This is a genomic window from Actinoplanes oblitus, assembly GCF_030252345.1.
Taxonomy (GTDB): Bacteria; Actinomycetota; Actinomycetes; order Mycobacteriales; family Micromonosporaceae; genus Actinoplanes; species Actinoplanes oblitus.
The window spans coordinates 171,707-228,201 of sequence record NZ_CP126980.1; the positions used below are offsets into that span (position 1 = coordinate 171,707).

Genomic DNA, 56,495 nt, shown 5'->3' on the forward strand with positions numbered 1-56,495 from the left:
TTTGTTGACGGCGATCTTGCTATCAACTAAAGTTGATGACATGGTCGAGTTCCCATCACCGGAGGATCCGGAGGCCGCGCTCGCTGCCGTCGTGGCGCTGCGACGTCTCGCCAACCAGCTGGAGCGCGACGCGGTCGAGCACGCGCTGCGGCAGGGATGGACGTGGGCCCACATCGGTCAGGCACTCGGCATCAGCGCCCAAGCCGCCCACAAGAAGCTCGCCCAGAAGGTCGCACAGGAGAGAGACGCCAAGTGAAGCTTCCTCGTCCCATCCAGGACATGCGCACCATCAAGACGCTGCTCACCGCGGCGGAGTCCGAGGCGCAGCGCGCCGGTGACGACCTGCCCGGCCCGGAGCATCTCCTGCTGGCCGCGTTCGACCTGCCCGACGGCACGGCGCGGCTCGCGTTCGAGCGGGCCGGGGCCGACCCGGCCGGGTTCCGGGCGGCGGTCAACGACGCGCACCGGCAGGCGATCCATGACCTCGGCGTGCAGGTCACCGGCTCGGACCGGGCGCTTCCCGAGGCTGCCCCGGCCACCGGGCCCTATCGGCTGACCGCGCCCGGCCAGGAGGTCTTCCAAGCCGCGGTGCGGCTGGCGAAGGAGAGCCCACGGTCGCCGCTGCGCGGTGCGCATGTCGTCGCCGCGATCGGCGGGCAGGAACGCGGCACCGTGACCCGGGCGCTGCGCACACTCGGCGTCGACCGCGCCGCGCTGGCCACCGCCGCCGGCGAGGTCCTCACCGAGCGGTGAGCTCGGCCTCCCGGGCCGCTCGGAGGACGGCGCGGACGCCATCCCGGCCAGACCGGAGAATCCTGACGGAAGGACATTTCATGAAACACCGTCTCCTGGCCGTCGCCATGGTCGGGATCCTCGGCGCCGGCGGGTGCGAGACGACATCGACATCCGAGGCGGCCCCGGCGACGTCCACCGCCGCCGACCGCCCCGGCCAGAGCGACCGGCTCCTGGCGCAAGCGTTGAAGGCCGACCAGCCCGGCTGCTCCGCCGCTGTCGGGTCCGACGGCACGGTCGTCTGGTCCGGCGCCCGCGGCGTCGCCGACATCGCCACCGGACGGCCGCTCACGACCACGTCGGTCTTCGACATCGCCTCGGTCTCGAAACAGTTCACCGCCACCGCGGTCCTCCTTCTCGCCGGTGCCGGCGAGCTGGCCCTGACCGATCCGGTCAGCAAGTACGTGCCGGGCCTGCCGGAGTGGGCCCGGACCGTTACCGTCGACCACCTCTTGCACCACACCAGCGGCATCGCTGACTACACGCATCTGCTCACCGCCGCCGGTCACGCCCTCACCGAGCCCGCGACGCAGCGGCAGGCCCTGGACGCGATCGCCGGGGCACCCCGGCCCTCCCCAGGCGCGTTCGCCTACTCCAACTCCAACTACGTGCTGCTCGCCGAAGTGGTGGCGGCCGCCTCCGGCCAACCGCTGCCACAGTTCCTTCAGGCACGGGTCTTCCGCCCGCTGCGGCTGGCGATGACGCTGGCACCCGCGGCACACGGCCCGCAGACCGCGGTGCCGTACACCATGCTGCCGGACCGCACATGGCAGCCGGCCGGATCCGCATGGACCCAGATCGGCGACGGGTCGATCCAGACCACCCCGAGTGAACTGGTGCGCTGGGCCGACAACTACCGCACCGCGGCCGTCGGCGGCGACGCCCTCCGCCGGGCGCGACTCGACCGCGCCGTCCCGACCGGCCTGCCCGACGGGTCGAAATACGGGGCGGGGATCACCGTCCACCCGGACGGCACCCTGAGCCATGAGGGCGGCTGGGCCGGCTACGCGACCCTGTTCGGCATCACCGCCGACCGCCACACCGCCATCGCTGTCAGCTGCAACGCCGCCGAAGCCGACATCGCCGCCGTGGCCACCGGCCTGCGTGACATCTGGACCCGCTGACCAGCAGCACGTCCGGTTCCGCCGGCCGGCACCGCGTCCGGCTCCGTCGGCCTGGCCCCCTTCCGGACCGCCGACCGGCACGGTTTTCCGGCCCGCCGACGTGCGTCACGCCTTATGGTGCACCCCACGGATTCCCGGTACGGCACCGAACCGCCCCGCTCCTAAGAGGTTCGAGGTGCGCGACGCCGGCGAGACCAGCAACGCGTGGATCGCCTCGCGGACCACCGCGGTCTTCGGGGCCTGGGTGCACCTGGCCGGCGTGTACGACGCGGAAGACAACACCATCGAGCTCTACGTCAACGGCGTCAGCCAGGGCACCCAGACCGCGCTGCCGGGCTGGGCGGCGGACCGGAACCTGAACATCGGCCAGGCCACCTGGCACAGCGGGCGAGTTCGCCGGATACCGCTGGAGCGTGAACACGTCGAGCTCCGGCACGTACGACGTCAGCCGCCGCCCGATCGCCGCCGCCCGCCTCCTCTGACGGTGGAGCGGCAGCCCTGATACCGCATCGCCCGGAACGCGGCCGCCACGGTGACGGGCGACTCGGTGCCACCGACCTGACGACCTCACCCTGCGAGGAACACCCGCTCCTCAGTCGACGACGCGGCGGCGGCGGGAGAGCCGCACAACCTGGCCGGTGACCAGAGGTAGCAGGACGCCGGTGACCAGAGCCCCGAGCATCCCGGCGAGACATACCCGCAACTCGTTCGAGCCCACCGCCCGGACGGCGGCCCGGGCGAGCGGCTCCACGCCGTAGAGGCGCATCGTCTCCATCAGGGTGATCGGGGTGAGCAGGATCAGCAGGGTCCAGGCACCGCGGGCACGGCCGTTGATCGCGTCCCCCAGCGCGACCGCAACCCCGGCCGCCAGCACCGCCATGGCGGTCAGGTGCAGCACGTACGTGGTCGGCGTGAGATAGCCGCAACAGAGGTGGTAGCCCCAGGTCGACGTCTCCCAGATGCTGCCGACCGGCTCCGATCCGCCGAGGATCGGAGCCGGCAGGTGCGCCCCGGCCGCCAAGACGGCGGCGACGGTGACGCCGAGTGGAAGCAGCCGGACCGGCCACGACGGGGAACGCGGCGCGGCGAGGGCCAGGGCGCTCAGCGCGAACAGCGGGATCAGCAGGTAAGCCGGCATTGCCACCACGGGCATGCCGATCGCGGCGCGGGTCAGCAGCACCCCGGTGACCAGCAGCACCGCGACGACACCGGCGATGCGGGCGAACCGGCCCGGACGGGCGGCGAAGGCCAGCACGGACACCAGGCAGCCGAGGTAGGCGAGCGCGGCCGGGGTCCGGAACGGACCCACCGGGAGGTCGACCGAACTGGGCCAGAGATGCTGGATCTCCACGGTGGCCAGGTAGTAGACGGAGATGGCACCGAGCGCGGCCAGGGCGATCACCGCAGCCGCGGGCAGCCCGTCGGCGACGCCGCTGAGCCCGGCGGCGCGCAGGCGTTCACGCAGTCCGCCACGGATCAGGTCGACGGCGTCGGACGGGCGCGGCCGGCTGCGGTTACCCGCCATCTCGAGGTAGAGATCCACCAGTTCGTCGCCACGCTCCCGCCGGTAGCGGCCGGGATAGGCGAACATCAGGCGGCGGTATGCGGTGCTCAGGTCGCTCATGCGAAGCCCACCGCCGTCCGCGGGGCCGGCGCGATCCCGCCGAGACCGCGCAGCTTGGCGGTGGCCGCCTCGACGTGCCGGCGCATCCGCTCGGTCTCGGCCCGCAAGGCGCGCTCGCCGTCTGGTGTGATCCGGTAGTAGCGGCGCAGGCGTCCGTCGACGACCTCCTCCCGGTCGCGGGCGACCAGGCCGTCGTCGGCGAGCCGGTCCAGCGCGCCGTAGAGGGTGCCGGGTTTGAGGGCGACACGTCCGTCGGACAGCCCGTCCACCTCGGTGATCAGACCGTAACCATGCCGGGGCTCGTCGGCCAGGGCGGTCAGGATCAGGAACGTCGGTTCCCGCATGGGGTACGTCATGATTGCCACTATATATCGTTCACGAAGATATGCCCGCGTCGGCCGGCCTGCTCGGCCGGGCACGCGAGCTGACACATAGCACGGGAGATGACCGCCAGGCTGGTCCGGGCTGCGCCGATCTAGGCCGCCTGGCCCGGTCCGGGTGGCTTGCGCTTCGCGCTTCGGGTACGCGTGACGGTCGCCCCGGAAGGCACCCGGTCGGGGTAAGCGGGTCGTCGGGGCGGGGCGGACGAACGGTCTTGTGGCGCACTCTTGGGTGTGTATTCGCTGGTCAGGTTGGCATTGGCGTGCAAGGGTCAGTGCGGCGTGACGTGGTGGGATGGGGCCCGCCCGGCACGTTCGGGAACGGAGTGTTGTGGTGACTGGGTGGGATGACGAACAGCTGCGAGCCGGGTTCCGGTCGATGATGTTGCTGGCTGCGCTGGTGGATCGGGGTGGGCGGCCGGCGGGGGTGTCGCCGACCGTGCGGCTGCTTCCGGGGGAGAAGCAGTACGGGTGGTTCCCGGCGGACGTGGCCGGGGACGGGCGCCGAGTGGTGGCGATCACCGATCAGCGGATCATGGTGGGGGAGCGGCAGTGGTCGCTCCGGGTGCTGACCGAGGTGCTCAGCGAGCCGGCGGACTGGGCGGTCACGCTGCGGATGCGGGGGCGGCGGGAGCCGTTGACGCTGAGCGGGCCGTGGGTACCGTGGCTGGGTGTGGTGCTCTGCGCGGAGTTGTACAGCGCGGCGTTCCCGCCCGAGGAGGCGACGATCCCGCCGGTTCTTCCGCGGGGCGAAACGGTCCTCCCGCACCGGGATGGTGCTCCCGCGGCCGGGGAAACGGCCTTCCCGCGGGGCGGGGTGGGGCGGCTGCTGCCGGGGCCCCGGATGCCGGCGCGGTCAGTAGACCCAGACCTTGGTCTTCAGGGGCAGCGCGTCGTTCTTCCACATCCAGTTCATCGCGGCGATCGACACCCGGGCGCAGCCGTGTGAGGCGGCGTAGGGCGGAACGCTGGTCGCCCCGTGCACGGCGATCCCGCCGTTGAAGTATTTCGGCCGCCAGAGCAGGCCCAGCGGGGCGTGCCGCCAGCCGTCGATCTGCCGGCTGACCTTGAACTTGCCGCGCGGGGTGTCGGCCAGATGGGTCTCACCCTCCGACTCGTAGTACTCGTTCGAACCTGTCGAGGTGTTGAAGACCTGGGTGATCCGCCCGTCCTGGACCAGCATGAGCAGCTGCCGCTTCAGGTCGATCTCGACGGTCCGGCCGCTGGTCGACCTCGCTTTCGGTAGCACGCCGGCATCCAGCGCCTTACGGGTTTTCGGGCCGACCGTGCCGTCCCGGCCGATCCCGGCGGCCTTCTGCAAGGCGAAGATCGCCTGCTGGGTGGTCCCGCCGAACTTGCCGTCGGCCTTGCCGTTCCAATAGCCCAATGCGGTCAGCCGCTGCTGCAGGGCCAGCACATCGGCGCCTTTGGCGCCGACCTTCAGCTTGCGCGCCGGCGCCACGGGGGTGGACGGCGCGGCGGAGGAGGGCGGTGCGGAGGGTGCGGCGGTCCCGGTGGGCCCGCTCGAGGAGATTTCCGGTACGGCGGAGGACGTGCCCTGCGCGGTCGGCGAGCCGGAGTCGGAGTCGCAGCCGGCGGCCAGGGTCAGCGTGGTCATCGCGGCGACCGTGAACGCCAGAACTCTCCGCACGGGGCCTCCCTCGTCATCAGCCGGGTCAGTGTAGTGACCTATTTACAACCGTCCACCGATCATCTCGGATCGTCCACCCGCCCGGGTGGTGACCGGGACCGGGGGACGACGGGGGTGAAAAAGAGTCAAGTAGTCTTCGGCTATGTCGTGGAAGGCGAGCGCCCGGCACGGCGTGCGGGAGGCGCCCGGGGGCTTCGCCCTCATCCAGGAGTTGCTGAACACTCGCGCGGCGATGTCGTACGGGCCGGACCTGCTGGGCACGGTGGAGGACGCCCAGTGGTGGGTGACCGACGCGCTGGGTGCCTGGTCCCGGGTGTCCGGCCTGCCCGCCCCGACGCTGCTGCTCTCCGCCGGTGACCTGCGGTCGCTGCGCCGGCTGCGGTCGGCGTTCGAGCAGGTGGTGCTGGCCGGGTCGAACCAGGAGCCGCCCGGGGCGCTGCCGCCCGCCGACGTCGCGGTCAGCCTGGCACCGGACGCGGCCGGCTGGGTGCGGGTGGTGCCGACCGGCCGGGGCACCCGGTGGCTGGCCTCCGCACTCTGGGCCGAGGCGCTGCTCGCACAACAGGCCGGGGTCTGGCCGCGGCTCAAGCTGTGCCACAACACGGTCTGCCGGGCGGCGTTCTTCGACACCTCGCGAAACAACAGCGGTGTCTGGCACGACGTCAGCACCTGCGGCAACACGGCGAACCTGCGAGCGTTCCGGGAGCGGCGGCGCCTGCTCGGCCACAGCCAGGAGTTGCCGGTCGGCCCCGAGCAATAAGGCCGGCGCTCAGGAGGTGCGGATGCCTGAAGCCGGAGCGCTGAGGGGGCGCGGGTGCGGACGGCGGGGGCGTTGCGAGGCGCGGGCCCATGAAGGCCGGCGCGCGATCGGCGCGGGTGCCGCCGGGGAAAGACGGCGGGAACCATTGGCGCAGCTCGCGCGACTATGGATGCATGGCGTGTGAGCGGTGGCGCGAGATGCTGTCGGCGCAACTGGACGGCGAGGACGACCCGGTGACCCGGCCGCTGGTCGACGAGCACCTGGCCGGCTGCGCGGGATGCCGGGCCTGGCTGGACGCGGCCGCGGCGGTGAACCGGCTGACGCGTACCGGAAAAGTCCCTGACGTGCCGGATCTCAGTGCCGCCATCCTGGCCGCCCGGCCGGCGGCGCCGGCCAAGGCGCCGCGGCGCCGCCTGCCGCTCGCCGCGCTGCTGTATGTCGCGCTGGCGCTGGTCGGGGCGGTGCAGATCATCCTGGGGCTGGCGCAGATCGGTGGGGCGTCCAGCGCCGGGCACGTGCATCTGGGGCTGTCCGCCGCGCCCGGGCACCTGTGGAACGAGTCGGCCGCGTGGAATGCCGCGGTGGGCACGGGATACCTCTTCATCGCGCTGCGGCGGACCCGGCCGGTCGGGCTGGTGCCGATGCTCACCGCGTTCGTCGGGATGCTGCTGCTGCTTTCGGTCAACGACCTGACCGGGGGCCGGGTGGACGTCGCGCGGCTGGTCGGTCACGGCTTCGTGATCGTGGGCTATCTGCTGGTGGTGGCGCTGTCCCGGGGCGCCGGCGGGTCGGTGCGGCCACCCGGGGCGCGGGCCGGGGCCGGGTGGCGTTTCGACGGAGCGGCCGGCGAGGAGACCGAGGCGCCGGGGACGCGACGGCCGGGGCTACGGGTGGTGCCGCCAGCCGGGCCGCTCACCGCTCGGGACTCCCGCGGCGATCGCGCGGCCTGAACGGAAGGTTTCGCAGGTCAGCGGGTGGATCGTGGCGCATCGAAGGCCCACCCTCCCAAGGGGGCAGCCCCCGCAAGCAGTATGGCGGAAATCCGTGGAGGCTTTCGCGTGCCCTGTGGGCAAGTCCCTGGTGTGGAAAACGCGGTGGACCCGGTCAGCGGGGCGGGCGGACGGAGAGCTCCCGCCACTCGTCCGGGCCGTTCAGCAGGGCACGGACCATGTCGAGGGCGGCGTCCTCGCTGTCGTACTCAAAGAAGTGCGAGGCGCCGTCGGAGCCGCCGGCGCGCTGCTCGACGTACCACTGGTCGCCGTTGGTGCGGAGGTAGACGTCCTTCCGGGCGAGACGTCCCCATTTACCGTTCCACCAGTGCTTACGCTGCTCCATCCCGGCACTGTATCGAACATCTGTTCGAACCGTGCCGGGAGGGCGGATCTTTTCCGACTGTTTTAGCGCGGGGGCTCCTGGCGGCGCTGCAGGATGTCGTCGACCGCGCTGCCGTAGACGTTGCCCTGCTGGGCGTGCCGGCCGTCCCGCGACTGGGCGACCAGCGCGTCCCGGATCTCGGTGAGCAGCTTGACCTCTTCACTGGGCGCCTTCGGCGGCGGCTCCTCGCCACGGCGGCGCCGCTCGGCCAGCGCGTTGAGCGGGAAGACGACCAAGAAGTACAGCGTGATCGCGGTGAGCAAGAAGGTGATCAGCGCGTTGACGAAGGCGATCACGTCGAACGGGATGCCGTGGAGCGAGGGAGTGCTTGAGGGGTCTCCCTTGAGACCATCCTTGCCGATGATCAGCACGGTGATCAGACGGATCAGCGGCTCCAGGAAGGACTTGGTGAACTGGGTGATCACGCTGGTGAACGCGGCACCGATCACCACACCCACGGCAAGGTCGACGACATTGCCGCGCATGATGAAGTCTTTGAAGCCTTGGAACATTTTCTTCACGGGCGCTCCCGGGGGGCCGAGGTCAATCCGGCAACGAGTTCCCGTCACCGGTCGGCGACAAACTACGCCGACCGGAACGTCCGTCGAATGTCAGGCGTCAGTCGAGCGCAGGCTCCTGCGCGCTGACCGCCTCGTCCACCGTCGGGTACGTGTGCAGCACCTCGACCAGACCGCTCACCTCGAGGATGCGCAGCACGCCCCGCTGCGGCGCGGCCAGCCGGACGGTGCCGCCGGCATCGTCGGTGCTGTTCTTGGCCCGGACGAAAACGGACAGGCCGGTGGAGTCGCAGAACGAGACCTCGGCCAGATCGAAGACCAGCCTGGTCCGGCCTTTCTCCAGCAGGTCGCTGATCTGGTCCTGCAGTTGCGGGGCGGTGGCCATGTCGAGCTCACCGGCCACCGACACGACGACCATGTCGCCGCGCTGTTCGGTCTGCACCGTCAAGGACATTCGGGGACCCTTCTGTTATTGCTGAACGGTACTCCAAGTACCGGGGGATGTGCGCGGTGGGACGAGGGCCTTGACCTCGCCCGTTAGTTGGTCTACAGCAATTAACGGACATCCTGATGGTAAAGTCCGGCCGTTGCGCACGGATCGTGTGGTTGGGGGAGGCAGCGGTGGCGCTGAGTCCGGACGAGTCGGGTCGCTTCGCGAACCTGCTCAAGGAGCACGCCGACGGGCTGGTGGCCCGGTGGGCGGAGCTGGTCGGAGTCAGCCTTCAGGGCCGAATGACCCGGCCGGAGCTGGAGCGACAGACCCGGGAATTGCAGAAAGGTTTTCAGCAGGCGCTCGCCGCGGGTGCTCAGGACCTCGCTGACGAGGAGGCCGGTGAGCTGCGCGCTCATCTCAGCGAGCTGTCCAACAACCGGGCCCGGCAGGGTTTCTCGGCCACCGAGACCGCGGTCAGCGTGTTCACGCTGAAGGACGTGGTCCTCGAGGTGCTCGGCGACCAGACCGACGCGCGGACCCTGCGGGACTACGTGTCCTTCGCCGCCTTCGTCGACCGGGCCGCGCTGTTCACCTTCGACAGCTACGTCCGGGTGCGCGAGTCGCTGATCGCCGACCAGGCCGAGCAGCTGCTGGAGCTCTCCACCCCGGTGGTGAAGCTGTGGGAGGGCGTGGTGGCCGTCCCGCTGGTCGGCACCCTCGACTCGGCCCGCGCCCAGGTGGTGATGGAGCGGCTGCTGCAGACCCTCGTCGACACCGGCTCGCCGTACGCGATCATCGACATCACCGGCGTCCCGGCGGTCGACACCCAGGTGGCCCAGCACATCCTGAAGACCGTGGTGGCCGCCCGCCTGATGGGTGCCGACTGCATCATCTCCGGTATCCGCCCGCAGATCGCGCAGACCATCGTCGCGCTCGGCATCGAGTTCGGCGACATCGCCACCAAGTCCTCGCTGGCCGACGCGCTGCGCTACGTCCTGGGCAAGAACAGCTACCGGGTGGTCGGCGCCAAGCGGACGGAGCGCTGACGTGGAGCGCGTCCCGGTCCTGAAGATCGGCGACTTCCTGCTGGTCTCCATCCAGATCGACATGGAGGACCAGACCGCCCTCCAGCTCCAGGAGGACCTGGCCGAGAAGATCGTCGTCACCGGCTGCCACGGTGTGATCATCGACATCAGCGCGCTGGACATCGTCGACTCGTTCGTCGGCCGGACGCTGGCCACCATCGCGTCGGTCTCCCGGGTGCTGGACGCCGAGACAGTGGTGGTCGGCATGCGCCCGGCGGTGGCGATCACCCTGGTCGAGCTGGGCCTCTCGCTGCCGGGGATCCGGACCGCGCTCAACGTCGAGCTGGCCATCGAGATGCTGGCACGCACCCGCACCGAGGCGGAGATGCTGCTCGGTGACGACGACGAGGACGAGGCCGACCAGGCAGCGGTAACCACGCCGTGAACGAGGAGAGCCGGCGGATCCCGGTCGCCACCGACCAGGACGTGGTCCGTGTCCGGCAGTTGGTGCGGACGGTCGCGGTGGAGGCCAAGCTCTCCCTGGTCGACCAGACCAAGCTGGTCACCGCGGCCAGCGAGCTGGCCCGCAACACCCTGGTCTACGGCGGTGGCGGCACCGTCGAGGTGAGCCGGGTGCGCAACGAGATCCGGGCCGGCATCCGGATTGTTTTCGCCGATCAGGGGCCGGGTATCGCCGACCTGGAGCTGGCCCTCACCGATGGGTACACCACCGGTGGCGGGCTCGGTCTGGGACTCAGCGGCGCACGCCGGCTGGTCGACGAGTTCGCCATCGAGACCGCGCCCGGCGCGGGGACGACGATCACCGTGACCAAGTGGTGTCGATGACTGAAGGAGCGGTGGTGTCCGTACCCGAAGGACTCCTCGACGAGGGAGTCTGGTTCCGGGTGGAGGCCGCCGGGACAGCCGCCGCGGTACGCCGTGCCGCGGAACGGCTGGCCAGTGAGCTCGCCATGCCGGAGCAACGCATAGCGGAACTCTCCATCGTCGCCGCCGAGATGGCCGGCAACCTGGTCAAGCACGCCCTGCAGGGCACCATCCTGGTTCGCGCGGTCCGCGTCGAGGCGCAGGCCGGCGTCGAACTGATCGCCATCGACAGCGGCCCGGGGATGCCCGACGTGCCGCACTCGCTCGGCGACGGGCACTCCACCGCCGGCACCCTGGGCATCGGGCTGGGTGCGATCCAGCGCCAGGCCAGCCGCTGGGACCTGCACTCGCTGCCGGGCCGCGGGACGGTGCTGGTCGTCCAGGTCTGGCCGGGCTCGCTGCCGGCGGTGCCCTGGGCGGCCGGGCTGACCAGGCCGATCACCGGGGAGACGGTGAGCGGCGACGCGGTGGCCGCCCGGGAGACCGACGGCCGCCGGCAGCTGCTGGTCTGTGACGGGCTGGGGCACGGCGGACTGGCCGCGGCCGCCTCGCGGGAGGCGGTACGAGTGTTCCGGCAGACCGCCGCCGCGCCGCCGGCGATGGTGGTGGAGGCGCTGCATCGCGCGCTCGGGCACACCCGCGGCGCGGCCCTCGCCGTCGCCGAGCTCGACCAGGCGGCCGGCCTGGTCCGGTACGCCGGGCTGGGCAACATCGTCGGCACCGTGTTCGACACGGTCGGCGGGCGGCGCGGCATGATCTCGATGCCCGGCATCGCCGGTCACCAGCGCCGGCGGATCCGGGAGTACGACTATCCCCTGCCTCCCGGAGGGATAGTGGTGATGCACTCGGACGGCGTGGTGGACCGCTGGAATCCGGCGGAGTACCCCGGACTGCTGACCCGCTCGCCCGAGGTGATCGCCGGTACCGTGTTGCGCGACGCCGGTACCCGCCGGGACGACGCCGGCGTTATCGTGGCCCGGTTGCGATGAGCGCGCCCGAGCCTCTCATGCGCATGCGCCTGCGGGTCGAGCAGGACATCTTCTCGATCCGTCAGCTGGGCCGGGAGGTGGCCCGCGCGGTCGGCATGGAGTCGCAGGACCAGACCCGGGTGGCCACCGCGCTGAGTGAGGTGGGCCGGGTGCTGCTCGCCGAGGGGCCGGACGCGGACGTGACGTTCACGGCGGACCCGCACGGGGTACCCAGTCTCCAGGTGACAATGGCACACTCGGCGACCGGCGGCGCAGCCCGGCTGGCCGAGCAGTTGCAGCAGGTCGGCCGCCTGGTCGACATGATGGAGGTCGACGATGGTGGTCCCGGCACGACGGTCCGGATGGCGCGGCGCCTCCCTCCCGGCGCGCCAGTACTGACCCGGACGCGGATGGACGAGATTCGTGCCGGGCTGGCTCAGCACGTGCCGGGCAGCCCGCTGGACGAGTTGGCGGTGCAGAACCAGCAGCTCATCGCGGCCCTGGACGAGGTGCGCGCGCAACGCGACGATCTGGCCCGGCTGAACGCTGAGCTGGAGGAGACCAACCGCGGCGTGATGGCGCTCTATCACCAGCTCTCCGACGAGCTGGAGGAGACCAACCGCGGCGTGGTCGCGCTCTACGCCGAGCTGGACGAGAAATCGGTGCAGCTGCGCACGGCCAGTGAGGCGAAGAGCCGGTTCCTGGCGAACGTCAGCCATGAGCTGCGGGCCCCGGTCACCGCGATCATCGGGCTGGGCCGGTTGCTGGTCGACTCTTCCTCGGACGAGCTGACCGAGGAGCAGGCCCGGCAGGTGGAGCTGATCCGCACCTCGGCGAGCGACCTGCTGACCCTGGTCAACGGCCTGCTCGACCTGGCCAAGGCGGAGGCCGGCCGGATCGAGCCGAACTGGTCCGAGGTCGACCTCAAGGCGATGTTCGGCCAGCTCCGTGGCACCCTGCGCCCGCTCGCCACCCGGCCCGAGGTGGATTTCGTGGTGGACGAGCCGGCCGTGCCGACGCTGCGCTCCGACGAGGTGCTGCTCGCCCAGGTGCTGCGCAACCTGCTGACCAACGCGCTCAAGTTCACCGAGTCCGGCTCGGTGCGGCTGAGCGTGCGGCGCGCCGGCACCGAGGTGGTCTTCGTGGTCGCGGACACCGGCACCGGCATCCCGCCCGAGCTGCACGAACGCATCTTCGAGGAGTTCTACCAGGTGCCCGGCAGCAAGCCGATCAGCGGCAAGGGCACCGGCCTGGGCCTGCCCTACGCCCGGCGGCTGGCCGGGATCCTGGGTGGCGGCCTGCGGGTCGATTCGGTTCCGGGGGAGGGCAGCACCTTCACGCTCCAGCTGCCGGCCGGGTCGTCATGACCCCTGAGCTGCCGCGCGCCGGAAAACGCGGGCAGGGCCACGGGAAAGCCACCGTCCTGGTCGTCGACGACAGCGCCACCAAGCGTTACCTGCTGGTCAGCTGGCTGACCCGGGCCGGGTTCACCGTGGTGGAGGCGGAGACCGGCGGCGAGGCGCTGCGCAAGCTGGACGCCGCCGCTGTCGACACCGACCTGGTGGTCCTCGACGTCAAGCTGCCGGACATGAGCGGTTTCGACGTCTGCGAGAAGATCAAAACCGATCCCCGGTACGGCGTCCTGCCGGTGATCCACGTGTCCGCGCACGCCGTCGACGTCAACGACCGCACCCAGGGCCTGAACCGGGGCGCGGACGCGTACCTGGTGGAGCCGATCGAGCCGGACGAGCTGATCGCTACCGCGCAGGCCGTGCTGCGGTACTACCGGGCCCGGCAGCGCGCCGAGCTGCTGGCCGAGCGGATGGTCAAGCTGGCCGAGACCACCCTGGCGATCAACTCGGCGTCCACCCTGTCGGCGCTGCTGGAGGCGGCGGCCACCGGCGCGGTGGAGATCTTCGGCGGGCCGGTCGTGGTGGTGGCCGAGACGTCCGAGGGCGAGAGCCTGGCCGCGGCGGGGCCGCCCGCCGCCGTACGCAAATGGGCTGTTCCTCGTCATCGCGTAGCGGTGGGTTCGCTGGTCCGCACCGATGAGCCGGCCGACTGGGACGTCGTCGACTGGCCGGAGGGGGAGACCGTCGCGGTGGCCGCGGCCCGGCTGCGGATCGACCGGCCCCCGGTGTACGTGGCGGTCTCCGGCAGCTCGCAGACGCCCGGTTTCCCGGTGCTGCGGCAGCTGTCCCAGGCGGTGGCGGCCGCGGTGGAGGCGCAGCGGTCGTTCGACGAGGAGCACCGGATCGCCGTCACGCTGCAGCGCAGCCTGCTCCAGTCGAAGCTGCCCGACGTGCCCGGACTCGATCTGGCCGTGCGGTACGAACCGGCCGGCGCGCAGACCGAGGTGGGCGGCGACTTCTACGAGCTGACCGTGCTGGACGGCAAGCTGCTGGTGGCGATCGGGGACGTGGCCGGGCACTCGCTGCACGCCGCCACGGTGATGGCCGAGCTGCGGCACGCGGTCCGCGCCTACGCGGTCGAGGGGCACCCGCCGGGTGCCGTGCTGGAGCTGGCGAACCGGTTCATGCGTACCGTGCTGCCCGCCGACTCGGCCACCCTCTGCCTGCTCACGCTGGACCCGGCCACCGGCAAGATCCGGATGGCGTCGGCCGGCCACCTGCCGCCGCTGTTGCACATCGACGGCGAGGCGCGGTTCGTCTGGCCGCGCGGCGCCCTGCTCGGCCTGGACGCCCCGGTGCGCGGCGAGCTGGAGCTGGAGCTACCGCCCGGCGGGACGCTGGTGCTCTACACCGACGGCCTGATCGAGCGGCGGGACGCCGACATCGACGTCGGGTTGCGGGCCCTGGCGGCCTGCGCGGCCGAGGTGGAGCCGGACCTGGACGCCTTCTGCAGCCGCCTGCTGACTCGCCTGGGCGGCTCGGCGGACCAGGCCGACGACATCGCCGTTGTCGCGCTGCGCCGCGCCTGATCCGGCACCCGGAAAACCCTCCTCCGGGGGTGAGGTGAGCGGGCCGGGACCGGCGTGAGGGTGGGGCATGGCAAAGCACAAGCACGAGGACGGCCCGCTACCGCGGATGCGGGAGAAGGAGTATCAGCACGAACTGCGCCGCCTGCACGGCGAGCTGGTGGCCATGCAGGAGTGGACGAAGACCAGCGGCGCCAAGGTCTGCGTGGTGTTCGAGGGGCGGGACACGGCAGGCAAGGGCGGGGTGATCAAGGCGATCACCGAGCGGGTCAGTCCGCGGGTCTTCCGGGTGGTGGCGCTGCCGGCGCCGAGTGAACGGGAACGGTCGCAGATGTTCCTGCAGCGCTACGTCGCGCACCTGCCCGCCGCCGGCGAGGTGGTCATGTTCGACCGCAGCTGGTACAACCGCGCCGGGGTGGAGCGGGTGCTCGGCTTCTGCCGGCCGGAGCAGACCGAGCAGTTCCTCCGGCAGGTGCCGGGAGTCGAGCGGGCCATGGTCGACTCCGGGATCATCCTGATCAAGTATTGGCTGGAGGTCAGCCAGCAGGAGCAGACCCGTCGGCTGGAGAACCGGATCAACGACCCGCGCAAGGTCTGGAAGCTCTCCGACCTGGACCTCAAGTCGTACAGCCGGTGGTACGACTACTCGCGCGCCCGGGACGAGATGTTCCGGACCACCGACACGGCCTGGGCACCCTGGTATGTCGCGCACACCGACGACAAGAAGCGCGGCCGGCTCAACATCATCAGTCACCTGCTGAGCAGCGTGCCGTACGAGCCGCTCAAGCACCGCGAGGTGAGCCTGCCCAAGCAGCGCAAGGCCGGTGGGTACCGCGAGCCGGAGCGGCCCCCGCACCGGATCCCCGAGCCCTTCTGAACGATGCCCGGCAGGCGATGGTCGCACCAGCGCCTGCCGGAAGCGATCGCTAGGCGCCCGCGGCGCCGATGGTGTCGAGGACCCAGGCCAGGTTGAAGGCCTCCTCCCGCCACGAGTCGTAACGACCGCTCGGGCCGGCGTGCCCGGCGCCCATCTCGGTCTTGAGCAGGAACTGCCCCTCCGGAACCGTGGCGCGCAGCCGGGCGATCCACTTGGCCGGCTCGTGATAGAGCACCCGGGTGTCGTTGAGGCTGGTCACCGCGAGGATCTTGGAGTAGGGCAGCTTCGCGACGTTCTCATACGGGCTGTACGACTTCATGTACGCGTACACCTCGGCCGACTCGAGCGGGTTGCCCCACTCCTCCCACTCGGTGACGGTCAGCGGCAGCGACGGGTCGAGGATCGAGGTCAGCGGATCGACGAAGGGCACCTCGGCGAGGATGCCGGCGAACGTCTCCGGAGCCAGGTTGGCCACCGCGCCCATCAGCAGGCCGCCGGCCGAGCCGCCCCGGGCGACCAGGCGGTCGGCGCTGGTCCAGCGGTTGCGGATGAGCGCCTCGGCGCACGCCACGAAGTCGGTGAAGGTGTTCCGCTTGGCCAGCATCTTGCCGTCCTCGTACCACCGGCGGCCCATCTCGCCGCCGCCGCGGACGTGCGCGACGGCGAAGACCACGCCCCGGTCCAGCAGGGACAGCCGGGCGATGGAGAAGTACGGGTCGATGCTGTGCTCGTAGGAGCCGTAGCCGTAGATCACGGCCGGCGCCGAGCCGTCGCGCGCGACGCCCTTGCGGGCCACGATCGAGATCGGCACCCGGGTGCCGTCAGGTGCGTGCGCCCACTCGCGGAACTGCTCGTAGTCGGCCGGGTCGTAGCCGCCGAGGACGGGTTTCCGCTTGCGCAGCGTCATGGTGCGGGTGACCAGGTCGACGTCGTAGACCGAGTCGGGCGTGACCAGTGAGGTGTAGGTGATCCGGACCGACGCGGTGTCGTACTCCGGGTTGCCGCTGAGGCCGACGCTGTAGAGCGGCTCGGGGAACTCCATGTCGTAGGTGTCGGTGCTGCCGTCGCACATCACCCGCAGCCCGGTCAGCCCGTCCCGGCGCAGCGAGATCACGATGTGCCGGGCGAACGCGTCGACCGACTCCAGCCGGGTGCCGGGCTGGTGCGGGATCAGCTCGACCCACTCGCCCGGCGCGTCAACGGAGGTGTAGGCCAGGGCGAAGTCCTCGGCGTCCCGGTTGTGCAGGATCAGGAAGCGGTGACCGTGGTGCTCGATCTGGTACTCCACGCCCTGCCGCCGCTCGGCGATCAGGATCGGCTCGACGTCCGGGGTGTCGGCCGGGATCACGCGTACCTCAGAAGTGATCTTGCTTTGCGCGTCGATCACGATGAACTTCTCGCTGCGGGTGAGCTCGACGCCGACCCAGAAGCGCTCGTCGGTCTCCTGGTGGACGACGACGTCGTCGGCAGCCGGTCGGCCGATCACGTGCCGGTGCACCCGGTCGGGGCGCCACGCCTCGTCGACGGTGATGTAGAAGAGCATGCTGCCGTCGGCCGACCAGGCGCTGCCGTAGAACGTGTCCGGGATCTCGTCGGCCAGCACCTCGCCGCTGCGCAGGTCCTTGACCCGCAGCGTGAACCGCTCGTCACCGGCGAAGTCGGTGGAGTAGGCCAGCCAGTTGCCGTCCGGGCTGACATCGAACGTGCCGAGCGCGAAGAAGTCCTTCCCCTCGGCCAGCAGGTTCCCGTCGAGCAGCACCTCCTCGCCGGGGCGCGCGTCGCCCATCGGCGGGTCGGTCTCGCCCGGGCGGACCGGGACGCGGCAGTGGATGCCGTACTGCTTGCCCTCCTCGGTGCGGGTGTAATACCAGTACCCACCCTTGCGGCTGGGCACCGACAGGTCGGTCTCCTGGGTCCGGCCCTTGATCTCCTGGAAGACCTTTTCCCGCAGCTCGGCGAGGTGTGCCGTGGCGGCGTCGGTCCAGGCGTTCTCCGCCTCGAGATAGGCGATCGTGGCCGGGTCCTCTTTGTTCATCAACCAGGCGTACTCATCGGTGACGGTGTCACCGTGGTGGGTGCGCTCGGACGGGGCCTGGCGAGCCGTCGGTGGACCGGCGGGCGTTTCGATCGTCACCTGGGACACGTTACCGGCGGATCGGTCCGGATTGAGTTTCTTACACACGCGGACTCCACTCATTCGAACATGTGTACGATGTGCCAGAGTGGACGATCTTCAGGGATCTCGATCTGCGGTCTGGGGGCTTCGGACGTGACTGATTCCCTTCTCGATGCGCTCGTGGACATCTGCGGGCCCGGTTTCGCGCGCCCCGCCCGGTCGGTCGACCGGGTGGGCGGGCAGCGCGCCGGGTTCGTCGCTGTCCCGGCCACCGGCCGGTCCGCCGCGGCCACGCTGCGGCTCGCGGCGGAGCGTGGGCTGAGTGTCCGGGTGCGGGGCTCCGGCAGCAAGATCGATTGGGGGGTGCCACCGGCCGGGCTGGACCTGATCGTCGACACCGGCCGGCTCAACGGGATGTGGGACCACCACGGCGCCACCGCCACCATCGCGGCCGGCACCCCGGTCGCGGCCGCCCAGGCCGCCCTGGCGCTGCGCGGCCGGCGGCTGGCCGTCGACCCGCCGTCGTCCCGGGCCACCGTCGGCGGGATGCTCGCGGTCAACGAGTCCGGGCCGCTCGCGCACCGGTTCGGCAGCCCGGCACACCAGACCGAGCGGGTGACCTACGCCCAGGCCACCGGCGCCGAGGCGGAGTCCGACGGCGAGGACGGCCGCCCCGGCATCGCCGAGATCGAGGGCGTGCTCACCGCGGCGGTGCTGCGGACCGAGCCGCTGCCCGAGGCGCGCCGCTGGCTGGCCCGGGCGGTGACCACCCCGGCCGCGGTGGCCGAGCTGGTCGAGCAGGCGGTGGCGCAGCGGCTGGAGCCGAGCGCGATCGAGGTCGACCTGCCCGGCTCGGGTGCGGGCGCGGTGGCGGTGCTGCTGGAGGGCGACACCGGCTCGGTGGCCGGCCGCGCGGCGAAACTGGCCCAGGTCTGGGGCGCGGAGACGGACCAGGCGGGGCAGGGCCCGTCCTGGTGGGGCCGCTATCCGTTCGGCCCGCCGGACGTCACGGTCCGGATCTCGGTGCGGCCCGAGGACCTGCCGGCGATCACCTACGCGCTGCGTGACCTGTGCGGGCAGCCGGTGGCCCTGCGCGGCTCGGCCGGCCGCGGCACGGTGCACGCGGTCCTGCCGACCGGGCTGGCCGCCCGCCGGGTGACCGAGATCGTGACCGGCGTCGAGCAGGTGCTGCTCGCCCGCAGCGGCCGGATCGTGGTGGTCTCGGCGCCGCCGGCCCTGGCCGCCCAGCTGGAGATGGCCGAGCCCCGCGACCTGTTCTGAGCCGTGTCCGGAGTCCGGCGGAGTGCGAGGCGGGTCCAGAGTTGGCGGACGCTGCCCGGCCTGAGCGTCAGAAGTTGGCCGGGAGCACCGTGGCGGTCTCGGCGGCCAGGTGCCGGCCCATCCGGGCGACGTCGCCGACCGCGTAGGTGAGGTATGCGAACTGGCCGACCTCACGGACCCCGGTCAGGATCAGCTCGTCCACCCGCAGGCGGTGCTTGAGCAGCGGAGTGCCGCTGCCCAGCACGGCCGGGGCGATGCCGAGGATGATCTCGTCGAGCAGGCCCTCCGCGGCGAACTGGGCGACCAGGTCGCCGCCGCCGGCCAGCCAGACGTTCTTGCCCTGGGCGGCGACCATCATGGCCTCGTGCACCCGGCGGACGTCCCCGCTGATCATGAAGACGTTGGCGTCCGGCACCGGCGGCAGGTCGCGGTGGGTGAAGACCCAGCAGGGCACGTCGCCGTACATGTCGTGCCAGTTCTGTGGCTCTTCCAGCAGGTTGTCGTTCTCCAGCACCCACTCGTAGGTGGTCGCGCCCATGGCGAACGCGCCGACGCCGGCGAAGAACTCGCCGAACGGGTTCTGGGTGCCCTCATCCACCTCGAAGAGCCAGTCCAGCGAGTTGCGTTCGTCGGCGATGAAGCCGTCGATGCTGGTGGCGGTGTAGTACTGCGTCTTCGCCATGCCAACACCATGCCACGCCGACGGCGACAAAAGGGGCAGATCGATCAGGAGGTCGGTGGACCGACCGAGTACCTCAGGTTGGCGAACTGGCCGAGCCGGGTGACGTCGGTCAGCGTGAGCCGCTGCGAGGAGAGCCGGCGGGGCAGCAGCGGCGCCCCGGACCCGAGCGTCACCGGCGCCACCCCGAGGATCAGCTCGTCCAGCAGCCCGGCGTCGGCGAACGAGCCGACCAGCTCACCGCCACCGACCAGCCAGACGTTCTTCCCGCCGGCGGCGGCCACCATCTCCTTGTGCACGGTGGCGACGTCACCGCTGGCGAAGTGGAGGTTCGCCCCCGGGATGCCGGGCAGCTCGCGGTGCGTGAAGATCCATGCGGGGGTGTCGCCGTACGGCTCGAGCCAGTTCTCCGGGTGCACCAGCGCGTTCTCGTGGTCGAGGATCCACTCGTACGTCGTGGAGCCCATCGCGAACGCACCGATCTCGGCGAAGAACTCGCCGAACGGATGCTCGTCGCCGCCGGCCACCTCGAAGAGCCAGTCGAGCGAGTTGTGGTCGTCGGCGATATAGCCGTCGATAGTGGTCGCGGTGTAGTACTGAGTCTTCATCCACCCACCCTCACGCGTCGTTGCGCAACACCAGGATCGCGATGTCGTCCCGTGGCTCCTCCACCGAGAAGTTGATCGTGGTGGAGCGCAGCCGGGCCGCCATCGCGTCAGCGGGATAACCGGCCAACGGGGCCGCCGCGTCACGCAACCGGGTCGAGCCGAACAACTCCCGGCCGCGCCGCCGCTCGGTGACCCCGTCGGTGTAGAAGATCAACGAGTCGCCGCGGCCGAGCGTGACCTCGGCGTCCGGCGAGGTGATCGCCTCCAGCAGGCCGAGCGCGGTGCCGCCCTCGCCGACGAACGACGTCTTGCCGTCCGCCCGGACCAGCACCGCCCGGTCGTGCCCGGCCAGATGCAGGCAGACGCCGAGCCGCGCGTCGGCCAGCCGGGTCACCGAGGCCATCGCGAGCGTGCAGTACCGCCCGCCGCCGCGCTGCACCAGCGTGCGGTTCACCCGCTGGAGGATGTCGCTGAGCGACTTGCCGTCGTCGACCAGGATCCGGATCACGTCCCGGACCAGGCCGGTCACCGTGGCCGCCTGGACGCCCTTGCCGGAGACGTCACCGACCACCACCAGCCAGCGGTCCTCGCCGAACGGCATCACGTCGTAGAAGTCGCCGCCCACCTCGGAGCCGGTCGGCACGTATTCGGCGGCGAAGCCGATGCCCTCGACGTGCGGCAGCGCCGGCGGCAGCAGCGAGGCCTGCAGGGTCCGGGCGACGGTCCGCCGCTCGTCGTGGATCCGGGCGTTGTCGATGGCCAGCGCCGCCCGGCGGGCCACGTCCTCCAGCACCGCCACCTCGTCGGCGTCGTGCCGGTGCTTGACGTGCCGGCCGACAGCGAGCGTGCCCAGCCGGGCGCCGCGGGCCACCAGCGGCACCGCGAAGCCCTCCATCGGCGCCCCGAACATCACCTGGCTGCCCAGCCGGGACGCCTCCTCCAGCCGGGCCAGTATCGACTCCGGTCCGGACTCGGCGAGCGTGGCGTGCAGGTTGACCAGCGCGGACTCGTCGGCGTGGGTGGCCGCGGCCAGCTGCAGCCGGCCCCAGGTGTCGGTGGTGTGCACCGCGCACCACTGGCCCAGCCGGGGCACCACCAGCTGCGGGATCAGGGCCATCGTGAGGTTCACGTCGAGGGACTGGGCGAGCAGCTCGCTGGCCTCGGCCAGGAACGTGATCCAGGTCTGCCGGCGTACGTCGGCGCGGCGCAACCGGTCGTTCTCCAGGTGCAGCGAGAAGCGTTCGGCGACCATGACGGCGAGGGACTGGGCGTACCCGACCGGGGCGGCGTCCAGCTCCAGCTCGCCGGAGTACGGCCGGTAGACGGTCAGCGGGACCCGGATGGTGTCCGCGTTGTCCCGGGGGGCCCGGCCGTACCGGGCGAGCAGCTGCCGGCCCATGCCGTCGCCACGGTCCACCCGCAGCACCCCGCCCGCCGCGCCGGTCAGCCGGGCCAGCCGGGAGAGCAGGTCGGTGGCGAGATCGGTCAGGTCGGCCTGCCCGTCCTCGGTCTGCCGGTCGGAGCCGCTGCGCAGCAACCCGGTCAGCGCGCCGAGGCTGGGCGCGTCGGCCGGTGCCGGGATCCGGCCGGCCTCCTCGCCGGTGCCCCGGTGGTCCAGGTGGAACCAGACGCCCTTGCCGTCGCCCTCGTGCACGGTGCCCCACCGGCTGGCGAAGTGATCGACCAGCAGCAGGCCGCGGCCGCGCTCGGCGACCTCGCCGATGTTCGGGCTCTCGTTCTTGGGGCCGACGGCGAGCTGCTCGACCGGCCCGGGGGCGAAGTCGGTGACCGTCACGGTCAGCCCGCCCGGATCGGCCGTCACCTCGATGTCGAGGTCGGTGTTGGCGTGCACCACGGCGTTCGTGGAGAGCTCGGTGGTCAGCAGCAGAGCCTCGTTGAGCAGACCGTCCAGTCCGGCCTCCTCGAGCACCGAGCGGACCAGCGCCCGCGCCGCCGCCGGGGTCCGCCGGTCGTTGGGCAGGCGGGCTTTGCGCACGAGGGTGCCGGACGACGCTCCCGACGGGACGCTCGTCCTGGTTCCGACCTCCGCTGGCACAGCATGCATCCTCTCCCGTTGGTGGGTGTATGCACAAAGTCGTCTCTCGCATTGACCCGGTCGGGCGAGAGAGGATAGGTAGCCCCGGCAGTAGGACAGCGAGTGAGGACAGCATGACTGCGGCCAAAGAAGCCACCGTCGGCGGGCCCGACGAAACCGTGTTGCTCAGTGAACTCGCTGACGCCTTGCGCCGGGTCCGGCGTGGCGATCTCAAGGTGCGGCTGCCCCGGCGGGACGGCCTGGCCGGGTCGGTCGCCGAAGCGTTCAACGAGGTGGTGTCGCTGCAGGAGCGGCAGAACCTCGACCTCCGGCGGATCAGCCGGATCGTCGGCCGGGACGGCCGGCTCACCGAGCGTCTCGACGAGGAGGGCCTGGACGGCGCCTGGGCGGACAGCGTCCGCTCGGTCAACTCGCTGATCGACGACCTGGGGCGGCCCACCACGGAGATCTCCCGGGTGGTCGGCGCGGTCGCTGAGGGTGACCTCTCCCAGCACATGGCGCTGGAAATGGACGGCCGCCCACTCCGGGGTGAATTCCTGCGGATCGGCCGGACCGTGAACACCATGGTCGATCAGCTGTCGTCGTTCGCCGACGAGGTGACCCGGGTGGCCCGCGAGGTGGGCACCGAGGGCGAGCTGGGCGGCCAGGCCGACGTCCGGGGCGTGGCCGGCACCTGGAAGGACCTCACCGACTCGGTGAACACGATGGCGTCGAACCTGACCCACCAGGTGCGCTCGATCTCCCAGGTGGCCACCGCGATGGCCCGCGGCGACCTGTCGCAGAAGATCACCGTGTCGGCCCGCGGCGAGGTGGCCGAGCTGTCCGACACGATGAACGGGCTGACCGACACCCTGCGGCTCTTCGCCGAGCAGGTCACCCGGGTGGCCCGCGAGGTGGGCACCGAGGGCAAGCTGGGCGGCCAGGCCGACGTGCCGAACGTGGCCGGCACCTGGAAGGACCTCACCGACTCGGTGAACTCGATGGCGTCGAACCTGACGAGTCAGGTGCGCAACATCGCCCAGGTCTCCACGGCGGTGGCCAAAGGTGACCTGTCGCAGAAGATCACGGTGGCCGCCCAGGGCGAGATCCTGGAGCTCAAGGACACCGTGAACACCATGGTGGATCAGCTGTCGTCGTTCGCCGACGAGGTGACCCGGGTGGCCCGCGAGGTGGGCACCGAGGGGCGGCTGGGCGGTCAGGCCCAGGTCCGCGGCGTCTCCGGCACCTGGCGCGACCTGACCGAGAACGTCAACCAGCTGGCCGCCAACCTGACCGCCCAGGTGCGCAACATCTCCCAGGTCTCCACGGCGGTGGCCAAAGGTGATCTGTCGCAGAAGATCACCGTCGACGCGCGCGGCGAGATCGCGGAGCTGAAGAACACCGTGAACACCATGGTGGATCAGCTGTCGTCGTTCGCCGACGAGGTGACCCGGGTGGCCCGCGAGGTCGGCTCGGAGGGCAAGCTCGGCGGACAGGCCCAGGTCAAAGGCGTTTCCGGTACGTGGCGCGACCTCACCGACAACGTCAACTACATGGCCTCGAACCTGACCAGCCAGGTGCGCAACATCGCCTCGGTCACCACCGCGGTGGCCAAGGGCGACCTGTCGCAGAAGATCACGGTCGACGCGCGCGGCGAGATCCTCGAGCTCAAGTCCACTGTCAACACCATGGTGGATCAGCTGTCGTCGTTCGCCGACGAGGTGACCCGGGTGGCCCGCGAGGTGGGCACCGAGGGCAAGCTGGGCGGCCAGGCGCAGGTGCGCGGGGTGGCCGGCACCTGGCGCGACCTGACCGACAACGTCAACTCGATGGCGTCCAACCTGACGAGCCAGGTGCGCAACATCGCCCAGGTCTCCACGGCGGTGGCCAAAGGTGACCTGTCGCAGAAGATCACGGTCGACGCGCAGGGCGAGATCCTGGAGCTGAAGAACACCGTGAACACCATGGTGGATCAGCTGTCGTCGTTCGCCGACGAGGTGACCCGGGTGGCCCGCGAGGTCGGTTCCGAGGGCAAGCTGGGCGGCCAGGCGCAGGTGCGCGGGGTGGCCGGCACCTGGCGCGACCTGACCGACAACGTCAACTACATGGCCTCTAACCTGACCGGCCAGGTGCGCAACATCGCCTCGGTCACCACGGCGGTGGCCAAGGGCGACCTGTCGCAGAAAATCACCGTCGACGCCCGCGGCGAGATCCTCGAACTGAAGAACACCGTGAACACCATGGTCGACCAGCTCTCGTCGTTCGCCGACGAGGTGACCCGGGTGGCCCGCGAGGTCGGCTCGGAGGGCAAGCTCGGCGGACAGGCCCAGGTCAAAGGCGTTTCCGGTACGTGGCGCGACCTCACCGACAACGTCAACCAGCTCGCCTCGACGCTCACCATCCAGCTTCGGGCGATCGCCGAGGTGTCCACCGCGGTGACCCGCGGCGACCTCACGCAGAGCGTCGCGGTCGAGGCGCAGGGCGAGGTGGCCGAGCTCAAGGACAACATCAACCAGATGATCGTGACGCTCCGCGACACCACCAAGACGAACGCGGAGCAGGGCTGGCTCGATTCGAACCTGGCCCGGATCGGTGGCCTGCTGCAGGGCCAGCGGGACGTCGGCGAGGTCTGCCGCATGATCATGACCGAGGTGACCCCGCTGGTGGACGCCCAGCTCGGTGCGTTCTTCCTGGTCGACAACGAGGAAGCGGTGACGCGCCTGCGGCTGGCCGCGGCGTACGGCTACGTGGCCCGCGACCACGAGGTCACCTTCGGGCCGGGTGAGGGCCTGGTCGGGCAGGCCGCGGTGTCCCGCCGCACGATCCGGGTCCGGGCCACCCACGACGGCATCCTGACCATGCGTTCCGGGCTGCTCGCCATGCCGCCGAACGACCTGGTGGTGCTGCCGGTGCTGTTCGAGGGCGAGATGCTCGGGGTGATCGAGTTCGCGTCGGTGGCAGCGTTCTCCGGCCTGCACCTGACGTTCCTGGAGCGGCTGGTCGCCACGATCGGTGTCGCGCTGAACACGATCCAGGCGAACCGGCGTACCGAAGAGCTCCTGACGCAGTCGCAGCGCCTGGCCCGGGAGATGCAGGACCAGTCGGCCGAGCTGCAGCGCACCAACGCCGAGCTGGAGGACAAGGCCAAGCTGCTCAGCGAGCAGAAGGCGAACATCGAGCTGAAGAACCGGGAGATCGAGCTGGCCCGGCTCGGCCTGGAGGAGAAGGCCCAGCAGCTGTCCCGGGCCAACACCTACAAGTCCGAGTTCCTCGCCAACATGAGCCACGAGCTGCGTACCCCGCTCAACTCGTTGCTGCTGCTGGCCCGGCTGCTGGCGGACAACACCGATCAGAACCTGACCGAGAAGCAGATCGAGTTCGCCCGCACCATCCACAGTGCCGGTTCCGATCTGCTCTCGCTGATCGACGACATCCTGGACCTGTCGAAGATCGAGGCCGGCCGGATGGACGTCGAGCCGGACGTTGTCGACTTCGACGGCATCCGCAGTTACGTCGAGCAGGCGTTCGTGCCGCAGGCCGAGGAGAAAGGCCTGCACTTCGAGGTCGAGCTGGCCCCCGACCTGCCGGACTCGATCGTCACCGACCCGCAGCGGCTCCAGCAGATCCTGCGCAACCTGCTGTCCAACGCGGTCAAGTTCACCGACAGCGGCTCGGTGACGCTGAGCATCTTCGCCGCCTCCCGGGACACCGACCTGGACGTACCGTCGCTGGTCTCGTCGCATCAGGTGGTCGCGTTCGCGGTGCGGGACACCGGCATCGGCATCTCGGACGAGAAACTGGCGATCATCTTCGAGCCGTTCCAGCAGGCCGACGGCACCACCACCCGGAAATACGGCGGCACCGGCCTGGGCCTGTCGATCAGCCGGGAGTTCGCCGCGCTGCTCGGCGGCACCATCGCGGTCCGCTCGGTGCCGGGTGAGGGGTCGACGTTCACGCTCTACATGCCGGAGGCGCTGACCCCGGACGCGATCCCGATGCCGGTGCTGCCCGCGGCGCCGGCCAAGGCGGTGTCGGTCCGTCCGGTCGCGCCGCTGAGCATGCCGCTGATGGAGCTGCCCTCGCTGGTCACGCCGCGCCCCGAGGAGCCGGCCGCGACCCACCCGGCCGGCCGGCAGCTGGACGGCGCCACGGTGCTGATCGTCGACGACGACGTGCGGAACGTGTTCGCCCTGACCAGCGCGCTGGAGATGCACGGGCTGCACGTCCTGTACTCGGACAACGGGGTGGATGGCGTACGCATCCTGAACGAACATCCCGAAGTGGACATCGTGCTGATGGACGCGATGATGCCGGACCAGGACGGCTACGAGACCACCCGGGGTATCCGGCGGAATCAGCGTTTCCGCGACCTGCCGGTAGTGTTTCTCACGGCGAAGGCGATGCCCGGTGACCGGGAGTCGGCTCTCGCCGCCGGAGCGAGCGACTACATCACCAAGCCAGTGGACCTGGACGAGCTGATCGAGTTGATGGCGCGCTGGGTGAACGCCGAGGAGACCGCCGAGCCGGAGGACGGCTGACCGGTGGGAGGGAACGAGGTGAGCACGCGTGGGTGAGCGCGCCAAAGCACTGCTGGTCGACGACCGGAAGGACAACCTGCTGGCCCTGGAGGCGATCCTGCAGGGCCTGCCGGTCACGGCGGTGGCCGTGGAAAGCGGCGAGGCCGCGCTCAAGCAGCTGCTCACCGACGATTTCGCGGTGATCCTGCTGGACGCGCACATGCCCAACATGGACGGCTTCGAGACGGCCAGTCACATCAAGCGGCGGGAGCGGACCCGGCACGTGCCGATTCTCTTCCTGACCGCTGCCGACCGGGACGCCCAGCTCGCCCTGCGGGGTTACGCGGTGGGCGCGGTGGATTACCTGACCAAGCCGTTCGACCCGTGGGTGCTGCGCGCCAAGGTCTCCATCTTCGTCGAGCTGTGGGGGAAAAGTCAGCAGCTCAAGGCGCAGGCCGAGGCGACCCGGGAGCGCGATGCGCAGTGGGAGCGGCTGACCGAGACGGTCGACGAGGCCGCCCGGGTGCTGCGGGCCGGTGGCGAGGACGCGGCGACCGAGGCGCTCGCACTCCTGGAGAAGGCGCGCTGGGGAAGTTAGCTCCGGTGTGACCTGGGTCACGTGAGGCAACGAAGTTGATCGCCGATGCCACAAGCGGTCGAAGCCTCATCCCCCAGGAGCTAGGAGCAACATGCGGCACGCACACCCCGACGACGCCATGGCCGCGAGCCGGCGTCGTCGCCGGATGATCACGGGTCTTGGCGCGGCCGGTGCCGCCGGTGCGGTCACCGCGCTCGTGGCGGTCCTCGTACCCAACGCGTCGGCCGGCAGCACGCTGTTCAGCGACGACTTCGAGAACGGCGCCAGCGGCTGGACCAAGTCCGGCGGCACCTGGTCGGTGGTGACCGACGGGTCGAAGGCGTACCGGCAGGCCAAGACGGACAGCGAGCTCGCCCGGGTGTTCGCCGGCGAGGCCTCGTGGTCCGACTACTCGGTGCAGGCCAAGGTCAAGGGCGTCAGCCTGGGCAGCGGCCTGGCCGGGGTGGCCGCCCGGGCCAGCGGTTCCTCGACCATGTACCGGCTGGCCCTGCTGGGCGCCGGGAAGGCGGAACTGCAGGCGGTCAAGGGCAGCGCGGTGTCGGTACTCGGGTCGGCCCCGGTGAGCGGGGTGACCTCGTGGCACACGCTGCGGATCGACGCCGCGGGCAGCGAGATCACCGGGTACGTGGACGGGACCGTGATCGGCGCCGGGGCCGGGACCCTGCCCGGCACCGGGCGGATCGGGCTGGTCACCAGCCACGCGTCGGCGTTGTTCGACGACGTCGCGGTGAGCCCGCTGGCCGGTTCCCCGGCGACGGCGACCGCGTCACCGGCGGCTACCAAGACCGCTACGGCGTCACCGGCGGCTACGAAGACCGCGACCGTCTCGCCCACCGCTACCAAGACGGCCACCGCTTCGCCGACGGCTTCCAAGACGGCCACCGCTTCGCCGGTTCCGACCAAGACCGCTACCGCCGCCACCTCGTGGCCGGCCGCGACCGGATCCAAGCCGGTGACCTCGACCATCAAGGTCACCAGCAGCCTGGACGGCGGCAACGTCCGCTACTTCGGCAGCGGCGCCCTGGGCAGCGGCTCGCAGGACGAGGACCAGGGCCCGCTGTTCGAGCTGGCCGACGGCGCCACCCTGTCCAACGTCATCCTGGGTGACCCGGCCGCCGACGGCGTGCACTGCCTCGGCTCCTGCACGCTGACCAACGTCTGGTGGGAGAACGTCGGCGAGGACGCCGCCACCTTCAAGGGCGGGACCTCGGCCGTCTACACGGTGAACGGCGGCGGGGCCAAGGGTGCCGACGACAAGGTCTTCCAGCACAACGGCGGCGGCACGCTGACCATCAAGAACTTCCAGGTCAGCGACTACGGCAAGCTGTACCGCTCGTGCGGCAACTGCAAGACGCAGTACAAGCGCTCGGTAGTGCTGCAGAACGTCACCGCCACCGGCAAGGCCAAGGCGCTGGTCGGCATCAACACCAACTTCGGTGACACCGCGACGCTCTCCGGCATCACCGTCGTCGGTTCCGCCGACCTCAAGGTCTGCGTGAAGTTCAAGGGCAACAACACCGGCGCGGAACCGACCGAGATCGGCACCGGCGCGGACGGCGTCAACTGCAAGTTCTCGGATTCCGACATCACCTTCAAGTGATGTCCGTGGCCGCCGGGTGCCAGCCCGGCGGCCACCCCGGCCTGAAGGGTCCCGATGCGCGACGCCGCCTATCACGCCTACTTCGAGCGGCACTACGACTCGTTGTCGCGGCTCGCGTACCTCATGATCGGGGACGCCTCGGCCGCCGACGACCTGGCCGCCGACGCGATGACCGAGGCGTGGCGGCACTGGGACCGGGTGCGGGCCGCTGACGACCCGGCGGCGTACGGCCACGGCATCCTGATGAACCTGGCCCGCAACTGGATCCGCAGGCGAAGCCGGGAACGTCTGTTCTCCCTGGAAGTCCTGAAACGGGCGCCGGAATCCGACGTGCCCGTGGTGCTGGACGTGCGTCGCGCCCTGGCCAAGCTGCCGCACCGGCGGCGGGCCTGCGTGGTGCTGCGGTACGCGTTCGACATGTCCGAACGTGAGGTGGCCACCACCCTGGGGATCTCCGAGGGCGCGGTGAAGAGCGCCACCTCGCGCGGCGCGAAGCAGCTGGCCGAGATGCTCGGCGGCAGTCTGGCTCGAATCAACGGTTGGGAGGCGGCGCGGTGACGCTCACCGAGGACGAGCTGCGCGCGGTGCTGCGCGCCGAGGCGGCGGCACACACGCCCGACCGGGCCGCGATCCTCAGCCGGGTGACCGGGACGGCGATGCGGAACCAGGCCGCGCGGAGGCGCGGGCCGCGGATCCGGATCGCCGGAGCCGCGGCCGCGGTGGCCGCCGTGGTCGGGGGCGGTGGCTTCGCCCAGTGGGCGCTGGCCGGGATGGGTGCGGAACGCCCCACCCCGCCGCCGGTCCCGGTGGTCACCGCCTCGGTGGCCCCGGCGGTCACCGAGACCGCCAGGCCGGCGCCCTCGCCGAGCCGCTCGCCGTCGTCGCCGCCGGCGACCCACCGGCCCACCCGGAGCCGGACGCCGGGCGCGTCGCCGGCCACCGCGCTCTGGTCGGACGGGTCCGTCGACGTGGGCGGCAAGACGCAGGCCAGCAGCGTGGTGACGATCAAGACCACCGAGCGGCTGACCGCGCTGTCGGTGACGATCCGGCTGGCCCGGACGACCGGGCTGGTCTCCCGCGGTGGCAGCCAGCAGGTGCCCGGCGCGAGCGTGACCAGCGACGTCACCGAGGAGGCGGATGCGCTGGTCTACCGGTTCACGCTGTCCTCCGGGGACACGCTGGCGCCGGGGACGTACACGTTCTTCGCGCGGTACACGTACGCCCCGGGTGGTCGCGATGCCGGAGCGGACACCTACGCCGCGACCGCTACCAGCGGGAACGGTGCGGCGCTGAAGGCCGGCGGCGCGTTCGGCTGAGGCGTTGTCCACAGGCGACGCGATGGCCGGGCGGGCTCTCAGACGGATGTGACAGCATCGCGGTATGCCCGACCTGACGTTGCGGGAGATGACCGCGCAGGAGTTCGACGAGTGGCGCGGCGCCGAGGTGCGTGGTTACGCGGATGCCCAGGTCACCGCCGGGGTCTGGGGTCCCGGCGAGGCGCTGCGGCGTTCCGCCGAGCTGCACGACAGCCTGCTGCCGGCCGGCCTGGCCACCCCGGGGATGGTCTTCCTGCGCGGGGTGCGCCCGGACGGCGCGGTGATCGGCACGCTGTGGATCGCCCTCGAGCATCCGCGCGGCGTCGCGGACTGCGCCTTCCTGTTCGACATCGAGGTCGTCGAGGAGCATCGCTCGGCCGGCTACGGACGGGCCCTGCTCACCGCCGCCGAGAGCTTCGTGCGCGAGCGCGGGATCGGCGCGCTGGAGCTCAACGTCCACGGCGACAACGCCCGCGCCATGAAGCTCTACGCGTCGTCCGGTTACCGGGTGATCACCCAGCAGATGCGCAAGGACCTGGGGTCAGGAAGTGCTGATCATGAGGGCTGACCGCAGCCCGGTGATGTCCAGCACCCGCATCAGGAAATCGCCCACGTTGGCCAGCGCCAGCACCGTCTGGTTGTGCTGGGCCTTGCGGCTGAGTACCACCAGCGTGCCCAGGCCCTGGGAGTCGCAGAAGGTGACTCCGGACATGTCCAGCACGATGCGCCCGGGCGGCTCGGCGGCGAGCAGATCGTTGACGAGGGTGGACAGCTCGGTGACCGTGAGCACGTCGATCTCCCCGGCGAGCTGCATGATCACCTCGTCGGGGGCGCGCTGAACCGTGATGGACAGCTCGGGTCGCTCCACGCCGGTCAGCCTATCCTCTTACACGCGAATCGGCCCGTCCGGCGCGGTCAGATCGGGTTGTTCCGGACATCATCCGGTGACGTGAACAACCCTCTCAACATAGGCGCTCGTGCCCGCTGACAGAATGGGAACCGCTGTGACCACGACATATCCCACCGTGGATCTTCCGTACCCGGAGGACGCCCCGGTCTCCCAAGCCCTGTTCGACCGCGCCCAGACCATCGTTCCCGGCGGGGTCAATTCACCTGTGCGTGCGTTCCGCGCGGTCGGCGGCACGCCCCGCTTCATGGCCCAGGGCAGCGGTCCGTGGCTGACCGACGTCGACGGCCGGCGTTATGTCGACCTGGTCTGCTCCTGGGGCCCGCTGATCCACGGCCACGCCCATCCGGAGATCATCGCGGCGGTGCAGCGGGCCGCCGCGCTCGGCACCAGCTTCGGCACGCCCACCGCGGGCGAGGTCGACCTGGCCGAGGAGATCGTCCGGCGGACCGCCGTCGACGAGGTCCGCCTGGTGAACTCGGGCACCGAGGCCACCATGACGGCGATCCGGCTGGCCCGCGGCTACACCGGCCGTTCCAAGATCGTGAAGTTCGCCGGCTGCTACCACGGGCACGTGGACGCGCTGCTGGCCGCGGCCGGCTCCGGCGTGGCCACGCTGGGGCTGCCCGACTCGCCGGGCGTCACCGGTGCGGCGGCCGCCGAGACCATCGTGCTGCCGTACAACGACGTCGACGCGGTGGCCGCTGCGTTCGCCCAGGACGGCGGCGAGATCGCGGCGATCATCACCGAGGCCGCGCCGGGCAACATGGGTGTGGTCGCCCCGCGGGACGGCTTCAACCAGAGACTGGCCGAGATCGCCCACGCGAACGGCGCGCTGCTGATCGTGGACGAAGTGATGACCGGCTTCCGGGTGTCCGCCGGCGGCTGGGCCGGGCTGCACCCGGTCGACGCCGACCTCTACACCTTCGGCAAGGTGATGGGCGGCGGCCTGCCCGCCGCGGCGTTCGGCGGCCGCCGGGAGATCATGTCCCGGCTCGCCCCGGCCGGCCCGGTCTACCAGGCCGGCACGCTCTCCGGGAACCCGCTGGCCTGCGCGGCCGGCCTGACCTCGCTGCGGCTGGCCGACGCCGACGTCTACAAGCGCCTCGACGAGCTGGCGACCACGATCGGCTCGCTCTCCTCGGCCGCCCTGGCCGAGGCGGGAGTGCCGCACCGGTTGTCGTACGCGGGAAACATGTTCTCGATCTTCTTCACCGAGAACGAGGTCACCGACTACGACTCGGCGCGGACCCAGGACGCCGCGGCGTTCAAGGCGTTCTTCCACACCATGCTGGCGCGCGGGGTCTACCTGCCGCCGAGCGCCTTCGAGTCGTGGTTCGTCTCGACAGCGATCGACGACGCCGCGCTGGAGCAGATCGCTTCCGCGCTGCCACACGCGGCGCGGGCCGCAGCCGCAGGGAGTAACGCGTGACCGAGCTGACCACGACGACCGTCCACGTGTTCCGGCACGGTGAGGTCTTCAACCCCACCAAGATCCTGTACGGCCGGCTGCCCGACTTCCACCTCTCCGAGCTGGGCCACCAGATGGCGAAAGCGGCAGCCCAGGCGCTCGCCGGCCGGGACGTCACGCACGTGGTGGCCAGCCCGCTGGAGCGCGCGCAGGAGACCGCCGCGCCGATCTCCGCCGAGTTCGAGCTGGAGACCGCTACCGACGTCCGGCTGATCGAGAGCGCGAACTACTTCGAGGGCAAGCGGGTCTCGGTCGGCGACGGCGCGTTCAGCAACCCCCGGCACTGGTGGGTGCTGCGCGACCCGATCACCCCGTCCTGGGGCGAGCCCTACCTGGTGATCGCACAGCGGATGTTCGAGGCGCTGCAGGCGGCCCGGGTGGCGGCCGAGGGCCACGAGGCGGTCTGCGTCTCGCACCAGCTGCCGATCTGGACGCTGCGGCGCTACGTGGAGGGCAAGCGCCTCTGGCACGATCCGCGTAAGCGGCAGTGCGGGCTGGCCAGCCTCACCTCGTTCCGCTTCGAGGGGTCCAAGGTGGTCGGCATCGACTACACCGAGCCGGCCGCACACCTGGTCGCGCTCTCCGCCACCGCCAAGACCGCCAAGGGAGCCTGACGTGCGCCGTCTCCTCGCCGTCACCGCCGCCCTGGCCGCCACCGCCGGCGTCCTGGCCGGCTGCGGCGGCGAGGAGAACTGGGCGAAGAAGTGCACCACCACCAACGGCGTGGTGGAGTGCGCGGTGGCGGACCGCCCGCAGGTCGACGCGGTCACCGGCGAGCTGCTCGACGGCGGGACCTACGACGTGGCAAACGATCGCGGCAAGGTCGTGGTCGTCAACTTCTGGGGCTCCTGGTGCTCGCCCTGCCGGGCCGAGGCGCCCGACCTGGAAAAGGTCTACCAGGCCACCAAGGCGAGCAACGTGACCTTCCTCGGGATCAACTCGCGCGACGACCGGGACTCGGCGAAAGCGTTCGAGCGCGGCCGGGTCACCTACCCGAGCATCTACGACTTCGAGGGCGACGTCGCGCTCAAGTTCGACGTCACCCAGACCACCACGCCGGCCACCCTGATCCTGGACCGGCAGGGCCGGATCGCTGTCGCGCTGCGCCGCTCGACCACCGCCGGTGAGCTGCAGCCCCTGGTGGAACGGGTGGCGGCGGAGGCGACCGGCTGATGGAAAGCAACGTCTTCTCCACCACGGCGTCCGGCGGCCCGCTGCTGCTGGCCATCGGCGCCGCCATGATCGCCGGCCTGGTCAGCATCCTGTCGCCGTGCGTGCTGCCGCTGGTCCCGGGCTACCTCTCGTACGTCACCGGCCTGGCCGGCGCGGACCTGGAAGCGGCGATCGGCACCTCGGCCGGCACCGTCACCAAGACCCGCACGGTGGCCCTGAAAAGCCGGGTGCTGGCCGGCAGTCTGCTGTTCGTGCTCGGCTTCTCGGTGGTCTTCTCGCTGATGGTCACCCTGGTGGCCAACGTCGCCACCACGCTGCTGACCAACCGCGACACGCTCAACCTGGTCGTCGGCCTCCTGATCATCGTGCTCGGCGTGGTCTACCTCGGCTGGATCCCGGGCCTGCAGCGAGAGGCCCGGATCAGCAAACTCCCGTCGGCCGGGCTGCTCGGCGCCCCGGTGTTCGGCGCCGCCTTCGCGGTCTCCTGGCTGCCCTGCACCGGCCCGACGCTGGGGGCGGTGACCAGCCTGGCCGCCACCACCGGCGGGACCGACCGGGCGGTGATCCTGGCGCTCGCGTTCAGCCTGGGGCTGGGCATCCCGTTCGTGCTCTTCGGGCTCTTCTTCCGCAAGCTCCTCGGGGTCTTCAAGGCGATCCGGCGGAACAGCCGGTGGGTCACCCGGGTCGGCGGCGTGCTGCTCATCGTCGTCGGGGTCACCCTGGTCAGTGGCCAGTGGCTGCACTTCCTGACCTGGCTGCAGACCACGCTCAACTTCGGTGAGGTGACGCTGCTGTGACAGTCGTCGAGGACCGCCCGGCCACCGCCGACGCCCCGCCGCCGCGCCGGATCAACCCGCTCTGGGCGCTGCTGCGCAACTCGTGGCGGCAGCTGACCAGCATGCGTACCGCGCTGATCCTGCTCTTCCTGCTCGCCGTCGCGGCGATTCCGGGCTCGTACTTCCCGCAGACCTCGGTGAACCGGGAGCGGGTGACGCAGTACTACACCGCGCATCCGCAGCTGGCGCCCTGGGTGGACCGGCTGGGTGGCTTCGACGTCTTCGCGTCACCCTGGTTCGCGGCGATCTACCTGCTGCTGTTCACCTCGCTGATCGGCTGCGTGCTGCCCCGGCTGCGGGACCACGTGCGGGCGCTGCGGACCGTACCCCCGGAGGCCCCGAAACGGCTGGACCGCCTGCCGCAGCATGCCCCCGCGGCCGAGCGGCCGGCGGAGCCGGCCGCCGCGGCCGGCGACCTGGCCCGGACGCTGCGCCGCAAGCTGTGGCGGACCCGGATGCGGGAACTGCCGGACGGCGGGTTCACCGTCGCCGCGGAGAAGGGCTACCTCAAGGAGACCGGCAACCTGCTCTTCCACATCGCCATGCTGGCGGTGCTGATCGGCGTCGGTTTCGGTCACTGGTACGGCTGGCACGGCAACCGGCTGCTGGTCGCCGGCGAGGACCAGGGCTTCTGCAACTCGATCATCCAGTACGACGACTCGACGCTCGGTCCCAAGGTGACCGCCGCCGACCTGCCGAAATTCTGCATGCGGATGACCGGCTTCGAGGCCACCTACCAGACCACCGGACAGCCCAAGTCGTTCCTGGCCACGGTGCAGGTCAAAGAGGGTGATGGGCAGTACCGGACGGAGAGCTTCACGGTCAACGACCCGCTCCGGCTGCACCACGCCAACGTGCACCTGATCGGCCAGGGCTACGCCCCGATCCTGCGCTACACCGACCGGTACGGCGTCAGCCAGACCAAGATCATCCCGTTCCTGCCCACCGACGCGATGCAGACCAGCACGGGCGTCGCCCAGTTCCCGGACGTCAACGTCGACCCGAAAACGAACCGGCGCGACGACAAGCTCCAGGTCGGCTTCGAGGGCGTCTACCTGCCGACCGGCGGCACCGACGGCAGCGCCGTCTCGAAGTTCCCGGCCGAGCGCAACCCGGTCCTCTACCTCGCCGCCTACCGCGGCAACCTGGGTCTGGACGTGGGCAAGGCCGGCTCGGTCTACGCCCTGAACCGCGGCCAGATCACCAACCACGAGCTGACCAAGGTCAGCGGCGAGCGGCCGCACGCGCTGCGTCCCGGCGAGACGTGGACCCTCGACGACGGCACCAAACTGGAGTTCCTGGGCACCCGGCAGTTCGCCACGCTCTCCATCCGGTACGACCCGACGCAGTCGTTGCTGCTGGTCGGCGCGGTGCTCGGCCTGCTCGGCCTGATGCTCTCGCTGTTCGGGCACCGGCGTCGCGTGTGGTTCCGGGTGCTTCCAGCCAACGGTCAGGAAGCCGGCGGTAGCGTAATCGAAGCCGGTGGTCTGCCCCGTACCGATTATCCGGGCTTCGCGGCCGAGTTCGCCGCGCTGACCCAGCCCGCCGCCGAGGAGGGAACGCCCTGATGGCGAATGTGTCCGACCAGCTCATGGCGCTGGCTGTGCTGGCCTACCTGGCCGCCATGGTCTGTTACGCGGGGGAGTACGCGTTCGGCCGCCGCAGCCGGATCGGCAAGGCGGCGGTCCGCCCGGCCCGGCAGCTGGTGGGCGCCGGCGCGCCGGCCGGCGACGAGCCGGTCACCGAGGTCCCGTCCGACCCGCCGGTCACCTCCGACTCGCCGGTCAAGCCGGGGCGCGGCGAGATCGTCGGCCGGATCGCCGTGGTGCTCAACGTCGTCGCCCTTGCCCTGCACCTGGGCACCCTGGTCACCCGCGGAATCGCCGCCGACCGGATGCCGTGGGGCAACATGTACGAGTACATCCTCTCGGCCACCTTCGTCGGCTCGACGGTCTTCATGGCGGTGCTGCTGCGCCGCCCGGCCCTGCGGCACCTCGGCCTGTTCTCCTCGCTGGCCCTGGTGATGCTGCTCGGCGCGGCCGCGCTGATCGCCTACACCCCGGTCGGCCCGCTGGTCCCGGCCCTGCACTCGTACTGGTTCATCTTCCACGTCTCGACGATCATCATCTCGTCCGGCATCTTCCTGATCGGTGCGGTGCCGGCCGCCATGTTCCTCGTCAAAAACGGCTATGACCAGGGCAAGCGCAGCTTCCCCTTCACCCTCGGCAAGCGGGTGCCGACCTCGGCGACAGCTCTGGAGCGGCTCACCTTCCGGCTGCACGCGTTCGCCTTCCCGCTGTTCACCTTCGGCGCGCTGATCGCCGGGCCGCTGTGGGCCGAGGCGTCCTGGGGGCGTTACTGGGGCTGGGACCCGAAAGAGGTCTGGGCGTTCATCTCCTGGATCGTCTACGCGGCCTACCTGCACGCCCGCGCGACGCCGAGCGTGAAGCGGACGGTGGCGACGTGGATCGCCCTGCTCGGCTTCGTGACGATGCTGATGAACCTCTTCGGCGTCAACCTGTTCTTCGAAGGCCTCCACAGCTATGCCAATGCGGGTTGATCGCTGACGCCGGTAGGACCCCATAAAGATCTTTATTTACGCAGGTCCGCGGGGGTGCGGATCGCATGCTCCCGCGCGGGCCGGGCGGGCTGATCTGGCCGCTGCGCGTCCATGGCGATCAGCCCACCCTGCACTGCCCGTGGGTGGTTCCGGAGATCAAAACCCCGCTCCACCCCGCTTTGTCCCGCGAAACGCTGCCTCCTCACCGGTCACCAGGCGTTTCGCGCGCGGAGCGAAGCGGAGCAATCAAACACAGTCGCCGGCGGTCCAGGTGTCGTAGCGGGTGGTCCAGTCGAGGCAGAAGCCGCCGCTGCGCTGCTGCTGGCCGGGGGTGACGCCGGTCAGCGTGGGCACGTCCTCGCGCCAGAAGCGGGGCGGGCCGCCGTCGGGTGGGCGCAGCTGGACGTTGTCCACCTTGACCGAGGGGACGTCGATGCGGCCGGGCTTCTTGTCGTCGACGTGCACCTCGACGTACTGCTCGACGGAGGCGGAGGTGCCGATCGGCAGTTTCTGGGCGGTCAGCAGGTTCCAGCGGTCGTTCCACCACAGCCAGGCCTGCCACATCCCACCGGCGTCGGTGTGCACGTCCAGCCACACCGTGTCGCCCGGCCGCACCTGGTACTGGTCGTAGAACTGCCAGGACCGGGTGTTCGTGTTGTACGTGTAGATGTGCGGCTGCCCCGGCGACCGCCACCCGGTCTCCGCCCACCCGGCCTCCAGCCACGCGATGCCACCCTTGCCCAGGTCCCGCTTGACCATGAAGCGGCCGGCGATGAAGTCGTACGTGCCGGGCCGGATGGAGCCGTCCACCACGGCGAACCGGCCGGAGACCCCACTCCACTCGGTAGCGGTGGCGGCGCCCAGGTGGTGATAGCCACTCGGGGTGAACCCGGGCGGCTTGACCTGGCGTACCGAAGACTCGAGAACCGCGGCCCGGCAGGCGCCGCGAGCCGACAGCGAAGCCCGCACCGGAGGTGGCCGGCGGGAGGCCGGTCCGGGAGAGCCGCAGGCCGGCAGCCGATCCGCGCGCGCGGAGACGGCCGGCGCGGCGATCGCGACCCCGGCCAGCAGCCCGAGCAGAGCCCACCACCTGATCACGTTCCGCCGCTTCACGTCCTCCTCAACGTGAGGCGCAGATCAAGAGTGACGGACCTGAACTCCGGAATAAGCCGGTGCGGTGCCAGACTGTGGGTCATGGCGTCTCGTGGGTTTCCCTATGCCGATCTGCAGAGCTTCCTCGCCGCCCTGGAGTCCGCCGGTGAGCTGCGCCGGATCACCGTTCCGGTGGATCCGACGCTGGAGATCAGCGAGGTGGTGACCCGCACGGTCCGGGCCGGTGGGCCGGCCCTGCTCTTCGAGAAGCCGACGCGCGGTGAGATGCCGGTGGCGATCAACCTGTTCGGCACCGAGAAGCGGATGGCGATGGCGCTCGGCGTCGGGTCGCTGGACGAGGTCGGTGACCGGATCGGCGAGCTGGCCAGGCCGGAGTTGCCGGTCGGCTGGGCCGGGATCCGCGAGGGCATCGCCAAGGTGCTGCAGCTCAAGTCGGTGCCGCCGAAAAAGGTCAAGGTCGCGCCCTGCCAGGAGATCGTGCTCAAGGGCGACCAGGTCGATCTGAACAAGCTTCCCGGGCTGCAGGTCTGGCCCGGCGACGGCGGCATCTTCCACAACTTCGGGCTGACCCACACCAAGCACCCGGAGACCGGCAAGCGCAATCTGGGCCTGTACCGCCTGCAGCAGCACTCGAGGAACACGCTCGGCATGCACTGGCAGATCCACAAGGACTCGACGGCGCACCACGCGGTCGCCGAGCGGCTCGGGCAGCGCCTGCCGGTGGCGATCGCGATCGGCGCCGACCCGGTGGTCTGTTACGCGGCCAGCGCGCCACTGCCCGGCGACATCGACGAGTACCTGTTTGCCGGGTTCCTGCGCGGCGAGCGGGTGGAGATGGTGGACTGCCTGACCGTGCCGCTGCAGGTCCCGGCGAACGCGCAGGTGATCCTCGAGGGTTACCTGGAGCCGGGGGAGCGGCACCCGGAGGGCCCGTTCGGCGACCACACCGGCTACTACACGCCCGTCGAGCCGTTCCCGGTGCTGCACATCGAGTGCATGACCATGCGCAAGGACCCGGTCTACCACTCGATCGTCACGTCCCAGCCGCCGCAGGAGGACCACGGCCTGGGCAAGGCCACCGAGCGGATCTTCCTGCCGCTGGCCAAGATCCTGATCCCGGACATCGTCGACTACGACATGCCGGCCGCCGGCGTCTTCCACAACTGCCTGATCGTGTCGATCCGCAAGCGCTACCCGAAGCACGCGCAGAAGGTGATGAACGCGATCTGGGGCGCGCACCTGCTGTCGCTGACCAAGCTGATCGTGGTGGTCGACGAGGACTGCGACGTGCACGACTACAACGAGGTCGCGTTCCGCGCGTTCGGCAACGTCGACTACGCCCGCGACCTGCTGCTCACCGAGGGGCCGGTGGACCACCTGGACCACTCGTCGTACCAGCAGTTCTGGGGTGGCAAGGCGGGCGTCGACGCCACCCGTAAGCTGCCCGCCGAGGGCTACACCCGGGGCTGGCCGGAGGAGATGGTGATGTCGCCGGAGGTCGTCTCCCTGGTCGACAAGCGGTGGAAGGAATACGGGCTGTGACGGCTTTGGAAGCACCTCCTGGCAAGATCAAAGCCTTCCTGCGGCTGGTGGCGATCGAGCACTCGGTCTTCGCGCTGCCGTTCGCCTACCTGTCCGCGCTGGTCGCGACGGCGCAGCCGGTCGACCTGACCGGGCTGGAGCCGGACGCCGACGGGTACTACTCGACCGGCATCCACTGGGTCGACCTGCTGCTGGTGACGGTCGCCATGGTGTCGGGACGGACGTTCGCGATGGCGGCGAACCGGATCCTGGACCGCAAGATCGACGCGCTCAACCCGCGTACCCAGAACCGCGAGCTGGTCACCGGCGCGGTGAGCCTGCGTACCGCCTGGACCGGTGCGCTGATCTCGCTGGTGCTGCTGGTCGTCGCGGCCGGCCTGCTGAACCCGCTCTGCCTGGCGCTCTCCCCGCTCGCGGTGATCCCGCTGGTGATCTACCCGTACGCCAAGCGGTTCACCAACTTCCCGCACTACGTGCTGGCGCTGGCCCAGGCGGTCGCCCCGGTCGGCGCCTGGCTGGCGATGACCGGCACGTTCCACGGCTCCGGCCCGGCCTGGGTGCTGGGCGTCGCGGTCGGCCTGTGGATCGGCGGGTTCGACATCATCTACGCCTGCCAGGACGTGGAGATCGACCGGAAGATCGGGGTGCACTCGACGCCGGCCCGGTTCGGCGTGCGTACCGCGCTGCACATCTCGACCGCCACGCACATCGTCACGTTCGCGCTCTTCGTCTGGTTCGGTCAGCTGGTCGAGCTCAGCTGGTTCTGGTGGATCGGCCTGGCCCTGACCGCGGTGGCCTTCGTCTACCAGCACGTGGTGGTCACCGCGGACGACCTCTCCAAGGTCAACCGCGCGTTCTTTACCGCGAACGGCTTCGTCGGCATCGCGCTCTTCCTGTTCGCGGTCCTCGACCTGCTCGTCGCCGGCCGGTTCACGCCCCTGGCGGCGGGTATCGGGATGTAACCGGATCGGCCCTCGTGCCTCCGCGCAGCTCACCGTGGTCAAGTAGCACACTGGAGGGATGCGGCAACCCTGGATCATCGGTGTCTCCGGCGCCTCCGGCACCCCCTACGCCAAGGCGGTGATCACCGGACTGCTGGACGCCGGTGAGCCCGTCGACCTGGTCGTCTCCCGGGCCGCCCGGCTCACCCTGCTGGACGAGACCGGTGCGACGATCCGGGACGCGCACTGGAAGGACGACGTGGCAGCGTGGCTGGGGCGGGATCTCGGCGACCTGGCGTACTGGCCGGCCGGTGACCTGGCGGCCGGGCCGAGCAGCGGCTCCTATCCGGCGCGCGGGATGGCGGTGGTGCCGGCCAGCACGGCGGCGTGTGCCGGCATCGCCATCGGGCTCTCCAAGGACCTGCTGCAGCGCGCTGCCGAGGTCAACCTGAAGGAGCGGCGACGGACCGTGCTGGTGCCGAGGGAGACGCCGGTGACGCGCAGTCACCTCGAGCATCTGATCGCCCTGCTGGATGCCGGTGCGGTGGTGCTGCCGGCCAGTCCCGGTTTCTACGGGTCCGGGGCAGACGCCACCGCACAGCAACTCGTCGATTTCATTGCGGGCAAAGTGCTGGACTCGCTGGGTGTGTCACACACCCTGATGCGGCGATGGAGCGGACGGCTCGGTGAGCGCTAGTTCAGCGCAGACCGTTCGGCGGGCCGTAACCCGCACCCGGGTTGGTCGGGCCGCTGTTCCGCGGCTTGTTCGCCGCGTCGTCCTCGCGCATCTCCTCGATCACGCCGTCGCCCTCAAGCAGGGCCTTGACTTCGGATTCGCGGAATCGGCGGTGTCCACCCGGAGTACGGATGCTGCCGATACGCCCGGCTGCGGCCCAACGCGTGACCGTTTTCGGATCGACGCGGAACAACGCGGCCACCTCACCCGGCGTCAGCAGACGGTCTCCAGTGTCCACAACCCCCTCCTCGGTTCTGTTTTCTGGAGCGGCCGGTGGTCACGGTGAGTGTCGGCATGCTCGATCGGGACGTAAAGCCATTAGAGCACCGCCCCTGAACCAAGTCCGTGAAATACGGAAAAAGCCCCGATTGCGACAACGATCATTATCCTGCCCCCCATTCGCCGCTACCGGGCGTGAGTGCCGACCGGCCACCCGATTAGGGTTTCAGGCATGGACTCCATCGACCTCCGGCTGATCGACCTGCTCCGGGAGAACGCGCGCTCGTCGTACGCCGAGTTGGCGCGCAAGGTCGGGCTCTCCGCCCCCGCGGTGCACGAGCGAGTCGGTAAGCTCGAAGCCGCCGGGACCATCCGCGGTTACCGGGCCGACGTCGACCACGAGGCGGTCGGCCTCGGCGTCACCGCGCTGATCGGCATCGTCGAGGACTCCGGCGCGGACACCGATGACGTGCTCACCGCGGTGCGGGCGATGCCCGAGGTGGAGAGCTGCTATTTCATGGCCGGCGTCGAGTCGTACCAGCTCATCGTCCGAGTCGGCACGATCGCGGAACTGGAGCAGTTGATTGTCCGGATCAACCGAACCCCCGGCGTCGCCTCCACCCGCACCGGCATCGCTCTCAGCACCAAGTGGGAGAACCGTCCGCAGCCGGGTCTGGGCTGAGATGAGCCTGTCGCTGGACCGTTGCGACGACGCCGCCCGGGACTGGGCGCGCAACGCGATCGCCCTGGTCGAGGCGGATGCCAACCGCTCCGCGGACACCCACCTGCTGCCGTTCCCGCTGCCCGCCTCGTGGGGCATCGACCTCTACCTCAAGGACGAGTCGTCGCACCCGACCGGCTCGCTCAAGCACCGCCTGGCCCGCTCGCTCTTCCTGTACGCGCTGTGCAACGGCTGGATCGGCCCGCACACCACGGTGGTCGAGGCCTCGTCCGGCTCGACAGCGGTCAGCGAGGCGTACTTCGCCCGGATGCTGGGCGTGCCGTTCATCGCGGTGATGCCGGCCGCCACCTCGCCCGAGAAGATCGCGCTGATCGAGTTCCAGGGCGGCAAGTGTCACCTGGTCGCCGATCCGACCACGGTGGTGGCCGAGGCGCGCCGGCTCGCCGACGACCTCGGCGGCCACTTCATGGACCAGTTCACCCACGCCGAGCGGGCCACCGACTGGCGGGGCAACAACAACATCGCCGAGTCGATCTACAGCCAGCTGTCGCTGGAACGCCACCCGATCCCGGCCTGGATCGTGGTCGGTGCCGGCACCGGCGGGACCAGCGCCACCATCGGCCGGTACGCGCGGTACCGCCGCTTCCCCACCAAGGTCTGCGTTGTCGACCCGGAGGGCTCGGCGTTCTGGCAGGCTTATGTCGCCGCCGACTGGGAGCTGGTGACCGGCAAGGGGTCGCGGATCGAGGGGATCGGCCGGCCCCGGGTGGAGCCGTCCTTCCAGCCCGCGGTGGTCGACCGGATGATGCAGGTCCCGGACGCCGCGTCGCTCGCCGCGATGCGGGCCGGCTCGGCGGTGCTCGGGCGGCGTCTCGGCGGATCCACCGGTACCAACCTGTGGGGCGCCTTCGGGCTGATCGCCGAGATGCGGGCGGCCGGGCGCACCGGATCGGTGGTCACGCTGATCTGCGACGGCGGCGAACGCTACGCGCACACGTACTACTCCGACGACTGGGTGAGCGCCCAGGGGCTGCGGCTCGCCCCGCACGCTGCGACGATCGACACGTTCCTGCGGGATGGCACCTGGCCGGACTAGTCGGGCATCGACGGGGCGTGATTAGATCCGGCCCGTGGAAGATCCTTCGTATCCGGGTGTGCCGCCCCACTTCGTACCCGCGTATGGGCCGCAACCACCCGGGTGGCCGCCGGCGTTCGCGCCGCCGCCGGCACCGCCGAAGCGATCACACGCCACCGGGATCCTGGCGGCGCTGGCCGCCGTCCTGCTGGCCGCCGCGGCCGCCGCGGTCGTCCTGTGGCCGGATCGGGACGAGACCGCGCAGGCCGGCGACGCGTCCAGGCCGGCCCGGCCGGCGACCCCCTTCGAAATGGCCCTGGAGACCCTGCACAAGCAGGCCGACGCGCTGGTCAAGGGCGACGAGAAGGGCTGGCTGGCGCCGGTCGACCCGAAGAACAAGACGCTCGTCACCCGCTACCGCACGATGTTCACGAACCTGCGGACACTGGAGATCAGCCACGCCGAGTACCACGCCGACAAGCTGGAGGGCGGCACCGCGCGGAAGGTGGTCGCCCAGGCGGCCCTCGGCTACTGCTTCTCCGGCGTCAGCTGCCCGGCCTGGCGCAACAACTACGACGAGGGCCCGGCCAAGACGACCTACCGGCTCACCTTCACGCTGACCGGCACCGCCTGGCGGATCACCGAGCTGAACGACGCGGCCGGCGTGGAGCACAACTACCTGCAGCCGGCCCCGTGGGACAACCGGGCACTCACCTTCGTCAAGGGCAAGCGGGTCATCGTGGCCGGCCCGCGCAGCCAGGCCAAGCGGCTCGAGCAGGTGCTCGCCCTGGCCGAGAAAGCCGCCAAGGTAACCGACAAGTACGCCGGCTACGTGAACAACCCGCAGCGCCGATACCGCGTCTACGTCGCCGACGAGAGCGGCTGGAAGAAGTGGTACGGCGGCATCGACGAGAAGTGGGTGATCGGCTACGAGATGCCGCTCAACGCCACCGGCGGCGACATCATCCTGCGCGCCAAGGCCAGCGGCGACCAGCGGCAACTCGCCGTCACCATCCAGCACGAGCTGACCCACGTGGTCACCCTGGCCGGCGGGCACTGGGAGAACACCGACGACCAGTGGCTCGTCGAGGGGATCGCCGAGTACGTCGGCGCGCTGCCCCGCGGTCCGCAGAACACCGGCAACCACGACGTGCTCGCCGAGTCGTTCCGCCGGCACGGCAAGCCGAAGACAATAGCGGTGCCGCCGTTGCCGGACGACGCGGACGACCTGACCGTCGCCACGCTCTACGCGATGGGGCACTACGCGACGGCGTGCATGGCCGACAAGTTCGGTGACCAGAAGCTGATGCGGTTCACCGACCTGGTGCTGCGCGAGGCCAAGAAACCGGACGAGGCGGCGCGTACCGCGTACGGAAAGCCCTTCGCGGTCGTCGACAAAGCGTGCCTCAGCTGGATCCGCGACCGGGTGTGATCCGCCGGGCCAGCCCCGGGTAATCGACAACGAAGCCGTCGTCGTCGACAGTCAGGTCGGCGGCGAAGGTCTCGCTCGCGAACCTGATCCGGCCGTCACCCAGCGGCGTGTAGATCTGGTCCGCCTGCACCACCTCCAGGCTCGGGACCAGCACCCACGCGACGCTCAGCCGGTGCGCCACCGCCTCCTGCCCGAGCAGGTTCAGCCGGCGGATCGGCAACGTGTTGGTCAGCGGCGACCCGCCCAGGTCCGCGTCGAACACGCCGTAGAGCTGATCCGGGTCCTCGATCCCGGGCAGCCCCGCCCCGGCGTGCCCGGCCGCCGTCAGGGCGCCGTCCAGATCGCCCTGCTCGGAGGTGGTCACCCGCCAGCGCCCGGCGGCCAGCTCCAGCCGCACCCCGCGCGCCCAACCGGCACCCTCGGTCCGCACGTCGAGCCGCGCTGTCGTCCAGCCGGGATCGGTCTGGATCTCGTAGTGACAGGCGTAGGCCACCGGGGCGGCGGCCAGCGCGGTGCCCTGCGCGTACAGCCCGTTCCGCGCGTCCAGCCGTACCTGTTCCGCACCCGGGACATCCCGGCGTTCCCAGAACAATCCCGCAGACAACAGCCCCATACCGGCAAGCTACCCGCCTTCCGCCCGATAAAAGCATCTTCTTTTCGGTACGGCGGTGAAGTCCTGTGGATAAAGGTGTGGAAAAGCGGAACCCCGGCTCGCCGAGGCGAACCGGGGTTCCGTTGTGTCTCAGCCGACGTCAGTGGCTACGAGCCGGCCGGTTGGTGGTGAAGCGACCCGGGGCCTCGCGGCGGTCGGTCCGCTGCCCGTCCCGGCGCTGCACCGCGGGACGGTCCCCGGTGCGGGCCGGCCGGTCGCCGAAGGTCCGCTCGGCGCGCGGCCGGTCGCCGAACCGGCGGTCCCCGCCACGCTCGCCGAAGCCGCCACGATCGCCGGAGCGCTCGCCGAAGGTGCCGCGCTCGCCGGACCGCTCGGTGGTGGCGTTCCGGTCGCCGTAGCCGCGCTCGGAGCGCTCGCCGGCCGGCCGGTCACCGCGGTAGCCACCACGCTCCGGCCGGTCGCCGAACCGCTCGTTGCGGTCGCGGTCACCGTACGGCCGCTGCGGGCGGTCGCCGTAGGACCGCTGCGGGCGGTCACCGTAGCGCGGACGGTCGCCGCGGTCGCCGCCGAAGCGACGCCCGCCACCGGACCGCTCCCGGCGCGGCTCCGGCTCCTCCACCACCGGGACGCCGCTGGGCTCCTGCGCGCCGGTGATCTCGGCCAGTTTCTCGTCACCCAGCCGGACCCGGATCTCGGCCGGGGCGACGCCCGCCTTGGCCATCATCGCCTGGGTGGACCGGCGCTGCTTGGGCAGCACCAGGGTGACCACCGCGCCGGACTCGCCGGCCCGCGCCGTGCGGCCGGCCCGGTGCAGGTAGTCCTTCGGGTCCTTCGGCGGGTCCACGTGCACGACCAGGGAGACCCCGTCGACGTGGATACCGCGGGCGGCCACGTCCGTGGCGACCAGGACGTTCGTCCGGCCTTCCTTGAACTCGGCCAGCGTGCGGGTACGCACCCGCTGGGTCTTGCCGCCGTGCAGCGCGCCGGCCCGGACGCCGACCGCGGCGAGCTGCTCGACCAGCCGGTCCACGCCCATCTGGGTGCGGGCGAAGACGATGGTCTTGCCGGACCGGTTCGCGATCCACGAGGTGATCGGGAACTTGTCGGACGGCGGGATCAGCAGCAGGTGGTGATCCATCGTGGACACGCTGGCCTCGGCCGGCGCGGTGGAGTGCGTCACCGGGTCGTGCATGAAGCGCTTGACCAGGGTGTCGACGTCACCGTCCAGAGTGGCCGAGAAGAGCAGCCGCTGCGCGTTCTCCGGCGTCTTGGCCAGCAGGTCGGTGACCTCGGGCAGGAAGCCCATGTCGGCCATCTGGTCGGCCTCGTCCAGCACGGTGATCTCGACGTCGTCGAGCTTGCAGGCGCCCCGCTCGATCAGGTCGGCGAGCCGGCCCGGCGTGGCGACGATCACCTCGACGCCGCGGCGCAGCGCGTCCATCTGCCGGTCGTACGGAACCCCGCCGACGGCGGTTTTCAGGAAGACGCCGACGGCGCGGCCGACCGGCATCAGCGAGTCGGCGACCTGCATGGCCAGCTCGCGGGTCGGGACCAGGATCAGCGCCTTGGGGTGGTGCGGGCGCGCCTTGCCGCCCTGGGCGGTGCGGGCGAGCACCGGCAGGCCGAAGGCGAGCGTCTTGCCGGAGCCGGTCTGACCGCGGCCCAGCACGTCACGGCCGGCCAGCGCGTCCGGCACGGTGGCGGCCTGGATCTCGAACGGGGTGGTGATGCCCTCACGGGTGAGGACGCGCACGATCTCGGCCGGCAGGCCCAGGTCGGCGAAGCTGCGGACCGGCTCGGCGGCGGCGACCTCGGTCGCGGCGGTCTCGGCCGCAACCGTCTCGGTCACGACGGTCTCGGTGGCGACGGCCTCGGCGACGACCTCGGTGGCGGCGGGGGTCTCGTCAGTGTTGTTGCTGTCGAAAACGGACGGGAACGTGCTGGGGTCAGCGAAAGTGGTCAAGAGAACCTCTCTACGGGGGCGCATGCTCGCGAATGGCCCGCCGCGGTGGTGTGGAACCGCCCGCTGAAATGCCCGCAAGAACGCCCGTGGCGTGCACCGGGTGGGCACGCCGCGTCAATAACTGCCATAAGTGTACGGGTGAACGCTCGCGCTCCCGACCGCATTCCGGCCGGGTAGTGGGGAGGCTCACCTCGGAGCACAACCTCGCCAGCTTAGGGCAGGTGTCCCCGGGCGGCAAATACCCGGGGATCGCCGGTTCGACGCCGTGCTCGGTTCCGGTCAAGCCGGCCCGGGCCGGCCCGGCTGAGATCTGCTCGGATCGGTCCGCGTCGGCTCAGGTCAGCCCGGTTCAGCTCAGTTCGCGATGCCCTTGAGCATGTCGCTGAAGCTGTCGCCGACGGTGAACAGGAAGACCAGGCTCACCGTGACCAGCAGGCCCAGCACGACCAGCATGGCGAGAACCACCTTGAAGTTCCCGCGGCGCTGCTCGACCGGCGCGTCGTACCAGCCCTGGGCCAGGATGTGCCCGGTGAGCGAGCCGGAGTTCTCCGCCGGGTCACTCACCGGCATGGTCATGTCGATCGACGGGTAGCCGCCGGTGCTGTACAGCGTGCCGGGCGCCAACTGCCCCGGCTGGCCACCCTGCCCGCGCTGCCCGGGTACCGCGCCGGGCGGCATCGCCACCACGTTCACCGGCATCGTCGCGTCGATGTTCGACGTGGCGAGGTTCACCGGCATGGTGGCGTCGATGTTCGACGTGGCGAGGTTCACCGGCATGGTCATGTCGCTACCGCCGGGCGTGGCGAGGCTGACCGGCATGGTCATGTCGCTGTCGTTCGACGCCGGGACGACGGGCATCGTGAGATCGGCGTTGTTCGCGGCGGCGGTGGTGATCGGCATGGTCATGTCGCTGTTTCCCGAGGCCGGTGGGAAACCGGGGGTGCCGTGGGACATGGGCGGAAGAACTCCCGTCGGGCCGCCGCCCTCCGGCGGCATCGTGTACGAAGGCAGGCCGTTCCCGATCACCGGGGGCGGCGGGAACACCGGACCCGGGCCGGGTGGCACGGGAACCGGGCTCGGCCCGGGCGGACCGGGCACCGGGCTGGGACCCGGGCCGGGTGGGACCGGGGACGGTCCGGGGCCGGGCGGCACCGGGCTCGGGCCGGGCGTCGGTGGCACCGGCGAAGGTCCGGGGCCCGGGGGGATCGGGCTCGGCGGGTAGGGGTCCGGCGCGGGGCCGGGCGGCGTGGGTGCCGGCCCCGGCTGGGGCGACGGCGTGGGGAACGGCCCGGGCTGCGGACCGGGGATCGGTCCGGGCGGCGGCGGCTTGATCGGCTCCGGCTTGACGGGGTCGGGGACGGTCGGCTCGGGCTTGACCGGTTTCGGCTCGGCGGGTTTGGGCGGGACCGGGACCGGCCGGGGCTCGGCGGGCTTGGGCTCGTCCGGCTTGGGCTCGTCCGGTTTCGGCTCGGCGGGCCGGGGCTCGTCCGGCTGCGGCTTGTCCGGTTCGGGTTCGGCCGGGGCCGGGTCCGATGGCTCGGGCTCGGCCGGGGTCGGGTCGGCGGGCTCGATCGGCTCCGGGTCGGCGGGCTTCGGGGTCGGCTCGCTGGGCTCCGGCTGGGCGTCGGCTTTCACCGTGCCGGTGGCTGGTGGCGCGGAGACCGGCTTGGCTGTGCCGGTGGCTGGTGGCGCGGAGACAGGCTTGGCTGTGCCGTTGGTGGCCGGTTTCGCCGTGCCGATGGCGGGCGGTGCGGAAGCGGCCTTGGCTGTGCCGTTGGCGGCCGGTTTCGCAGAGTCGGCTGCGGGTGGGGCGGAGACCGGGGCGGAACCGAAGGCTTTCGCGCTGGCCACCACGGCCGAGCCCGCCGGTGGCGGGCTCGAGGCGGGAGCTTTCGGTTCAACGGTTTTCGACCGGCCGGCTTCCGGCACGGCGGCGGACCCTTTCGCCGGCACGGTGGCGGAGCCGCTCGCCGGTGCGGCGGGCGCTGGTGCGGCGGAGCCCGATGCTGCGGGGACCGGCGCGGAGCCGCTCGCTGAAGCGGTGGACACCGGTGCCGCAGACACCGGAGCGGAGGCGACGACCGGGCGGGCGGGAACCGCGGCGGTGCCGCTCACCGGCGCTGCGGAGACCGGTGCTGCGGAGACCGGTGCTGCGGAGACGGGCGCTGCGGAGACGGGCGCTGCGGAAACCGGGGTGGAGGCGACCACCGGGCGGCTGGGCACCGCGGCGGAGCCGGAGGCGGGCACTGCGGAGACCGATGCCTGGGCGGAGCCGGAAGCGGGGCTGGCGGAGACCGGGGCGGACGCGGCCACTTTCGGACTCGCGGTGGCCCACAGGGCGCCGGGCCCCGGCGGCGGGGGAGGTGCGAAACCCTCGGCATCGTCGGCGGGCGGCCGGGTGGGCGGCGGTGCGGAGCTCGCGCCGTCCCTGGTCGCCTGCTGCTCGTCCATGGGTCCTCCCGACCGCGGCTGCCGACGGCTTTTGGACGTCGGTCGCTGACCTTAACCGTGCCACATCAGTCGGTGTGAACGCACCCGGCATCGACCCGACCAACCCTACGACGAAGGGGCCAGACAGCCGATGACCGGTTCGGATGGTTTTCCGGCTGCCTTATTACTTGATATCCGGACTTAGCGCCGGTTCCGAAACCGGACCGCAGGCCCGCACCGAGACCGTCATCGCTCCCACCGGAGCAACCGATGCGCGCCATGAATCGGCGTCCTCCCTGCCGTCCCACGCGCGGGCCGGGGGTCCTGTCTGCCGCCCCAAGCGGGCCGGGGTCCTGCCTGCCGCCCCAAGCGGGCCGGGGTCCTGCCTGCCGGCCCCACGGAACCGGGCACTGCCGACCATCCCCCGCCGGCGCGTGCTCCGCCGGCTGGCCCCGAAGGCCAGCCGGCCCCTCGATGGACGGCCTTTCCCGATCGACGATCCGATTACTTGTCGGGCGAACTGGAGGCCGAGGCAGCCGCCGTCGTCGCCTCCGCGGACTTCGTGGCGTTCTCCGTCGCGTTCGCCGAGGAGGTGGCGGTCGCGGTGGCGCCGGTGCTGGTCGCGCCGGTCGGCTCGGCATTGCCGCCGCCGGTCGGACTCGAGCCACCGGTCGGAGTCGTCCCGCCGGTCGAGCCGGAGCTGGAACTCGACGAGCCACCGCCACTCGGCGTGGACCCGCCCGGCTTCGGCGTCGAGGAGCTCGGGCTCGGAGTCGGGGACGGGGTGCCCGACTTGGTCGGTTTCGGCGACTTGCTGCCTGTCGGTTTCGTGCTCGGCGACGTGCCCGGCTTGCTGGTCCGGGTCGCCGACGGTGACGGCGACGGCGTCCCGGTGGAGGTCCCGCCGGTGGCCGGCTCCTCCGGGTCGGGCGAGCCGAGGGGTACGTCGTCCGCGCCGCCCTCGACCGCGCCGAACACCCGGGTGGCCTGGAACAGGCGGCTCCAGCGCACCGGGACGAGGCGCACGTTCAGCCCGGTCCGCGGCGCCTCGACCATCATGCCGTCGCCGGCGTACATGGCGACGTGGTGAATGCCGGTCCAGCTGTTGCTGTAGCTGAAGAACAGCAGGTCACCGGGGAGCAGCGAGTAGCGGTCGACGACCTTGTTGCGGGTCTGCCAGTACTGGTCGCGGGAGACGCGCATCAGCGGGAAGCCCACGCTGGGCTGGCGGTACGCCGCGTACATCAGGCCGGAGCAGTCGTACCGATCCGGGCCCTCCTCGGACCAGACATACGGGTCGCCGCGCTGGGCCAGCGCGAACTGCAGGGCCTTGACCGCCCGCGGGTCGGCACCCCGGCCGTTGTTCGAACCGGCGAGGTACTCCGAGCCGAGCGCCTGGTCGGTCACGCTGGCGGCGGCCTCCGCGGCGTTCAGCTCGTCGCGGTGCGCGTTCTCCAGCGCGGTGAGCGCCGTCTGCTTCTGGGTGAGCTGCGCGTTCAGCTTGGTGTACTGCGCGACCAGGTTGTCGTGCTTGGTCGCGGTGGTGGTCTGCTCGTCGAGCGCGACCTGGGCGGCCACCTGCGCGGCCTCCAGGCGGCGGGCCGCGGTGTCGTCGCTCGGCGCCTCGCCGCGCTGCAGGCGGGCGAGCTGGTCGAGGCCGATCAGCCCGGAGTCGAGCGCGCCCGGCGGAACCGCAGCGGCCTGCTGCATGGCCTCGCCGGCGGCGGCTGTCGCGTTGGTCTGCGCGTCCCGCAGGTTGGCCTGCGCGTCGGTGACCCGCTGCAGGGCGGTGGTCACCTGGGACTGCGCGAGGTCGCGGTCGGTTTTCAGCTTGAGCAACTCGTCGCCGAGCTGGTCGACCTCGAAGCGACCCTTCTCGATTTTCTGCAGGGCCGGGTTGGTGGCCGAGCCGGGGATGGTGCTGGGCGTGGCGGTCGGGCTGACCGGGGTGCCGGGCAGCACCAGCGCGCCGACGGTGGTGGGTCGCGAGCCGGTGTCCGGGATGCCGGCGGCGAGCACCGGGTCGTCGCCGGGCGCGGCCATGGCCGGGATCGGCTGGAACAGCGCAGCGAGCGCTGCGGCTACCGCCGCCGAATAGGTCACGGGGCGGAGTCGCGCATGCACGGAGCGAGTGGGACGCCGTCCGTACCGCAATGCCTTCGACATGAGCTCCCCGTCCGCGGCGGTCGGCTGACCGTCGCTAGTCGTTCCTAAAGGTTCATACCTCAGGCGGCGCACCGCTGTCGATCGAAAGAAGATGAAAGGACCCTGAGAATCTTTCGACTTATTGTTGATCATGCTTGTTTGCGCAGGTCGGCGGCACGTCTCAGAAACTTTAAGATCATCAATTTCGGTTACTTCCCAGTACGTGAGACACGTCCTCCCGTTGCCCGGCGGCGTGCCGGTTGTCAGACCCGGGACGTAGTCTCGACGGCGACGACGGGAGAGGGGCGCACATGGATGCCGGGCTGAAGCGTGACCTGGAGGCGAAGGTCTACGCCGGTGAGCGGCTCAGCCGCGCGGACGGTGTCGCGCTTTACGAGAGCGACGACCTGGCCTGGCTCGGCCGGCTGGCGCACCACAAGCGTACCGAGCTGAACGGCGACCGGGTGATGTTCAACGTCAACCGGCACCTGAACCTGACGAATGTCTGCTCCGCCAGCTGTGCCTACTGCTCCTTCCAGCGCAAGCCGGGGGAGAAGGACGCGTACACGATGCGCATCGACGAGGCGGTCGCCAAGGCCAAGGAGATGGAGGACGAGCAGCTCACCGAGCTGCACATCGTCAACGGCCTGCACCCCTCGCTGCCCTGGCGCTATTACCCGAAGGTGCTGCGCGAGCTGAAAGCCGCCCTGCCCAACGTCAAGCTCAAGTGCTTCACCGCCACCGAGGTGCAGTGGTTCGAGAAGATCAGCGGCCTCTCCGCCAGCGAGATCCTCGACGAGCTGATGGACGCCGGGCTGGAGTCGCTGACCGGTGGTGGCGCCGAGATCTTCGACTGGGAGGTCCGGCAGCACATCGTCGACCACGCCTGCCACTGGGAGGACTGGTCGCGGATCCACCGGCTGGCCCACCAGAAAGGCATGAAGACGCCGGCCACCATGCTCTACGGGCACATCGAGGAGCCCCGGCACCGGGTCGATCACGTCCTGCGGCTGCGTGAGCTGCAGGACGAGACGGGTGGCTTCGCCGTCTTCATCCCGCTGCGCTACCAGCACGACTTCCACGACTCGGCGGACGGCAAGGTCCGTAACCGGATCCAGGAGCGCACCACGATGGCCGCGCCGGCCGAGTCGCTCAAGACGTTCGCCGTCTCCCGGCTGCTCTTCGACAACGTGCCGCACGTGAAGTGCTTCTGGGTCATGCACGGCCTGTCCGTCGCCCAGCTCTCGCTGAACTTCGGCGCCGACGACCTGGACGGCTCGGTGGTGGAATACAAGATCACCCACGACGCCGACTCGTACGGCACGCCCAGCACCATGCACCGCGACGACCTGCTACACCTGATCTGGGATGCCGGATTCCAGCCGGTCGAGCGCAACACGCGGTACGAGGTCGTCCGGGAGTATGACAAGCCGGCCAGCCTCGCCGAGCGGCGCAGCGAGCCGCAGAAGGTCTGGGCCTAGGGTTTCCGGATGACTCAGCAGCGGAGCTCTCGCGGCCTGCGGCGCGACCCGGGCCCGGTGGAGACGGTCGGCGACCTGCTTGGCGCGGCGTTCGCCGGCCTGGTCGTCGGCATCGCCGTGGTGCTCGTCCTGGAGGGCGTGCTGGCGCTGACCCGGGTCGCGGACTTCGGCCGGACCAACGGCTGGCTGATCCTGATCCTGCCGACCTGGCTCTTCGTCGAGCAGTTCCGGGCCGCCGGCTTCGGCGCCGACCGGGTGCTGGCGGCCGCACTCGGCATCGGCTTCGGCGCGGCGGCCGGCATGACCGTCGCCGGCGTGGTCGCGCCGTACACTCCACCCCTGGTGAGCGGCGGCGCCGGCGCCGTGACCGCTACGGTCGTGTACTGCTTCGTCTGGTTCTACGGCCTCCGCTGGCTCCGCCAGCGGTCCGGCTGAGGGAGAGAGATCATGAGTCCCGCCGTCAAGTACACGTTGGGCCGCCTCGGCCTGTTCGTGGTGGTGTTCGCCGCGCTCTTCCCGCTGCCGCTGAACATCCTGGTGAAAGCGATGATCGCGTTCGTCGCCTCGGCCGGCTTCGCGTTCTTCCTGCTGCGCAAGTGGCGCGACCAGATGGCCGAGCAGCTCGGCTCGGCCGCCCAGCGCCGCGCCGCGGAGAAGGCTCGGCTGCGCTCCGCCCTGGCCGGTGACGACGTCGCTGCCGCGGCCGGGGACCGGGTCGCTGCCGCCGACGCGCAATCCGACACCGCGCCCGGCGAGAACAAGACCGAAGCCGACAAGTAAGAACCGCGGGCCGGCCCGGAGCACGAGCGAGGGCCGAAAGGGCCGCGAGAGCAAGACCGAAGCCGACAAGTACGAACCGAGGGTCGGCCCGGAGCAGGGGCGAGGGCCGAAAGGGCCGCGAGAAGAAGGCCGAGGCCGGAAAGAACCCGCCCGGAACCCGGAAACGCCGGCAAAACCGACGTGTCCGACGGAACAGACCCCGAGGTCGAGCAACCATCGCCCGCGCTCTGGGATAGCGTTTCAGAGACCGCGCCGCAGCGAAGCCGGTGGGAAACCGGAGCTGTCCCGCAACTGTGATCCCTCCATGTGAGGTCTAGCCAGGTCGCCTGGGAGCGGTCGCGAACCCACGCTCCCGGGGAGGGGCGTCTCGCAGGCGGCGGCCGTCCAGGCCCTGTCGGCGATGCACCACACCCGACCGACAGGAGGACCTCGATGAAGCGCGCGCTTCTCGCCGCCGCCACGGCGGCCACTCTGCTGCTCACCGGATGCGGCAGTGACGACAAGGCCGGCACGCCCGCCGAGCCGCAGGCCGGCCCGGCCGCCAGTTTCCCGGTCACGGTCGGCACGCTGACCCTGGACAAACGCCCCGAGAAGATCGTCTCGCTGAGTCCTACCGCCACCGAGATGCTGTTCGCGATCGGCGCCGGTCCGCAGGTCACCGCCGTCGACGACCAGTCCGACTACCCGGCGAGTGCCCCGAAGACCGACCTGTCCGGCTTCAAGCCGAACGCCGAGGCGATCGCCGCCAAGGACCCGGACCTGGTGGTGCTCTCCGGCGACGCCGACCAGATCGTCGCCCAGCTCGGCAAACTCAAGATCCCGGTGTTCCTGTCGCCGGCCGCGCAGACCCTTGACGACACCTACCGGGAGATCGCCGAGTTCGGCACGCTGACCGGGCACGGTACCGAGGCCACCAAGCTCAACGAGCAGATGAAGGCCGAGATCGATCAGCTGGTCAAGGCGGTGCCGGCACACGCCAAGCCGCTCAGCTACTACTACGAGCTGGGCCCGGAGCTGTACTCGGCCACTTCGAAGACCTTCATCGGCGGGGTGTTCGACCTGTTCGGGATGAAGAACGTCGCCGACCCCGCGGACGCCGACGGGAGCAAGGGCGGTTACCCGCAGCTCTCCGCGGAGGCACTGGTCAAGGCGAACCCGGACACCGTCTTCCTGGCCGACACGCAGTGCTGCAAGCAGACCGTCGGCACGGTCAAGGCGCGTACCGGCTGGTCCTCGATCACGGCGGTGCGCAAGGCGCAGATCTACCCGCTGGACGACGACATCGCCTCGCGCTGGGGTCCGCGTACCGTGAATCTCGTGAAGGCCGTGGCCGACGCGGTCCGCACGATTCCCGCCTCATGAGGCCGGCCGGGCTTCGCCCGGCCTGGCTGGCGGCCGGTGTGCTGGCCGTGCTGGTCGCGGTCACCGCCGGTCTGGCCTTCGGCTCGGTCGCGCTGCCGCCCGGCGCGGTAGCGGCCGAGCTGCTCAACCTGATTCCCGGGGTGGATCTGCACAGCGGCCTGACCGAGCGCGAGGTCGCGATCCTCACCGAGCTCCGGCTGCCCCGGGTGGTGCTCGGACTGCTGGTCGGCGCGATGCTGGCCCTGGCCGGGGCGGCCTATCAGGGTGCGTTCCGCAACCCGCTGGCCGATCCGCACCTGCTCGGCGTCGCGGCCGGGGCCGGGCTCGGGGTGACCGCGGTGATCGTGCTGCGCCCGGCCGCCGACGCGACGGCCGGGCTGCCGATCGGCGTACCGGTGGCGGCCTTTCTCGGCGCCCTGGTCGCGGTCGCGCTGACCTGGCTTCTCGGCGCCGCCGGTGGCCGTGATCGATCACCCGGCGCGTTGATCCTGGCCGGGGTCGCGGTCTCCGCGTTCCTCTCCGCGATACAGACCTATCTGCTGCAACGCCATGTGGAGTCGCTGCGCGAGGTGTACTCCTGGCTGCTCGGCCGCCTGGGCACGGCCGGCTGGCACGACGTCCTGACCGTCCTGCCCTACACCGTCCTGACCGCCGCGATCGTGCTGGCCCAGCGCCGCGAACTCGACGTGCTCACCGTCGGTGACGAGGAGGCCGCCAGCCTCGGCCTGCATCCGCAGCGCAGCCGCTATCTGCTGATCGTCGCGGCCTCGCTGGGCACCGCCGCGGCGGTCTCCGTCTCCGGCTTGATCGGTTTCGTCGGTATCATCGTCCCGCACACGTTGCGCCTGCTCAGCGGGCCCAGTTACCGCTCGCTGCTGCCGCTGTCGCTGCTGTTCGGCGCGGCCTTCCTGACCCTGACCGACCTGCTGGCCCGG

Annotated in this window: 55 protein-coding genes and 1 riboswitch (1 of these 56 cut by a window edge); of the genes, 38 read left to right on the forward strand and 17 right to left on the reverse strand. The window is 70.9% G+C overall.

What is annotated here, in order from left to right; all coding sequences use genetic code 11:
* Positions 1–40: 40 nt before the first annotated feature.
* The 4 genes from Actob_RS00795 to Actob_RS00810 all read left to right on the forward strand — a co-directional run bounded on the left by Actob_RS00795 (position 41) and on the right by Actob_RS00810 (position 2,418).
* On the forward strand, positions 41–256 hold the full coding sequence (locus tag Actob_RS00795) for a helix-turn-helix domain-containing protein (protein ID WP_284917989.1): 216 nt from the start codon (positions 41–43) through the stop codon (positions 254–256).
* Positions 257–279: 23 nt separating this feature from the next.
* Positions 280–753: a Clp protease N-terminal domain-containing protein gene (locus Actob_RS00800; RefSeq protein ID WP_284917990.1), complete on the forward strand. Its 474-nt coding sequence runs from the start codon at positions 280–282 to the stop codon at positions 751–753.
* 80 nt (positions 754–833) lie between these two features.
* Positions 834–1,916 carry a serine hydrolase domain-containing protein gene (locus Actob_RS00805; RefSeq protein WP_284917992.1) on the forward strand — a complete coding sequence of 361 codons (1,083 nt, stop codon included), beginning with the start codon at positions 834–836 and terminating at the stop codon, positions 1,914–1,916.
* A 175-nt stretch (positions 1,917–2,091) separates the two neighbouring features.
* Positions 2,092–2,418, forward strand: a complete 327-nt coding sequence (locus tag Actob_RS00810) for a LamG-like jellyroll fold domain-containing protein (RefSeq protein ID WP_284917994.1) — start codon at positions 2,092–2,094, stop codon at positions 2,416–2,418.
* Between the two features lie 90 nt (positions 2,419–2,508).
* Here Actob_RS00810 and Actob_RS00815 read toward each other — a convergent pair whose 3' ends face one another.
* The 3 genes from Actob_RS00815 to Actob_RS00825 form a co-directional block, all read right to left on the reverse strand.
* Positions 2,509–3,540 (reverse strand): hypothetical protein, encoded by a 1,032-nt coding sequence (locus tag Actob_RS00815; protein ID WP_284917995.1) that lies wholly within the window; start codon positions 3,538–3,540, stop codon positions 2,509–2,511.
* A complete protein-coding gene (locus tag Actob_RS00820; RefSeq protein WP_284917996.1) occupies positions 3,537–3,896 on the reverse strand; it encodes a PadR family transcriptional regulator in 360 nt (119 codons plus the stop codon). Before Actob_RS00820 ends, Actob_RS00815 begins: the two co-directional genes overlap by 4 nt.
* A gap of 880 nt (positions 3,897–4,776) precedes the next feature.
* Positions 4,777–5,571, reverse strand: coding sequence for a L,D-transpeptidase family protein (locus tag Actob_RS00825; RefSeq protein ID WP_284917997.1), 795 nt, complete (start codon positions 5,569–5,571; stop codon positions 4,777–4,779).
* A 142-nt stretch (positions 5,572–5,713) separates the two neighbouring features.
* On the opposite strand from Actob_RS00825, the gene Actob_RS00830 reads away from it, so the two are divergent.
* Positions 5,714–6,331, forward strand: a complete 618-nt coding sequence (locus Actob_RS00830) for a CGNR zinc finger domain-containing protein (RefSeq protein ID WP_284917998.1) — start codon at positions 5,714–5,716, stop codon at positions 6,329–6,331.
* A 173-nt stretch (positions 6,332–6,504) separates the two neighbouring features.
* On the forward strand, positions 6,505–7,281 hold the full coding sequence (locus Actob_RS00835) for a zf-HC2 domain-containing protein (RefSeq protein WP_284918000.1): 777 nt from the start codon (positions 6,505–6,507) through the stop codon (positions 7,279–7,281).
* Positions 7,282–7,435: 154 nt separating this feature from the next.
* On the opposite strand, the gene Actob_RS00840 is transcribed toward Actob_RS00835, so the two are convergent.
* From Actob_RS00840 to Actob_RS00850, 3 genes are all read right to left on the reverse strand, one after another.
* Positions 7,436–7,666 (reverse strand): hypothetical protein, encoded by a 231-nt coding sequence (locus Actob_RS00840; RefSeq protein WP_284918001.1) that lies wholly within the window; start codon positions 7,664–7,666, stop codon positions 7,436–7,438.
* A 62-nt stretch (positions 7,667–7,728) separates the two neighbouring features.
* Positions 7,729–8,217: a large conductance mechanosensitive channel protein MscL gene (gene mscL / locus Actob_RS00845; protein WP_284922198.1), complete on the reverse strand. Its 489-nt coding sequence runs from the start codon at positions 8,215–8,217 to the stop codon at positions 7,729–7,731.
* Positions 8,218–8,323: 106 nt separating this feature from the next.
* Positions 8,324–8,677, reverse strand: coding sequence for an STAS domain-containing protein (locus tag Actob_RS00850; protein WP_185038677.1), 354 nt, complete (start codon positions 8,675–8,677; stop codon positions 8,324–8,326).
* A gap of 167 nt (positions 8,678–8,844) precedes the next feature.
* Between Actob_RS00850 and Actob_RS00855 the strand changes: the two genes are divergently transcribed.
* The 7 genes from Actob_RS00855 (at position 8,845) to ppk2 (ending at position 15,349) form a co-directional block, all read left to right on the forward strand.
* On the forward strand, positions 8,845–9,702 hold the full coding sequence (locus tag Actob_RS00855; protein ID WP_284918002.1) for an STAS domain-containing protein: 858 nt from the start codon (positions 8,845–8,847) through the stop codon (positions 9,700–9,702).
* A 1-nt stretch (position 9,703) separates the two neighbouring features.
* A complete protein-coding gene (locus Actob_RS00860; RefSeq protein ID WP_284918003.1) occupies positions 9,704–10,126 on the forward strand; it encodes an STAS domain-containing protein in 423 nt (140 codons plus the stop codon).
* A complete protein-coding gene (locus tag Actob_RS00865; RefSeq protein ID WP_284918004.1) occupies positions 10,123–10,527 on the forward strand; it encodes an anti-sigma regulatory factor in 405 nt (134 codons plus the stop codon). Before Actob_RS00860 ends, Actob_RS00865 begins: the two co-directional genes overlap by 4 nt.
* A complete protein-coding gene (locus Actob_RS00870) occupies positions 10,524–11,555 on the forward strand; it encodes a SpoIIE family protein phosphatase (protein ID WP_284918005.1) in 1,032 nt (343 codons plus the stop codon). The genes Actob_RS00865 and Actob_RS00870 overlap by 4 nt, the downstream gene beginning before the upstream one ends.
* Positions 11,552–12,901 (forward strand): sensor histidine kinase, encoded by a 1,350-nt coding sequence (locus Actob_RS00875; protein WP_284918006.1) that lies wholly within the window; start codon positions 11,552–11,554, stop codon positions 12,899–12,901. The genes Actob_RS00870 and Actob_RS00875 overlap by 4 nt, the downstream gene beginning before the upstream one ends.
* Positions 12,898–14,475, forward strand: coding sequence for a SpoIIE family protein phosphatase (locus Actob_RS00880; protein WP_284918007.1), 1,578 nt, complete (start codon positions 12,898–12,900; stop codon positions 14,473–14,475). The genes Actob_RS00875 and Actob_RS00880 overlap by 4 nt, the downstream gene beginning before the upstream one ends.
* A gap of 67 nt (positions 14,476–14,542) precedes the next feature.
* Complete coding sequence (ppk2, locus tag Actob_RS00885; protein WP_284918008.1) at positions 14,543–15,349, forward strand: polyphosphate kinase 2; 807 nt, start codon at positions 14,543–14,545, stop codon at positions 15,347–15,349.
* 49 nt (positions 15,350–15,398) lie between these two features.
* Here ppk2 and Actob_RS00890 read toward each other — a convergent pair whose 3' ends face one another.
* On the reverse strand, positions 15,399–17,483 hold the full coding sequence (locus tag Actob_RS00890) for a S9 family peptidase (RefSeq protein WP_284918009.1): 2,085 nt from the start codon (positions 17,481–17,483) through the stop codon (positions 15,399–15,401).
* Between the two features lie 135 nt (positions 17,484–17,618).
* Between Actob_RS00890 and Actob_RS00895 the strand changes: the two genes are divergently transcribed.
* On the forward strand, positions 17,619–18,746 hold the full coding sequence (locus Actob_RS00895; protein WP_284918011.1) for an FAD-binding oxidoreductase: 1,128 nt from the start codon (positions 17,619–17,621) through the stop codon (positions 18,744–18,746).
* Between the two features lie 67 nt (positions 18,747–18,813).
* Here the strand turns inward: Actob_RS00895 and Actob_RS00900 are convergent, their stop codons facing one another.
* Genes Actob_RS00900 through Actob_RS00910 form a run of 3 tightly spaced genes read right to left on the reverse strand, consistent with a single transcriptional unit; the run spans position 18,814 to position 22,098 of the window.
* Complete coding sequence (locus Actob_RS00900; protein WP_284918012.1) at positions 18,814–19,428, reverse strand: dihydrofolate reductase family protein; 615 nt, start codon at positions 19,426–19,428, stop codon at positions 18,814–18,816.
* A gap of 44 nt (positions 19,429–19,472) precedes the next feature.
* On the reverse strand, positions 19,473–20,033 hold the full coding sequence (locus tag Actob_RS00905; protein WP_284918013.1) for a dihydrofolate reductase family protein: 561 nt from the start codon (positions 20,031–20,033) through the stop codon (positions 19,473–19,475).
* Positions 20,034–20,043: 10 nt separating this feature from the next.
* Positions 20,044–22,098, reverse strand: coding sequence for a SpoIIE family protein phosphatase (locus Actob_RS00910; protein WP_407653532.1), 2,055 nt, complete (start codon positions 22,096–22,098; stop codon positions 20,044–20,046).
* A gap of 104 nt (positions 22,099–22,202) precedes the next feature.
* Between Actob_RS00910 and Actob_RS00915 the strand changes: the two genes are divergently transcribed.
* From Actob_RS00915 to Actob_RS00940, 6 genes are all read left to right on the forward strand, one after another.
* Positions 22,203–26,606, forward strand: a complete 4,404-nt coding sequence (locus Actob_RS00915) for a HAMP domain-containing protein (RefSeq protein ID WP_284918016.1) — start codon at positions 22,203–22,205, stop codon at positions 26,604–26,606.
* 28 nt (positions 26,607–26,634) lie between these two features.
* Positions 26,635–27,183: a response regulator gene (locus Actob_RS00920; RefSeq protein ID WP_284918017.1), complete on the forward strand. Its 549-nt coding sequence runs from the start codon at positions 26,635–26,637 to the stop codon at positions 27,181–27,183.
* Between the two features lie 91 nt (positions 27,184–27,274).
* Positions 27,275–28,783: a pectate lyase gene (locus Actob_RS00925; RefSeq protein ID WP_284918018.1), complete on the forward strand. Its 1,509-nt coding sequence runs from the start codon at positions 27,275–27,277 to the stop codon at positions 28,781–28,783.
* Positions 28,784–28,837: 54 nt separating this feature from the next.
* A complete protein-coding gene (locus Actob_RS00930; protein ID WP_284918019.1) occupies positions 28,838–29,341 on the forward strand; it encodes a SigE family RNA polymerase sigma factor in 504 nt (167 codons plus the stop codon).
* Positions 29,338–30,099, forward strand: a complete 762-nt coding sequence (locus Actob_RS00935) for a hypothetical protein (RefSeq protein ID WP_284918022.1) — start codon at positions 29,338–29,340, stop codon at positions 30,097–30,099. Before Actob_RS00930 ends, Actob_RS00935 begins: the two co-directional genes overlap by 4 nt.
* Before the next feature lie 64 nt (positions 30,100–30,163).
* Complete coding sequence (locus Actob_RS00940) at positions 30,164–30,667, forward strand: GNAT family N-acetyltransferase (RefSeq protein WP_284918023.1); 504 nt, start codon at positions 30,164–30,166, stop codon at positions 30,665–30,667.
* Here the strand turns inward: Actob_RS00940 and Actob_RS00945 are convergent.
* The gene (locus Actob_RS00945) at positions 30,641–30,967 is read right to left on the reverse strand and encodes an STAS domain-containing protein (protein ID WP_284918024.1); all 327 of its coding nucleotides are present in this window, start codon (positions 30,965–30,967) and stop codon (positions 30,641–30,643) included. The genes Actob_RS00940 and Actob_RS00945 overlap by 27 nt on opposite strands.
* A gap of 124 nt (positions 30,968–31,091) precedes the next feature.
* Here Actob_RS00945 and hemL point away from each other — a divergent pair, with 124 nt between their 5' ends.
* From hemL to ccsB, 6 genes are read left to right on the forward strand one after another with little or no spacing between them, the layout of a single operon-like run.
* Entirely contained in the window at positions 31,092–32,438 is a 1,347-nt protein-coding gene (hemL, locus tag Actob_RS00950; protein WP_284918025.1) for a glutamate-1-semialdehyde 2,1-aminomutase, read from the forward strand.
* Positions 32,435–33,091, forward strand: coding sequence for a histidine phosphatase family protein (locus tag Actob_RS00955; RefSeq protein WP_284918026.1), 657 nt, complete (start codon positions 32,435–32,437; stop codon positions 33,089–33,091). Before hemL ends, Actob_RS00955 begins: the two co-directional genes overlap by 4 nt.
* A 1-nt stretch (position 33,092) precedes the next feature.
* Positions 33,093–33,650 carry a TlpA family protein disulfide reductase gene (locus Actob_RS00960; RefSeq protein WP_284918027.1) on the forward strand — a complete coding sequence of 186 codons (558 nt, stop codon included), beginning with the start codon at positions 33,093–33,095 and terminating at the stop codon, positions 33,648–33,650.
* Complete coding sequence (locus tag Actob_RS00965) at positions 33,650–34,447, forward strand: cytochrome c biogenesis CcdA family protein (protein WP_284918028.1); 798 nt, start codon at positions 33,650–33,652, stop codon at positions 34,445–34,447. The genes Actob_RS00960 and Actob_RS00965 overlap by 1 nt, the downstream gene beginning before the upstream one ends.
* On the forward strand, positions 34,444–36,054 hold the full coding sequence (gene resB, locus Actob_RS00970) for a cytochrome c biogenesis protein ResB (RefSeq protein WP_284918029.1): 1,611 nt from the start codon (positions 34,444–34,446) through the stop codon (positions 36,052–36,054). Before Actob_RS00965 ends, resB begins: the two co-directional genes overlap by 4 nt.
* Complete coding sequence (gene ccsB / locus Actob_RS00975) at positions 36,054–37,046, forward strand: c-type cytochrome biogenesis protein CcsB (RefSeq protein WP_284918030.1); 993 nt, start codon at positions 36,054–36,056, stop codon at positions 37,044–37,046. The genes resB and ccsB overlap by 1 nt, the downstream gene beginning before the upstream one ends.
* A 246-nt stretch (positions 37,047–37,292) precedes the next feature.
* Here ccsB and Actob_RS00980 read toward each other — a convergent pair whose 3' ends face one another.
* A complete protein-coding gene (locus Actob_RS00980; protein ID WP_284918031.1) occupies positions 37,293–38,159 on the reverse strand; it encodes a hypothetical protein in 867 nt (288 codons plus the stop codon).
* Between the two features lie 81 nt (positions 38,160–38,240).
* On the opposite strand from Actob_RS00980, the gene Actob_RS00985 reads away from it, so the two are divergent.
* The 3 genes from Actob_RS00985 to Actob_RS00995 are packed head-to-tail and all read left to right on the forward strand — an operon-like array spanning position 38,241 to position 41,339.
* Positions 38,241–39,701 carry a menaquinone biosynthesis decarboxylase gene (locus Actob_RS00985; protein ID WP_284918032.1) on the forward strand — a complete coding sequence of 487 codons (1,461 nt, stop codon included), beginning with the start codon at positions 38,241–38,243 and terminating at the stop codon, positions 39,699–39,701.
* Positions 39,698–40,663: a menaquinone biosynthesis prenyltransferase MqnP gene (mqnP, locus tag Actob_RS00990; protein ID WP_407653533.1), complete on the forward strand. Its 966-nt coding sequence runs from the start codon at positions 39,698–39,700 to the stop codon at positions 40,661–40,663. Before Actob_RS00985 ends, mqnP begins: the two co-directional genes overlap by 4 nt.
* A 58-nt stretch (positions 40,664–40,721) precedes the next feature.
* Positions 40,722–41,339, forward strand: a complete 618-nt coding sequence (locus Actob_RS00995; RefSeq protein ID WP_284918033.1) for a UbiX family flavin prenyltransferase — start codon at positions 40,722–40,724, stop codon at positions 41,337–41,339.
* Position 41,340: 1 nt separating this feature from the next.
* On the opposite strand, the gene Actob_RS01000 is transcribed toward Actob_RS00995, so the two are convergent.
* Positions 41,341–41,616: a BldC family transcriptional regulator gene (locus tag Actob_RS01000; protein WP_185038736.1), complete on the reverse strand. Its 276-nt coding sequence runs from the start codon at positions 41,614–41,616 to the stop codon at positions 41,341–41,343.
* A 213-nt stretch (positions 41,617–41,829) separates the two neighbouring features.
* Here Actob_RS01000 and Actob_RS01005 point away from each other — a divergent pair, with 213 nt between their 5' ends.
* Genes Actob_RS01005 through Actob_RS01015 form a run of 3 tightly spaced genes read left to right on the forward strand, consistent with a single transcriptional unit; the run spans position 41,830 to position 44,786 of the window.
* Positions 41,830–42,279, forward strand: a complete 450-nt coding sequence (locus tag Actob_RS01005; protein WP_284918034.1) for an Lrp/AsnC family transcriptional regulator — start codon at positions 41,830–41,832, stop codon at positions 42,277–42,279.
* A 1-nt stretch (position 42,280) separates the two neighbouring features.
* Positions 42,281–43,375, forward strand: a complete 1,095-nt coding sequence (cds1, locus tag Actob_RS01010) for an L-cysteine desulfhydrase Cds1 (protein ID WP_284918035.1) — start codon at positions 42,281–42,283, stop codon at positions 43,373–43,375.
* 34 nt (positions 43,376–43,409) lie between these two features.
* Entirely contained in the window at positions 43,410–44,786 is a 1,377-nt protein-coding gene (locus Actob_RS01015; RefSeq protein WP_284918036.1) for a M1 aminopeptidase family protein, read from the forward strand.
* Here the strand turns inward: Actob_RS01015 and Actob_RS01020 are convergent.
* The 3 genes from Actob_RS01020 to Actob_RS01030 form a co-directional block, all read right to left on the reverse strand.
* The gene (locus Actob_RS01020) at positions 44,761–45,399 is read right to left on the reverse strand and encodes a putative glycolipid-binding domain-containing protein (RefSeq protein WP_284918037.1); all 639 of its coding nucleotides are present in this window, start codon (positions 45,397–45,399) and stop codon (positions 44,761–44,763) included. The two genes, Actob_RS01015 and Actob_RS01020, sit on opposite strands and share 26 nt — an antisense overlap.
* A 139-nt stretch (positions 45,400–45,538) precedes the next feature.
* Complete coding sequence (locus tag Actob_RS01025) at positions 45,539–47,362, reverse strand: DEAD/DEAH box helicase (protein ID WP_284918038.1); 1,824 nt, start codon at positions 47,360–47,362, stop codon at positions 45,539–45,541.
* A gap of 354 nt (positions 47,363–47,716) precedes the next feature.
* The gene (locus Actob_RS01030; protein WP_284918039.1) at positions 47,717–48,268 is read right to left on the reverse strand and encodes a hypothetical protein; all 552 of its coding nucleotides are present in this window, start codon (positions 48,266–48,268) and stop codon (positions 47,717–47,719) included.
* Positions 48,269–48,734: 466 nt separating this feature from the next.
* Between Actob_RS01030 and Actob_RS01035 the strand changes: the two genes are divergently transcribed.
* A complete protein-coding gene (locus Actob_RS01035) occupies positions 48,735–49,862 on the forward strand; it encodes a hypothetical protein (RefSeq protein ID WP_284918040.1) in 1,128 nt (375 codons plus the stop codon).
* 434 nt (positions 49,863–50,296) lie between these two features.
* Here Actob_RS01035 and Actob_RS01040 read toward each other — a convergent pair whose 3' ends face one another.
* Positions 50,297–51,895, reverse strand: coding sequence for an NlpC/P60 family protein (locus Actob_RS01040; RefSeq protein WP_284918041.1), 1,599 nt, complete (start codon positions 51,893–51,895; stop codon positions 50,297–50,299).
* 353 nt (positions 51,896–52,248) lie between these two features.
* On the opposite strand from Actob_RS01040, the gene mqnE reads away from it, so the two are divergent.
* The 5 genes from mqnE to Actob_RS01065 all read left to right on the forward strand — a co-directional run.
* Positions 52,249–53,418, forward strand: coding sequence for an aminofutalosine synthase MqnE (mqnE, locus tag Actob_RS01045; RefSeq protein ID WP_284918042.1), 1,170 nt, complete (start codon positions 52,249–52,251; stop codon positions 53,416–53,418).
* A gap of 9 nt (positions 53,419–53,427) precedes the next feature.
* Complete coding sequence (locus Actob_RS01050; protein ID WP_284918043.1) at positions 53,428–53,853, forward strand: hypothetical protein; 426 nt, start codon at positions 53,428–53,430, stop codon at positions 53,851–53,853.
* A 12-nt stretch (positions 53,854–53,865) separates the two neighbouring features.
* A complete protein-coding gene (locus tag Actob_RS01055; RefSeq protein ID WP_284918044.1) occupies positions 53,866–54,198 on the forward strand; it encodes a DUF4229 domain-containing protein in 333 nt (110 codons plus the stop codon).
* A gap of 210 nt (positions 54,199–54,408) precedes the next feature.
* Positions 54,409–54,543, forward strand: a riboswitch (cobalamin riboswitch).
* An 87-nt stretch (positions 54,544–54,630) separates the two neighbouring features.
* A complete protein-coding gene (locus Actob_RS01060; RefSeq protein WP_284918045.1) occupies positions 54,631–55,560 on the forward strand; it encodes an ABC transporter substrate-binding protein in 930 nt (309 codons plus the stop codon).
* Positions 55,557–56,495: the 5' portion of a FecCD family ABC transporter permease gene (locus tag Actob_RS01065; protein WP_284918046.1), read on the forward strand. Its footprint extends 105 nt past the window's final position; only the first 939 of its 1,044 coding nucleotides appear in the window; its start codon is at positions 55,557–55,559; its stop codon lies beyond the right edge, outside the window. The genes Actob_RS01060 and Actob_RS01065 overlap by 4 nt, the downstream gene beginning before the upstream one ends.

Bases quoted from the DNA above. Each gene is read 5' to 3' on its own strand.
- Actob_RS00840 (WP_284918001.1), bottom strand. From the start codon at position 7,666: ATGGAGCAGCGTAAGCACTGGTGGAACGGTAAATGGGGACGTCTCGCC.
- Actob_RS00995 (WP_284918033.1), top strand. From the start codon at position 40,722: ATGCGGCAACCCTGGATCATCGGTGTCTCCGGCGCCTCCGGCACCCCC.
- Actob_RS00850 (WP_185038677.1), bottom strand. From the start codon at position 8,677: ATGTCCTTGACGGTGCAGACCGAACAGCGCGGCGACATGGTCGTCGTG.
- Actob_RS00820 (WP_284917996.1), bottom strand. From the start codon at position 3,896: ATGACGTACCCCATGCGGGAACCGACGTTCCTGATCCTGACCGCCCTG.
- Actob_RS00880 (WP_284918007.1), top strand. From the start codon at position 12,898: ATGACCCCTGAGCTGCCGCGCGCCGGAAAACGCGGGCAGGGCCACGGG.
- ccsB (WP_284918030.1), top strand. From the start codon at position 36,054: ATGGCGAATGTGTCCGACCAGCTCATGGCGCTGGCTGTGCTGGCCTAC.
- Actob_RS00965 (WP_284918028.1), top strand. From the start codon at position 33,650: ATGGAAAGCAACGTCTTCTCCACCACGGCGTCCGGCGGCCCGCTGCTG.
- Actob_RS00815 (WP_284917995.1), bottom strand. From the start codon at position 3,540: ATGAGCGACCTGAGCACCGCATACCGCCGCCTGATGTTCGCCTATCCC.
- Actob_RS00795 (WP_284917989.1), top strand. From the start codon at position 41: ATGGTCGAGTTCCCATCACCGGAGGATCCGGAGGCCGCGCTCGCTGCC.
- Actob_RS01060 (WP_284918045.1), top strand. From the start codon at position 54,631: ATGAAGCGCGCGCTTCTCGCCGCCGCCACGGCGGCCACTCTGCTGCTC.
- Actob_RS00985 (WP_284918032.1), top strand. From the start codon at position 38,241: ATGGCGTCTCGTGGGTTTCCCTATGCCGATCTGCAGAGCTTCCTCGCC.
- Actob_RS00800 (WP_284917990.1), top strand. From the start codon at position 280: ATGCGCACCATCAAGACGCTGCTCACCGCGGCGGAGTCCGAGGCGCAG.
- Actob_RS01055 (WP_284918044.1), top strand. From the start codon at position 53,866: ATGAGTCCCGCCGTCAAGTACACGTTGGGCCGCCTCGGCCTGTTCGTG.
- Actob_RS00805 (WP_284917992.1), top strand. From the start codon at position 834: ATGAAACACCGTCTCCTGGCCGTCGCCATGGTCGGGATCCTCGGCGCC.
- Actob_RS01030 (WP_284918039.1), bottom strand. From the start codon at position 48,268: ATGACCATGCCGATCACCACCGCCGCCGCGAACAACGCCGATCTCACG.
- Actob_RS01020 (WP_284918037.1), bottom strand. From the start codon at position 45,399: ATGGGGCTGTTGTCTGCGGGATTGTTCTGGGAACGCCGGGATGTCCCG.
- Actob_RS00830 (WP_284917998.1), top strand. From the start codon at position 5,714: ATGTCGTGGAAGGCGAGCGCCCGGCACGGCGTGCGGGAGGCGCCCGGG.
- Actob_RS00930 (WP_284918019.1), top strand. From the start codon at position 28,838: ATGCGCGACGCCGCCTATCACGCCTACTTCGAGCGGCACTACGACTCG.
- Actob_RS00900 (WP_284918012.1), bottom strand. From the start codon at position 19,428: ATGGCGAAGACGCAGTACTACACCGCCACCAGCATCGACGGCTTCATC.
- Actob_RS00905 (WP_284918013.1), bottom strand. From the start codon at position 20,033: ATGAAGACTCAGTACTACACCGCGACCACTATCGACGGCTATATCGCC.
- Actob_RS01005 (WP_284918034.1), top strand. From the start codon at position 41,830: ATGGACTCCATCGACCTCCGGCTGATCGACCTGCTCCGGGAGAACGCG.
- Actob_RS01050 (WP_284918043.1), top strand. From the start codon at position 53,428: ATGACTCAGCAGCGGAGCTCTCGCGGCCTGCGGCGCGACCCGGGCCCG.
- Actob_RS00910 (WP_407653532.1), bottom strand. From the start codon at position 22,098: ATGCATGCTGTGCCAGCGGAGGTCGGAACCAGGACGAGCGTCCCGTCG.
- Actob_RS00925 (WP_284918018.1), top strand. From the start codon at position 27,275: ATGCGGCACGCACACCCCGACGACGCCATGGCCGCGAGCCGGCGTCGT.
- mqnE (WP_284918042.1), top strand. From the start codon at position 52,249: ATGGATGCCGGGCTGAAGCGTGACCTGGAGGCGAAGGTCTACGCCGGT.
- cds1 (WP_284918035.1), top strand. From the start codon at position 42,281: ATGAGCCTGTCGCTGGACCGTTGCGACGACGCCGCCCGGGACTGGGCG.
- Actob_RS00915 (WP_284918016.1), top strand. From the start codon at position 22,203: ATGACTGCGGCCAAAGAAGCCACCGTCGGCGGGCCCGACGAAACCGTG.
- mscL (WP_284922198.1), bottom strand. From the start codon at position 8,217: ATGTTCCAAGGCTTCAAAGACTTCATCATGCGCGGCAATGTCGTCGAC.
- hemL (WP_284918025.1), top strand. From the start codon at position 31,092: ATGGGAACCGCTGTGACCACGACATATCCCACCGTGGATCTTCCGTAC.
- Actob_RS00940 (WP_284918023.1), top strand. From the start codon at position 30,164: ATGCCCGACCTGACGTTGCGGGAGATGACCGCGCAGGAGTTCGACGAG.
- Actob_RS00835 (WP_284918000.1), top strand. From the start codon at position 6,505: ATGGCGTGTGAGCGGTGGCGCGAGATGCTGTCGGCGCAACTGGACGGC.
- Actob_RS00870 (WP_284918005.1), top strand. From the start codon at position 10,524: ATGACTGAAGGAGCGGTGGTGTCCGTACCCGAAGGACTCCTCGACGAG.
- Actob_RS00875 (WP_284918006.1), top strand. From the start codon at position 11,552: ATGAGCGCGCCCGAGCCTCTCATGCGCATGCGCCTGCGGGTCGAGCAG.
- ppk2 (WP_284918008.1), top strand. From the start codon at position 14,543: ATGGCAAAGCACAAGCACGAGGACGGCCCGCTACCGCGGATGCGGGAG.